The following is a 57,671-nucleotide window of genomic DNA, read 5'->3' as shown; positions in this document are numbered from 1 at the left end:
GTCTACCTCGAGAAGCGCACGCTCAAGTGCGCCTGCGTCGGTGGCGGCAGCAATGTGCCGCTGGGCTTCGTGTCGCTGACCGAGAACCTGATGATGGTCGCGATGGCGCTGTGGATGTTGGCCGCGCCCGTGCTGTGGCCGGGCCTGCACGCGGCGATGTGAGCCGCGTGCAGGTCCATCGCGTCACTTCACCTCGAACGCGCCGACGAACACCGTCTCGCGCGCGTCGGACAGACGCAGCGTGATGCGCTGGTCCTGCTGCGCAGCGGTGCCGAAGCCGGTGCTGAGCCACAGCGTCAGCGTGGTCGCGCCGGTGACCAGTTGCTGGCGCTGGCCGAAGAAGTTGGCCTCCACGCGATAGGTGCCGGGCTTGGCGTCGCGCAGGGCGAACTCCTCCGGGCCATAGCCGCGGGTGAAGTCCGGCGACATCCGCGCACCCTGACGCGTCAGGCGGTTGCCGTAATAGGCCTTGTCGCCATCAGGATCGGTGACCCACAGGTCCATGTCGCTGTCGTCGCTGTCCCAGCTCAGCACCGCGCGCAGGTCCAGCGGCAGATTGCGCAGCAGGCGTGGATCGATGTGCGAGGTGTCGAGCCGGGACGGTGCAGTGGCCACGATGGCATTGAGTTCGACCAGCGCGGTCAGCTCGATCTCCGCAAACCGGCCGTGCCATTCGCCTTCGACGACCTCGTTGAGCAAGTCGATCGCGCGCTGCCGGTCGCCGGCGGCCGCAAATGCGATCGCGAGGTCGCGCAGGCTCTGCGGTTCCTCGGGGCGCATCGCGAGCACACGCTCGAGTACGGGCACCGCGAGGTCGTCGCGTTCGAGTTCGCGCAGGCGATAGGCCAGCACGCGCAGCACGTGTGGATTGTCGAGGTCCAGCTCGGCCAGGTTCGACAGCACGCGCAGGGCCAGCGCGTGTTCGCCGCGCCGCTGCAGGACGTCGGCGGCGTCGAGATAGAACGCGGTGCCCTGCGTGTCGGCATCGCGGATGTCGAGATAGCGCGCGTAGACCTCGCCGGCGGGGGCCTCGCGCAGGCGGCGCGCGAGCGGATCGTCCGACTGCCACGGCTGCAGGCGGATCGTCGCCGCGGGCGCCGGGGTGCCGGGTCCCGCGGCGTCTTCACGCAGCCGACTGCCACTCACTTGCACGGCATCCAGCGACATCTCCGCCGCGTCGGCGCGCATCATCGGCATCGGCGCCATCGCCGGCGCTGGCGGCGGCGGGGGCGGTGCGGCCGGCGACTGCGCCGCGCCGGACGTGGCGCGCGCTTCTTCGGCGATCACCAGCGGTGGCGCGTCCTTGGGGAACTCGTGTTCCCACCACGCGATGCGTTCGGCCCAGCCGCGTGCCACTGCGTCCAATCGCGTCTGCCGGTCGCGACGCTTCGATGTCAGCGCGTGTTGGCGTGCAACCGCGACGGCGTCGGCGATCGCGGCCGGCGCGTCGATGTCGAATCGCACGTAGTCCTCGACCCGTTCGAGCACCAGCAGCGAAGTGCCCGGCGTGACGATGCCGAAGCGCTGACCAAGTGCGGCGATGCGCATGCGATTGCGCTCGGGCTCGGCCTGCAGCGCCGCCAGCTGGAAACGCGCCCACTGCAGCACCGCGAGTGCGCCGTGCGCGCTGCGGTGCGCGTCGATCGTCAGCGGCAGCCGCTGCGTGCGGCCGTGGGTGTCGATGTCGAGTTGCAGCGCCGCGCGTGCGCCGTCCAGCCGGCCTGCGATGCGCAGCGTGCCGTTCGCGGGCACGTGCGACTCGACCACGAGATCGCGTGCGCCGGTGCCGCCGAGCGAGACCAGACGCGGCGCGTCCTCGAGCAGGCTCCGGATGGCGACGGGCAGGGCGGCAGCATCCTGCAGGGCGATCGCATGGCCGCCGCGCGCCTGCGCCAGTGCCGCGAGTCGCGTCGCATCGCCACTCGTCGTCTGTATCGCGAACAATCGCTGGTCGTTCGCGAACACCGGGAACGCATCGGCGCCGTGATTGAACAGCCCATCGCCGAACAGCAGGTACTCGCCGATGTCGGCTGATGACGTCCAGCCGCCGCCCGCAGTGGCCCCGTCATAGACGGTTGTCTCGAGTTCACGACGCAGCGCCCGCCAGTCGCCACGACGGATCCCGAACCGGCGCGGCGCTTCGGCGACGTCGCGCAGACGGACCAGTTCGACTTCGACATCACCCGCGGCGCGGAAGTAGGCATCGAGCAGGGTGAATTCCAGTGCGTGCGGACGTGCGCGACCGGACATCGAGCTGTCCCAGAGCAGGCCGATGCGACGTGGCAGTTCACGTGCGGACGTGCCGCCATCCACCGGCACATCGGCGACGAACCAGATCGCGCCATTGCGCTGCTCCAGTTGCACGGCGGGGCGACGGGTGTAAGGCACGCGCAGCGTCGCGGTGCCGGACTGCGGCAGGTCGGCCTTGCGCAGGGACACGCGCCAGCCGTCGCCGCTCGGCGTGATCGACGGCTGGCCGGGCAAGCCGGTCAGGCTCGGCCGCGCCGACGTGGCCAAGGTCAGCTCGACCTGGTCGAGCCCGCGTGCGAATGACAGCGGCAAGGCAACCGTGTCGGCGCGTCCGTCGCGCTGCAGCGGCGCCAGCAGCACCAGTCTGACGCGACGCGTGCCGCCCGGTGCGAAGGGATAGACACGCAGGCGGAAGGTGTCGCCGGCCGCGTGCTCGAGCAGTCCCGGATCGACGCCCTCGCGCACGATGGTTTCGAAGACCTCGCGGCCGCGATCCTTCGGCACCGGTACCGCGTCGCGCAGCGCGCCGTCGATATCCAGCGCGAAGCCGACGATCTGTTGGCCCGGTGCCAGCGGGAACTGCAGATTGCCCTCGCGCACGAGGGACGCAGGATTGCGGAAGGTCATGTCGATGGTGGTGCGAGCGACACCGGCACCGGTTTCGACATGAAGCTGCGCGCTTTCCAAGCGGACGGGCGAGTCGCCCGCGTCGGCAATCACGAGAGGCGGTGCGACGATTGTTGGAACACGCTGGGCGGATGCCGCCAAGGGCAACAGGGCAATCAGGCAGAGTAGGGTGCGAATGTTGAAACCGGGCAGGCGACGGCACATGGCGACATCCTCGGGCAGTGCGGGAATGAACGCGCCGTGCCGCGGAACGGGGTTGCGGTCCGTGTGCGACGCTTTTGGCACTCTTCACGCGCCCATTCAGATTGCTGCGCGAGGATCGTCGCCATCCACGATCTTCGGAGTTTCCCCATGAGCGGACAGGGTTCGGCCGGCAACGTCATCGCCGCCATCTGCAGCTTCTTCGTGCCCGGCCTTGGCCAGCTGGTTCAGGGCCGCATTCTCTCGGCGATCCTGTGGTTCGCCGCCGCCTGTGTCGCCTTCGTCATCACCTGGTTGCTGACGGTCTCGCTGTTCCCGTTCGGCTGGTTCGTCGTCAGCATCTTTTCCTGCATCAACGCGGCGCTCTATCGCCGCTGACGCCATGCGGGCCGGCATCGCTGCTGCCGGCCCGCACCCTCGTTCTTATTTCGGTTCGCCGTTCTCGACGCCCGTATCGCTGCGGACATCGTCTGCGAACGAATGCCCGCTGGCATCACGGTCGCCGACCTGGTCGTCGAGTTCCGTGTCCAGCAGATCAGCCTGATCGTCGACGCCGATATTGTCGAGCGCGGACTGCGAACGCGGATCGCGCAATGCCGGCCCGTCGGTGTCCGGCAGATCGTCATGATCGCGCAGCGCCTTCTCGTCTTCCGGCGCCGCCGGTCGCGTGGGGTTGGACTTGCTCATCTGCATGCTCCGTCTCGTGGGATGTCCACCCTGCGCGCGCGGATGTCACGCGCGCGACAAACAATCGTGATCGGGAGGCAATGACTCGCCTGTTGGCTTGTCCGCTGCAAGTCCACTGTTCGACGCCTTGCCAAGCGCTCGACAGCCCGGGCGGCACGCGGCGCCACCGGTCAACTCACCAGCGCCTGGACATTGCGTCTGCCGAAGCGACTCGAGTCCGATACTCGTGACCGTTCGCGCGTCCCTCATCGTCGTGCCATTCATACGCTGTGATGCCCGCATAAAAAAAACACGGCCCCTTTCGGGGCCGTGCTGTTGTCGCGGTCGTGCTCGTGTCGATCAGAAACGCTGGGTGTAACGCATGTACAGGAAGCGGCCGATGTCGAAGCCGCCGTAGTACGACGTGTTGGAGCTCGGTTGGGTATACATCACCGGGCCGACGCGGTCGAACACGTTGTTGGCACCGATCGAGATCGTCGCATCCCACGGCGCGTTGTAACGGATCTGCACGTCGTTGAAAGTGACCGAGCCGGTGCGCTTGCGGCGGCTGATTGCACTGGTGGTACCCGTGAGGTTACCGGTCGGCGCGAACGTGATCTCGTTGCACTCCAGATTCGGCTCGGTCGAGCCCGAGATGAAGTAGGTGCAGTTTTCCTTCATCGACGAGTAGTAGCGAGCGCCCCAGGTCACGCCGAAGTCACCCATGTCCCAGCTCACGCCGGTGTTGGAGCGGATCCGGAACTGGCTGGTGAACCCGACGCCCGACAGCGGGAGGCGCGGGTCGTTCGTGCTGACGAAGTAGTCCTTGGCGGTGTACGTGCTGCTGGACGTGAAGGAGAAGTTGCCGAAATCGGTGCTCATCCGGTAGGACACATCGAGATCGAAACCTTCGGCCTTGCGGAAGCCCGCATTACGGTTGCCGTACTGCATGAAGTTGATGTAGCCGAGCGCGGGGTCTCGGGTGAACAACTGCGGCGAGCAACGGCTGGTGATGCCATTGATGTAGCAGTCGTTGAGGATTGCGGTCGGGGAGTCCTGGACGATCGTCTCGGCGATGCGGATCTTCCACCAATCGAGCGCGATGTTCAGACCCTCGACGAAGGTGGGGCTCCACACAGCGCCGATCGTCTGGGAGACCGAAACCTCGGGCGTCAGCAGCGGGTTGGATCCTTGGGTGAACGCAACCGGCGTCTGCTGGTTGCCAGCGTTCACCGGGACGAAACCCTGACCGATCTGACGATAAGAGTTCGCAAGCGCGCCCATCGCCGCGACGCAGTTCGCGCGCGTCGTCGCGTTGGAGGACGAGCTGCCGAAGTTGGTGTCGCAGGGATCGGTAAACGCAACAAACGTCTGCGATCCGCCACCGAACAAATTCTGGATGGTGGGCGCACGGAAGCCATCGGCGACGGTGCCGCGCAGCAACAGCGAGTCAAACGGCTTCCACTTGATGCCGAGCTTGTTGTTGGTGGTATCGCCGAACGTGTCGTAGTCCGAATAGCGGCTTGCGAGGCTCAGCGTCAGTTCCTGCGCGAAAGGCATGTCGGCCAGCACCGGCACTTCGAGCTCCGCGAAGACTTCGTTCACGCGGTAGCTGCCGCCAGTCGGGCCCGAAGCCAGGTTGGTGGAGTCACCGGTAACCGCAAGCGCGTCGGGAACGAACGTGCCGCTTTCCTTGCGGGTCTCGACGCCGACCGCGAACCCGAGATCGCCGGCGGGCAAAGTAAAGAGCGAGCCGGCGATGTTCGCATTGAACACCTCGGTCTTGGTCTCGCCCGTCGCATGCTCTTCCTGGAAGAGGTAGTCCTGCAGCGCCTTGTTGTCGGTCAGGCCGCCCGGGCCGACGGTTCCGAACGGCAGATACGGGTTCCAAGGCACGCATCCAGTGACGACGGTCGCCGCTGCCGTGCCCGTGGCGGGCGTTCCACAGACCAGCTGTCCCTGCGCATTCACGTAGGACGGGCCGACTGCCAGACGCACGCGAGGCACGTTGAGGTTGCCGTACGAGGACTGCAGCGAGTTGCTCTTGGAGAACTGGTAGCCGACGTCCCAGTCGAAGAAGCGCTCGCCTACCTCGAAGCTGCCCTCGAGCGCCGTCGAGAACCGGTAGGTCGTCTGCTCTGCGCGGCTGACGCGCGGCACTTCCCAAGCACGGCGCCACCAGTTGCTGATCGTTGCACCGGTCGGATTGAAGTAGCTCTGGCCGGACATCGGCGTCGCGAAGCTCGCCGCCTGCATCGGATAACCGGCGACGGTACGCTGCGCATCGCGGTAGCTGTACAGGAAATTGCTGCGCAGGGCGAGGTTGTCGGTCAGGTCGTAGTTGGTATCGACGAACAGGCCACGACGCTCGACGGGCGTGCGCAGGTCGGTCTGCAGATTGGTGTTCGACTTGTGCAACGTCGAACCCGGCGTGCAACCCGCCGTGGTGCAGCCACCAGTGTTGATGTCCTGACGGATGTAGTCGGTGATGACGCGCGGGTTGCCACCCTCACGCAGCACGACGCGCGTGCCGGCAGGCAGGCCGGGCACCATGGTGGAAGCGGTCGTGACGAAACCACCGAACTGGCCGACCGTGGTCCAGCCATCTGTCGGGTGGAGATCGGAGCGGGGGAATGCGCTGTAGGGGCGGTCGCTTGCCTTGACCTCGTCTTCCTTGCCCCACTCGGCAGCGATCGTGACCGAGCCACGGTCGCCCGAGAAGCCCATGACGAAATCGCCATTGGTGATCGCGCCGTCGCCCTCGCTGTACTGGCCGTAGTAAGCCGACGCGGAAGCGCCTTCGTAGTTGCTGCGGGTGATGATGTTGACCACGCCGCCGATCGCGTCTGAACCATAGATCGACGAAGCACCGTCCTTCAGGACTTCGATGCGTTCGACCGCGACCGCCGGAATTGCGGAGATGTCGGCCAGACCGCTGGTGGTGATCGGCATGCGACGGCCGTTGACCAGCACCAGAGTGCGTTCGGCGCCAAGATTGCGGAGGCTGATGTACACGCCGCCGGCGGCCTCACCGGCCGAGAGCGGGGAGGCGCGACTGATCGGCGGTGCGCCGGCAGCGGAAATGTTCTGCAGGATGTCAGCGACGGACTGGAAGCCCTGCTTTTCGATCGAAGCGCGATCGATCAACAGCACGGGCTGTGCCGTCTCGGTGTCGACCTGACGGATACGCGAACCGGTCACCTGGATACGGTCGAGGTTCGTCGCCCCTTCCGTCGTGTTGCTGCTGGCAGGCACACCCTGCGCATGTGCGGCACCACCCACTGCGCCACCCACGACGATCGCGAACGTGATCGCGTCGCGCAGCTTGCTGGTCTTCAAAGCCATCATCTCTCTCTCCACAAATGAATGCGTACAAAGTTCCCCTTGGTGCCGATAACAGGCCGGCTTGACGGGCGCGGAGTGTGTCGACGTTCCGATCCTAGCCGTCGTTAAAAAATAATGAAACGGGGGTTAGAGAAAAATTTATCGAAGACAGAAGCAAAAAAAATGACCAGATTCGGCAAATATCTGATCCGTAAGGGAACAAATCCCTATGGAGAGCCCTCAAAAATTCTTAGGAGCGGCCTGACATGGGTAGGCGAGTCCCAAGCTGCTCAGGCGAGCGATGCGTATTTATGCTGCAAAGCAGCAAGATGCAGGTGCTCTCGAGCGCCTCATTGCACAGGCGTTCCAAACGCACGTTGAGACGTTCGTTGCTGATCAGCGCAAGCAGGAAGGCCCGGGCATGGGCCAATGCCATGCCCGGTTTATGTCAAATCTTCCACCGCCTGGGATGAGCGGGGGACGACGCTTGGCGCAGGCGATGCGTCAGGCCGCGCGATTCTCGAACGCGCGACGACGACCGGCCGGCTGCGACGCGAGGGCGTCGCTTGCGCGCCATGCCGCCTGCACGTCGCGGCGGACGTCGTGCCACGCGCACATGCGGCCGTCGAATTCCCACATGCGGCGGAGGACCGGCTCGATTTCTTCCCAGGACCGTTCGGGATAGGACACGCGGCCGTTGCGGCCGAGCGAGATGACCAGGGTGCGGTCCGTGTCGTGCTTCATGCGAGGGTACTGCCGGTTGGGAGCGCGCAGGCTACGGTCCGCTTCGTCTCGTTCCCGTGAATCGCAGACGCGATTTCGATGACATCGCGCGAGGCTGCGGATTCGGTTCAGCGACGCATGCGCGGCATCGCGAAACAACTCAGAACAGCGGCTTGAGCACCTGCAGCAGTCCCCACAGGGAGACGACCCAGATCGCGCTGCGCAGGTAAGGAATGCCGATCGCGTAGACGGGCAGATAGGCGACGCGCGCCCAGAAATACACCTGTGCGCCGAGGGCGGTCGCGGCGTCGGTCCGCTCCGCGAATACGAGCGCGAGCACGGCGACGGCGAAGAACGAAAACGTCTCGATGAAGTTGCGCGACGCCGCCGCGGTACGGATGGCAGCACCGGTCAGCGGCGGCGCTTCTGCGTCGCGATTGCCGGCGTTCCAGCGCAGGCCGCGCTGCCAGGTGGCGAACGCGGCCGCGACACCGATGTGGACCAGACCGAGGGCGATCGCCCAGCCGAGGATCTGCAGTTCGAGCGCCATCGGTCCGTCCTCCATGTGCGGTGGGTCAGCCTGCGACCGCCTTGGCGATCGCGTCGTTGAAGGCCGGGATATCGTCCGGCTTGCGGCTGGTGATCAGGTTGCCGTCGACGACGACTTCCGAATCTTCCCAGTGCGCGCCCGCGTTGACCAGATCGGTCTTGACCGACGGCCAGGACGTGACCTTGCGGCCCTTGGCGAGACCGGACTCGACCAGCAGCCAAGGACCGTGGCAGATCGCCGCGACGGGCTTGCCGGCATCGCCGAAGGTCTTCACGAAGGCGACGGCGTCTTTCTCGATGCGCAGCTTGTCGGGATTGATCTGGCCGCCCGGCAGCACCAGCGCGTCGTAGCTGCCAGCGTCGGCCTTGGACAGCGCAACGTCGACCTTGACCTCGCGGCCCCAGTCCTTCTGGTCCCAGCCCTTGATCGTGGACGCATCGCCGGGCGCGATCACATCGACGTGGGCGCCGGCCTCCTTCAGCGCGGCCTGCGGCTTCTCGAGTTCGGACTGTTCGAAGCCGTCGGTGGCGAGGATGGCGATCTTCTTGCCTGCGAGATTCTGCATCGGAGTACTCCGGGGGCGTGGAAAGAGCGGTCGATGCTGGACAAGCGCGGATGCCCCGGCCGTGAAGCGGCCGTTCGCCCGTCGTGATGCGGCAGTCTCGCGCCGTGAGACGCCCGGCGGCGACGCTTGCGTCCCGTTTTCGCAGCGTCGGAGTTTCCCCTGAACGCGATCCTCAAACCCGTCCAGGCCCTCGCGACGATCGACGCCGCCGCACCGGGCAGCGCGCTGGCGACCAGGCTCTCGGCGAAGTATCCCGGCCGCGTCACCGGCACCCTGCTGCTGCCCGGGCAGGCCGGTGATTACGCGCCGATGCCGGACGATGTGCCGGAAGCCCTCGCGGGCGCGCTGCGCAGCCGCGGCATCGATCGGCTGTATCGCCATCAGGCGCAGGCCTGGGCGGCCACGCAGGCCGGTCGGCATCTGGTCGTGGCGACGCCGACCGCGTCGGGAAAATCGCTGTGCTACACGCTGCCGGTGCTGTCGGCCGCGATCACCGCGCGCAGCAAGGCGCTGTACCTGTTCCCGACCAAAGCGCTGGCGCAGGACCAGGTGGCCGAACTGCTGGAACTCAACGCGGCCGGGAGCCTGGGCCTGCGCGCGGCGACCTTCGACGGCGACACGCCCGGCGATGCGCGCCAGGCGATCCGCATCAACGGCGATATCGTCGTCAGTAACCCGGACATGCTGCACCAGGCCATCCTGCCTCATCACACCAAGTGGGCGCAGTTCTTCGAGAACCTGCGTTATGTGGTGATCGACGAGATCCATACCTATCGCGGGGTGTTCGGCTCGCACGTTGCAAACGTGATCCGCCGGCTCAAGCGCGTCTGCGCGTTCTACGGCGTGACGCCGCAGTTCATCCTGTGCTCGGCGACGATCGGCAATGCGCGCGAGCACGGCCGCGCGCTGGTCGAAGTGGACGATGCCGCGCTCGAATCGATCCTCGAATCGGGCGCACCGCGCGGCGACAAGCACGTGCTGCTGTGGAACCCACCGGTCATCAATCCCGATCTGGGCCTGCGCGCATCGGCGCGGTCGCAGTCCAACCGCATCGCGCGCATGGCGATCCGTGCGGGCCTTAAGACACTGGTGTTCTGCCAGACGCGGCTGATGGTCGAAGTGCTGACCAAGTACCTCAAGGAAGTGTTCGATCACGACCCGCGCAAGCCCAAGCGCATCCGCGCCTATCGCGGTGGCTACCTGCCGACCGAGCGCCGCGCGACCGAGCGCGAGATGCGCGCCGGCAGCATCGACGGCATCGTCAGTACGTCGGCGTTGGAGCTGGGCGTCGACATCGGCAGTCTCGATGTCGTGGTGCTCAACGGCTATCCAGGCAGCATCTCCGCGACGTGGCAGCGCTTCGGTCGCGCCGGTCGCCGGCAGCAGCCGTCGGTCGGCGTGCTGGTCGCGAGTTCCGAGCCGATGGACCAGTACGTGGTGCGGCATCCGGAGTTCTTCGCTGAAGCCAATCCCGAGCACGCGCGCATCGAACCCGACCAGCCGCTGATCCTGCTCGACCATATCCGCTGCGCCGCGTTCGAGCTGCCGTTCGTCGATGGCGACATGTTCGGACCCGTCGCGCCGCTGCCGTGGCTGGAGGTGCTGGCCGAATCCGGGGTGCTGCATCACGAGGGCGACCGCTGGGAATGGATCGCCGACAGTTATCCGGCGCAGGCGGTGAACCTGCGGTCGGTCGCCGACGGCAACTTCGTCGTCGTCGACCGCACCGACGGGCGGCAGACGATCATCGCCGAGGTCGACCATTCGGCCGCCGCGCTCACGCTGTACGAGGGCGCGATCCACATGATCCAGTCCGAGCCCTTCCAGGTGGAGCGGCTGGACTGGGAAGGCCGCAAGGCCTATGTCACGCGCACGACCGTCGACTACTACACCGACGCGATCGACTACACCAAACTCAAGGTCCTCGACAACGAGGAACAGGCCGATGCCGGGCAGGGCAGCGCGCACATCGGCGAGGTGCACGTGGTGCGGCGCGTGTCCGGCTACAAGAAGATCCGCTTCCACACGCACGAGAACATCGGCTACGGCCCGGTGAATCTGCCGGACCAGGAACTGCACACGAGTTCGGTGTGGTGGCAACTGCCGCAAGTGGCGCTGGACCGCGCATTCGATGCGCGGCACGAGGCGCTGGACGGGTTTCTCGGCGCGTCCTACGCGCTGCATCTGGTCGCACAGGTCGCGGTGATGGCCGAAAGCCGCGACTTGCAGAAGGCCGTGGGCAGCGGCGACGGCACCTGGTTCGCGACCGCCGATCAGCGTGGCCGTGGGCAGTTGCGCGATGGCGACGGTGCGGCGCTGGATTTCGAGGGCATCGGCCGGTTCACGCCGACGTTGTATCTCTACGACAACTACCCGGGTGGCGTCGGCCTGTCCTCGCCGCTGTTCGAACGGCGCGACGAGTTGCTGGCCCAGGCCGCCGCGCTGATCGACGGCTGCAGTTGTCGCGCCGGGTGTCCGGCCTGCGTCGGTCCGATCCTCGCGTCCGAAGAGGACGCCGAGCGGACGCCGCGCCAGCTCGCCGCCCGCGTCATCGATCTGCTGGCGCGCACACCGCAGTTGTCTGCATGAGCGCGCTGGCCAAACGCCTCGGACTGCTGCGCAGCCAGGCCGGCACGGCACTGCCTTCGGTCACGCCGCAGGCCCCGATGCCGCCGCTGCCCGCCCGCGTCGCGCAGGCGCGCGTCGATGCGGCGCGCTCGCCCGAACAGGTCGTCGCGCAGCTGCGCAAACTGATGAAGCTGCGCGCGCCGGCCAGGGCCGTGCGGCCCACCGCGCCCCCGGACCGCACGCTGCCCGGCGAGGAGATCGCGCCGGGCCTGCGCTACGTCGAGCAGTGGGCGCCATGGCCGCACGACGATGCCGAGCTGTCGCTGGTCGACATCCGTCACGACACGGCGCGCCGCGCGGACCTGCTCGCCTTCGACACCGAGACCACCGGCCTGGCCGGGGGCACGGGCACGCGCGCTTTCATGATCGGCGCGGCGGACTGCGTTGACGGGCGCCTCCGCATGCGCCAGCTGTGCATCACCACGCTGGGCGCCGAGCGCGAAATGCTCAAGACGTTCTCGAAGTGGCTCAAGCCGGCCACGGTGCTGGTCAGCTACAACGGCCGCAGCTACGACCGGCCCCTGCTGACCACGCGCTACCGCCTTGCGCGCCTGCGCGATCCGCTGATCGATCTGCGCCATGTCGATCTGCTGCATCCGGTGCGGCGGCGCTACCGCGGCGTCTGGGCGAACTGCAAGCTGGCGACGGTCGAACGCGAACTGCTGGGCGTGCTGCGCGAAGACGATCTGCCGGGCAGCGAAGCGCCTGCGGCGTGGCTCGAATACCTGCGCGGCGGCAGCGCCGACAAGTTGCGGCGCGTCGGCCTGCACAATGCGCAGGACCTGCGCAGCCTGTTCGGCGTGCTCGAAGCGATGCGCGACGAAGCGGTGCCGGAGACGATCGTCGTTCCGGAGTCCTGCTGACCGGAAATATCGTCAGCCGTTCACGCGAACGGAATCTTCACGATGCTTGAATCGGTGGGCCCAGCAGTCCCGGGCCACCGATCCGCCGGTGGCCGTCGTCCTCGCCACTCTGGAGCTTCATGGACAATCGCGAACGCCGGCCATCGACGGCCGACCCTGCGCCAGTGCGCGCCACGCTCCGTGCACGCGATGCGTTCGCGATCACCATCGGCATCGTCGTCGGCGCCGGCATCTTCCGCACCCCTTCGCTGATCGCGGGCGTTTCGGGCAGCGAATTCGTGATGCTGGCGGCGTGGGTCGTCGGTGGTCTGCTGTCGGTGATCGGCGCGCTCTGCTACGCCGAACTGGCAACGACCTATCCGCAGGCCGGCGGCGACTACACCTATCTGCGGCGTGCCTACGGCCCGCGCCCGGCCTTCCTGTTCGCCTGGGCGCGCGTGTCGGTGATCCAGACCGGCTCGATCGCGCTGCTGTGCTTCATCGTCGGCGATTACATGGGCCAGTTGTTCGATCTCGGGCCGTGGTCGTCCGCGTTGTATGCGGCTGCCGCGGTGGTCCTGCTGACCGTCATCAACTGGATCGGTACGCGTCAGGGCGCCACGGTGCAGACCTGGCTGACCATCGCCGAGATCATCGGCGTGCTGGTGATCGTGGTGGCCGGCCTGTTGTTCGCGCCCGGCGACATCGCACCGATCCCGGGCAGCGGCGCGGGCAGCGAGATCGGCCTGATCCTGGTCTTCGTGCTGCTGACCTACGGCGGCTGGAACGAGGCGGTCTACATCAGCTCGGAAGTGCGCGACGCGCGCAAGTGGATGCCGCGCGTGCTGGTGCTGAGCCTGATCGCGGTCGCCGCGCTGTACGTGCTGGTCAACTTCGCCTATCTGCGGGTGCTGGGGCTGGGCGGCATGGCCGAACACAACGCGGTCGCGGCCGAAGTCATGGGGCGCGTGTTCGGCCCGGTCGGCGCGACCTTGATGAGCGCGATCGTCGTGGCCGCCGCGCTGACCTCGGCGAACGCCACGCTGATCACTGGCGCACGCAGCGTCTATGCGGTCGGGCGCGATTTTCCCGCGCTGGGCTTCATCGGTCGCTGGGATGCGCGCACCGGCACGCCGCGCGCCGCGATCGTGACCCAGGGCGTGTTGGCGCTGGGCCTGGTGGCATTGGGCGCATTCGCACGCGACGGCTTCGAGGTTGCGGTGGAGTACACCGCGCCGGTGTTCTGGCTGTTCTTCCTGCTGGTGGGCATCGCACTGTTCGTGCTGCGCCGGCGCGAGCCGCAACGGCCACGCCCCTTCGAAGTGCCGCTGTATCCGCTGCTGCCGCTGCTGTTCTGCGCGACCAGCGCCTACCTGCTGTATTCCAGCCTGGCCTACACCGGACGCGGCGCGCTCGTCGGCGTGGCCGTGCTCGCGGTCGGCGCGCTGTTGCTGCTGTTCTTCAAACCGTCCACGCAGTCCGAGGAGACTGAGCCATGAAGCCGTCGAAGAAGACCCTGATCGCGCTCGCGATCTGTGCACCGTTCCTGTTCGCCTGTTCCGAGCAGGCCGCCACGGCCAATGGGCCGGCAGCGAACGCCACGTCCGGCGCTGCCGACGACATGAACACCACGCACACCGTCACGGCCGAGGTCGGTCCGGATTCGCCGCATACCGAGGGCGCGCCGCGTCCGTCGCGCGAGCCCGACGTGATCTACGTGCCGACCCCTGAACCGGTGGTCGACGCGATGCTCAACCTCGCCGGCGTCAAGGCAGGCGACGTGCTCTACGACCTGGGCTCGGGCGACGGGCGCATCCCGATCGCCGCGGCCAAGCGCTTCGGCGTGCGCGGCGTGGGCATCGACATCAACCCGGTGCGCGTGCGCGAGGCCAATGCGAACGCGCAGGAGGCCGGCGTCACCGATCTGGTGACGTTCAAGGAGGCCGACCTGTTCCAGGAAGACATCAGCGAGGCCAGCGTGGTCACGCTGTATCTGCTGCAGAGCCTCAACGTGAAGCTGCGGCCCAAGCTGCTGGCCGAGCTCAAGCCGGGCACGCGCATCGTCAGCCACGCCTTCGACATGGCCGACCAGTGGGAACCGGAGCAGACCCAGGAAGTCGACGGCACCCGCATCTACATGTGGACCGTGCCCGAGCGCTGAGAACCGCTAGAACGCCTGCTGCGCCTGTTGCCACACTTAAGGCAGACGCCGCAGCAGTCCGGAGTTCCGCGCGCCGCCCGTGGTATGCCGGCGGCGCGTTGGCATGATCGTCGCCCCCCTGCAGAGATCCCCACATTCCATGCATCGCATCGCATCCCTGGCCCTGTCGCTCGCCGCGCTGTCGGCCACGCCCGCATTCGCATCGTCCTACGACGGCGAGTCGCAGGGCTTCGAATACCCGCATCCGCGCCAGGCGCATGCCTTCAGCTCGCAAGGGCAATCGCTGTCGATGGCCTACATGGACGTACGGCCCGCAGGCGCCGGCAACGGACGCACCGCGGTGCTGCTGCACGGCAAGAACTTCTGCGGGCCGACCTGGGACGAGACCATCACCGTGCTCGTCGATGCCGGCTGGCGGGTGATCGCGCCGGACCAGATCGGTTTCTGCGGCTCGACCAAGCCGCGCGGCTACCAGTTCTCGTTCGCGCAGCTGGCGGCGAACACGCATGGCCTGCTCGACGAGCTCGGCGTCGAGCGCGCGGTGTTCATCGGCCACTCCATGGGCGGCATGCTGGCGACGCGCTATGCACTGCAGTACCCGGCTGCGGTCGAGCAGCTGGTGCTGGTCAATCCGATCGGTCTGGAGGACTGGCAGGCGGCCGGCGTGCCCTACACGACCATCGATGCGATGGCCGAGAACGAGCGCAAGACCACGTTCGACAGCATCAAGGCCTACCAGCTGAAGTTCTATTACGACGGCCAGTGGGCGCCGCGCTACGACCGCTGGGTCGACATGCTGGCCGGCATGTACGCCGGGCCGGACCGCGAGATCGTCGCCTGGAACCAGGCGCAGACCTCGGAGATGGTCTTCACCCAGCCGGTGGTGCACGAGTTTCCGAAGCTGCGCGTGCCGACGCTGCTGATGATCGGCGGCAAGGACCGCACCGCGCCCGGCGCCAACCGGGCGCCCGAAGCCGTGGCCGCGACGCTGGGCAATTACCCGGTGCTCGGTCGAAAGACCGCGGAGGCCATCCCCGATGCGCAACTGGTCGAATTTCCGGCGCTGGGGCACTCGCCGCAGGTCGAGGCGCCCGACGAATTCCATGCCGCGCTGCTGCAGCGATTGGTGCCCCGTTGAGCGAGGGCGGCGTCGTGAAAGCGGCGTCCACATTCATTCCGCATTCGTCCGTGACCGGGCGCAAGCTCTAGACTGAACGGCGATGCGTATCCGTGGCGGATGCGCTGCCTGGAGTTCCGTTGTCGATGTCGATCCGGCGCCTGCCATTGCCCCTGCTGATGACCGCCTGCGTCGCGCTGTCCGCGTGCCAGCGGCCGGCCGAGCCACCGCCGCCGGTCGAAACGGTGGAGGTCGCCAGCCCGGAGGAGGGCGGTGCGGTCAGTACCGCACCGGTCGACGTGGACACGGCGCCGGAACCGGCGCCGGTGACCGATCCCGACCCGACGGCAGTGGACTGGGCGCCGATGACGCTGGCCGGCGCGACCGCGTCGATCAGCTGCGAACTGGATTACGCCAACGCCGGCGACGGTGACGTGCTGTCGGCGTTCGATCACGACGCGCTGCACGCGGCGCTGGAACCGTGCGCCGAACGCGGCGTGGCCCGGCTGCGCTTCAAGGGCCGGGTCACGCAGGACTTCACCCGGCTGGTGCAGCGGCTGGCGTCGGTGGCGGACGAGTTGAAGATCGGCAAGCGCGTGCTCGACATCGACTCGAGCGGCGGCATGGTCGAAGAAGCGATCCGCGCCGGTGACGTGATCGCGGGCACCCGCTGGACCATCTGGGTGCGCGAGGGCGCGGTCTGTCACAGCTCCTGCGTGTTCCTCCTGGCCGGCGGCGACACGCGCCTGATCGGTGGCCGCGTCGGCATCCACCGGATCATCCGCATGAGTTCGAGCGCGACCACGCGCGCCGAGCTCAACCGAGAACTGCGCGCGGTCTACGGGCGCGTGCGCGACTACCTCGAGCGCAACGGCGCCGCGGTGGCGGTGGCCGATCTGATGATGGCCGTGCCCAACCGCAGCCTGCGCATCCTCACACCCGACGAGCTCAAGCTCTACGGCCTCGACGGCGTGAACCCCGCGCAGGACGACCTCGACCGTCTGCGGCTGATGCGCAAGTGCGGACAGGATTTCGTCGCCCGACGCGATGCCTATGTGCGCGCGTTCGACAGCACCTGCAACGCGCCCGATCGCGACGTCGAGCAGATGGCGAACTGCGGGCTGGAACTGCGCACCAAGTACGGCTTCCCGGACGAACAGTGCCCGACCGAAAGCCCGCTGTCGGAGTTCGACCTGGTCGATGCACTGGCCGCCGCCGCCGGCAATGCGAGTCGCCTGCGCATCCTCGGCGTGCCGATCGGTGAACCGCGGCCGGCCGCACGTCAGCCCAAGCCCGCACCGGCACGGCCGGCGCCCGCCGACGCGGCCAGCACGGCCGAATCGCCCACGGCGAGCGAGCCGGCCGACGCAGGCGACGCCGCGACCAGCGAGGGCGAGGCGGAGACGCCGATCCGCGATTGAGCATCGGGTCGCGTCCGTATCGACTGGCGCGCGTTGAACACCTCTCCCTCCGGAAGAGCGCCTGCCCCGGACTTGATCCGGGGTCGACGCGCGAAGCGCGTCGGGTGAGGGCGGGGCGCTACCGGCAATGCTCCAGAAGCCTCCTCATCCACCTTCCGGACACCTGCCCCACTGAGCGGGGCCTGATCAGCGTCGTGTCCCAGCCAAGCCACGAGCGTCGCAATCTGCCCCTTCCCCGCGTGCGGGGGAAGGCTGGGATGGGGGCAAACCGGACGTGCGAGCTGCAATGCACCGGGCGCGATCGCTCAACCGAGTCCGCACGCGGGCATTGCTGCGCCCGGACGGTTCGCCCTTACCTAAGCTCCCTCGCAGGGCGGGGGAGGACGTCAGTGGGTCGCAAGTCGAGTCACGACACGCATCAGGCTGAGGGGGAAGGATTCAGACGCCGAAGCATTACGCCTCCGCCAGGAACCCGCCCGACTGCCGCTTCCACAGCTGCGCGTAGACGCCGTCGCCGGCGATCAGCGCTTCGTGCGTGCCCTGCTCGACGATGCGGCCGCGATCCATGACCACCAGCCGGTCCATCGCCGCGATCGTCGACAGGCGGTGCGCGATGGCGATGACCGTCTTGCCCTGCATCAGGCGATAGAGGTTTTCCTGGATCGCGGCCTCGGCCTCCGAGTCCAGCGCCGAGGTCGCTTCGTCGAGCACCAGGATCGGCGCGTTCTTCAGCAGCACGCGCGCGATGGCGATGCGCTGGCGCTGGCCGCCCGAGAGCTTCACGCCGCGCTCGCCGACATGGGCGTCGTAGCCGGTGCGGCCCTTGGCGTCACTGAGCGTCAGGATGAAGTCGTGCGCCTCGGCCCGGCGCGCGGCCTCGATCATCTCGTCCTCGCTCGCGTCCGGACGGCCGTAGAGGATGTTCTCGCGCACCGAGCGGTGCAGCAGCGAAGTGTCCTGCGTGACCATGCCGATCTGCGCGCGCAGCGAATCCTGTTCGATCGTTGCGATGTCGACGCCGTCGATGCGGATCGCACCGGCCTCGCGGTCGTAGAAGCGCAGCAGCAGGTTGACCAGCGTCGACTTGCCCGCGCCCGAACGACCGACCAGGCCGATCTTCTCGCCCGGTGCCACGTGCAGGTCGAGACCTTCGATGACAGTGCGGTCGTTCTGGCCGTAGTGGAAATCGACGTGATCGAAGCGAATGTCACCGGCGATCGGCGGCAGCTTCGGTGCGTCGGGCGCGTCCTCGACGGTCGGTGCCAGCGAGATCGAGTTGATGCCGTCGCGCACGGTACCGATGTTCTCGAACAGAGCCGACATCTCCCACATGATCCACTGCGACATGCCGAGCATGCGCAGCGCGAGCGCCACCGCGACCGCGATCGCGCCGGTGCTGATCGCGTCGGCATGCCACAACCACAGCCCCAGCGCGGCGACGCTGCCGACCAGCAGCATGTTGAGCAGGTAGTTGAACGAGTTGACGATCGTCACCAGGCGCATCTGCCCGTGCACGGTGTCGAGGAAGCCGTTCATCGCCTCGCGCGCATAGGCCTGCTCGCGCTGCGAATGCGAGAACAGTTTGACCGTCGCGATGTTGGTGTAGCTGTCGACGATGCGCCCGGTCATCACCGAACGTGCGTCGGACTGCTTCTCCGAGATCCGGCTCAACTGCGGCACGAAGCGCCACATCAGCGCGCTGTAGAGCAGCAGCCAGCCGAGGAAGGGCAGCATCATCCGCCAGTCGGCCGCAGCGGCGACGATGATCGCGCCGGTGAAGTACACGATGACGTAGTTGCCGACATCGAGCAGCTTGATGACCGTCTCGCGCACCGCCAGCGAGGTCTGCATCAGCTTGGTCGCGATGCGCCCGGCGAACTCCTCCTGGAAGTAGCTCATCGACTGCCGCAGCAGATAGCGGTGCACGTTCCAGCGGATCCGCATCGGAAAATTGCCGAGCAGGGTCTGGTGGATGACCATCGCGTTGAGCCAGACCAGCACCGGCAGGCCGATGACCACCAGCAGCGCCATCGCCGCCAGCCGGCCGCCCTCGGCGGTCAGGAAGGTCGCCGGCGTGTGCTCGGCCAGCTTGTCGACCAGCGAGCCGACGTAGGCGTACAGCGTGACCTCGGCGATCGCGATCAGCGCGGTGAAGGCCGCCATCAGCAACAGCCATTTGCCGCTGCCCCGCACGTAATGCATGCAGAACGCGAACAGCGTGCGCGGCGGCTGCGTGGGGATCTGCGGCGGGAAGGGATCGATGCGGTTTTCGAACCAGCGGAGCATGGTCAATCCAGATGCGGCGCGTGGGGCGCGCGGGGAAGCCGCCTATTGTCGGCGATGGCGGTGCGGGATGTCGCGACGACGGAAAGGACGCAGCGGACCGGTCAGGGGACGTCGAGCACGATCCGTCCGAGATGATGGCGGCCGATCGCCCGCGCGGCCGCCGCCGCGTCGGCCAGCGGGAACCGCGCGTCGATGTGCAGGTGGAAGGGGCTGCGGGCCGCGGCCCGGCAGGCCGCATGCACCTGCAGCGCGCCAGCGCTCGCGCCGAAGGCCGCGACCGCGATGTCGTCGCGGGCCGGCGGCGGGGTGACCCCGTGCGGCCAGGCGATGCGGCCGCCCGGGCGCAGCGCCGCGACGATTGCGCCGGCATCGGTGATCGTCGCGGTCAGCAGGGCGGCGTCGAGACCGTCGGGCGCGAAGATCCGCAGCGCGGGGGCCAGGGCGTGGCGACGCCCGTCGATCGCCATGTCCGCGCCGAGACGCTCGGCCAGGGCCACGCCGTCGGCGCCCGAGGCGACCGCCAGTACCCGCGCGCCACGCTGGCGTGCGAATTGCAGCGCCATGTGGCCGATGCCGCCGCTGGCGCCGAATACCAGCACCGCGTCGCCGGGGCCGGCCGCCAGCGCGACCGCGACGGCGTGCATCGCCAGACCGCCGTCGACCGGCAGGGCGGCCGCCTGCGACAGGGTCAGCCTGGCCGGGACCGGCCACAGCCGGTCGGCATCCACGACGACGAACTGCGCGTGGAAACCGTCCTTGGGACTGCGCAACGGCAGCAGGCCGCAGACGCGGTCGCCCTCGCGCCACTTCTGCACGCCCACGCCGACCTCGACCACGGTGCCGGCGCCCTCGGCGCCCGGCACGTAGGGAAATACCGGCGCGCCTTCCGCAAACGGTGCGAGCGCGCCTTCACGCTCCAGCACGTCCCAGGGACCGAAGCCGGCCGACAGCACCCGCACCAGCGCCTGTCCGGGACCGGGCAGCGGGATCGGCCGCTCGACGAGCGAGACCACGTCCGGACCGCCGAAGCGCGGGAAGGCGAGGGCGTGCATGGTCTCGTCGGCGACAGCGCCCGGGGCGACATCGTCGGCTGCGGGCGTGGGCTGCGGCGTGGAATCGTCGAAGGTCATCGGTCGGCCATGGACACCAAGAGGAATGGCGCGCAGGCTAGGACCTCAACCAATGTTGAGGTCAAGCGATGGCGACGCGATTACGCCGCCCGGACGAAGTGCTCTCGGTTGGCGAACTGGCGGCGCGCAGCGGCGTGTCGGTTTCGGCGTTGCATTTCTACGAGCGGCAGGGCCTGATCCAGGGCGGCCGCAACGCCGGCAACCAGCGCCGCTACGGGCGCGAGGTGCTGCGGCGGGTCGCGATCATCAAGGTCGCGCAGCGTGCGGGCATTCCGCTGGCCTCGATCCGCGAGGCGCTCGACACGCTGCCCGACGGCCGCACGCCGACCACGGCCGATTGGACCCGGCTGTCGCGACGCTGGCGCGCGGAACTCGACGCGCGGATCGACCAGCTCACGCGACTGCGCGACCAGCTCGACGGCTGCATCGGCTGCGGCTGCCTGTCGCTGATGGCCTGTCCGTTGCGCAATCCGGACGATGTCGCCGGGGCGCGTGGACCGGGCGCGCAGTATCTCGAACGATGATCTGACCCGGTTGTCGCGACCCTGGTCGCAATTGCGATAGTGGAACCGACCAGATCGAACTGCGTTTCCGGCGAGGGTTGGGTGCAGGCGCACCGTCGCACGACGTCGCCTCGGTTGCCGTTGGAGAATCGCGCGCAAGCGCGCTTTCCGCGTGTCGGATCGCCTGCCCTACATGCGGATCGCATGCGAGCCGGGATATGGACTCTCAGCCGCGGGGCGGCTGTGGCGCCGGCGCCTTCTTCTTCGGCCGCGACGTCGCCGCGATCCGTGCCGCGAGGCTGTCACCCATCGAACGGCTGAAGCGCGAGAGGTCGGTGACCTCGAGTCCGCGATACCAGTCGAACCCCGCGACGGCCGCCACGGCCGGCTGGGGGCCGACCGACGCAGCGAAGGCCCGGGTCCACGCGTCCTCGACGTCCAGCGCGACCGCGTAGGGCAGCAGGCGGGCGTAGCGCGTGGCGTCGAGCGGGAGGACGTCGTCGTGCTGGCGTCGACCGGATTTTGCGGCGCCCAGCAGATGGCGCCGCAGACCTTCGGTCTGCTCCAGCAACCGTCGGCCCTCCGCGGTCGGCGCGCGCACCAGCACCGCGAACGCGATCAGCATCGGCAGCATCAGCGCGACCACGAGCGCAGTGGCCGGCAGGACGGGCGCGTGCCAGGACAGCCACAACGCAGGCACCGCGGTGGCGATCGCGATCAGCAACGCACCGAGGATGCTGCCGGCGTGCGCGCGGAAGAAGGCGGGCACGAACCGCTTGCGCAGGGCCAGCTCGTGCGCCCGGCAGGCGCGGGCGATGCGGGCATGCTCGCGGCTGCGCAGGTCGACCGTGTCGTCCGACCCCGGCAGCAGGGCCGTCAGCTGGGCACGCTGTTCCATCGTCGGCAGGGTCTGCGCGCCTTCACGCGTGCGTTCGAGCCGCCATCCGGTGCGCGTCGCGGTCGGCAGGCGGCGGATGCGCAGATGGTCGTCGACGGCGGCGGCCAGCAGGTCGGCGGCGAACCCGCGCGGATCGTGACGCATGCGGCGCATGAAGCGCAGGCCGGCGGGCGAGAAACCGGGCGGCGGCTCGCGCTGTTCGGGCACCGCACCGAACGCCTGCGGCTGGCGCACGTGACGCCAGCGCAGCACGCAGTAGACGGCCAGCGCCAGCAGGCCGGCCAGTGCGAGCAACAGGCCGGCATGGTCCTGCAGCCACCAGCGCACGTGGTCGCGGCTGCCGGACGCGGCGACCACGTCCTGCGGGAACGTCAGGCGCACGCGCAGTCCCGTGTGCGGCGCCAGTGCCTGCGTGAGTGTCCAGCGCGCACTGCCGGCCGCCGACAGCGCCACGTGGAAGTCGCGGCCGGACGCGCCGGTCAGTCCGGCGGCCTGTAGGTCGCCGACCGGAACCGCCCGCGGCAGGGTCACCGTGACCGTGCCCTGTTCGACCGGCACGGCCTGGTCGCTGCCGATCGCCTCGAGCGAGACCACGCCCGGCTGGACCTGGCGCATGGTGCGGTAGCGCAGGGTGTAGACCGGCTCGGAGGGCACCTGCAGATGACCGGCGTCGCCACTGTGCAGGCGCAGCACGCGGCCGATCCGTTCGGTGCGCCAGGGCTCGGTTCGGCCGTCGCGCAACACGTCGAGAATCTGGATGTCCGCGACGACCGCCTCGTCGCCCAGACCGCGGTATCGGACCGGCAGGTCGCGGACGATGCCGTGGCGGAAGGCGCGGCCTTCGGCACGCAGTTCGATGCGCTCGGTGATGTCGAGCCGGCCGTCCGCGAGCACGCGCACGTCCACGTCGTGACGGAGGATCCGCTCCTGCGCCCACGCAGGCGCGGCGAGACAGATCAGCAGCAGGAGCGCGCAGCGGATCAGGGCGCCGGCTCCATGGCGACCGCCCGGGCCCGCAGCACCGCACCCACGCCAGCCATCGCGTACACCGCGGTCACCGGCGACGGCCTGCAATGTCGGGCGCACATGCCATGGGGCGATACGGAATTCCGGGCGAAGCGCCCGAGCATACCCCCTGCGCGCGACGGGTCCATCCGGGGTTACCCCGGGTGGCAGCGGTGCTTGTCGCAAGGCGGCCAGCGCGTACACTCGCTCCACTTCACTGCAGTCCCGCGAGGAACGTCACGAATGAACACCCTACGTCTGTCGTTGTCGGCCGCTCTGCTGATGGCCATCGCCACCGCCGCCAATGCGCAGCAACCCGCGGCCCAGCCCGCCGCGCAGCCGGGCGCCGCCGCCCAGCAGCAGCTCACGCCCGAACAGCAGGCCCAGGTCGCGCGCCAGGACGCCGAAATGGGCGCCGCCGCGCTGCAGGTCATGCAGATGATCGACGGCAACCGCGCCGGTGAGGTGTGGGACGGCGCTTCGGCGACGATGAAGGGCGCAGTGACGCGCGACGAATTCGTCCGCCAGATCAACATCGACCGCAACCGCCTCGGCGCGCCGACCAAGCGCGACCAGCCGGTCGTGAGCCGTTCGCAGTTCCGCGCCGGCGAAGCCGTGCCGGAAGGCATCTACATCAACGTCGCCTCGCCGACCACGTTCGCCAGCCAGCCGCAGGCGGTGCGCGAACTGGTGTCGTTCCGTCTCGACGAGGATCGCACCTGGCGCGTGTCGGGCTACAGCCTTCGCTGAGCCTCGATTTCCGCGGTTCCGGACGGCGCCTGCGGGCGCCGTTCGCGTATCCGGGCTCAGATGCCGGCGATGACCTGCACCACATGGCCATCGAGCTCGACGGTCTGGCCCGCGCGGATCTTGCAGGTCTTGCGCAGCTCCACCGCGCCATCGACGAAGACCGCGCCGCTGGCCACGATCGCCTTGCCCGCACCCCCGCTGTCGCAGAGTCCGGCCAGCTTGAGTAGCTGGTTGAGTTCGACGTGATCGCGGCCGCCTTCCAGCGGAATTTCGATCGGGGTAGGCATCGGCAGGTCTCGCAGGGCGGCCGCGCATTATCCGGCATCGGGTCCACGGTGCTCGATGTGCGACACGTCACATCCGTCGACCCTGACCGATCACGCAGAGCGCGCAGTCAGCTTCGGTACGCTACCGTGCGACCGGTTTGTTCAGGGAGTCTGCGATGTCCGCATTCCGAGTGCGCCCCGTACGCGCACGCTGCGCATGATCCGCCCGCCGCTGCCCGCCGACGAGGCCGCGCGGCAGGCCACGCTGGATGCCTATCGCATCCTCGACACCCCACGCGAGGCGGCCTACGACGATCTCGTCGCGATCGCCGCGGCGATCTGCGACGTGCCGATGGCGGTGATCACGCTGATCGACCATGACCGCCAGTGGTTCAAGTCCGCGCAGGGCGTGGATGGCGACGGCACCGCGCGCGAGGTGGCGTTCTGCGCGCATGCCATTCTCGACCCCGGCGAGACCATGGTCGTGCGGGACGCGCGGAAGGATGCGCGCTTCAGCGACAACCCGCTGGTGACGGGCGCGCCCAACGTGCGCTTCTATGCGGGCGCGCCGCTGCGCGCGGCCAATGGACAGCCGATGGGCACGTTCTGTGTGATCGACGACAAGCCGCGCGAGCTGGAGCCGGCGCAACGCACGGCGCTCGAGGCGCTGTCGCGCCAGGCGACGCGGCTGATGGAGCTGCACCGGATCAGCAGGGAACTGCACCTGCAGATCGAGGAGCGAGGCTGGTACGAGCAGCAGCTGCTGCATTACCAGCAGGAGCTCGAGAACCAGAACGCGGATCTGGAGGAACAATCGCTGACCGACCCGCTGACCGGCCTGGCGAACCGCCGCGCGTTCTCGCGCACACTCGAGCAGGCCATCGTCCAGGCGCATGCGCTCGGCACGCCGCTGTCGGTGGCGATCGTCGACATCGACCACTTCAAATCGATCAACGACCTGCACGGCCATGCCGAGGGCGATCGCGTGCTGCAGTCCCTCGGCGCGATGCTGCTGTCCACCGAGGCAGCGCGCGGGCGCGTGGCGCGGTTCGGTGGCGAGGAGTTCGTGCGCCTGCTGCCGGGTCGCAGCCTGGAGCAGGCGGCGCGCGAATCGGAATATCTGCGCGAGGCCGTGGCCGCGATGCCCACCGGCCTGCCGGTGACGATCAGCATCGGTGTCGCCACCCTGCACGCGGGCGAGGACGCCTCGTCGCTGCTGTCACGCGCCGACCAGTCGCTGTACAAGGCCAAACGGGAAGGTCGCGACCGGGTGTGCGCATTGCCCTGAGGCGCCGCGCCGCCGGTTGCGGCCGTCAGTCGGCGATCTGTTTGGCCTCGCCGGACGCGAGGTTCTCCGGATGCACGATGCGCCGCGGCCGCGACAGCAGCGGGTACACCAGCACCGCGGCGAGGATGATCGCGACGCCGGCATAGAAGCGCGGGGTCAGTTCGTGCTGTTCGCCGAGCAGCAGGATCGCCAGAGCGATCGCGTAGACCGGTTCGAGGTTCACCGCCAGCTGCGCGGCGAACGCGCTCATGTGCCGCAGCGCGACCAGCGACAGCGCGAACGGCAGCAGCGTGCAGGCGAAGGCGAGCAGCAGCAGGTAGCCGGCGTCATGCAGGCCGGGCAAGGTCAGCAGACTGCCGGCGAATGCCGGGAACAGCAGCGGCATCAAGGGCGCGAGCAGGGTCAGCGTCAGCGTGCCGGCGCCGAGTTCGAGCGCAGTGACGGTGAGCGGGTCGGCACGTTCGACCAGCCGCTTGTTGAGCGAGCCGAAGCAGGCCACGAACAGCGCCGACAGCGCGCCGACCGCCACGCCCACCCGCATGCCGTCGGGAATGCCGCCCACGACCAGCGCGACGCCCGGCAGCACCGCGACGCCCAGCGCCAGTTCGCGCCACGAGAACCGGCTGCGCGCGACCAGCGGCTCGATCAGTGCGATGAACACCGTCGCCAATGCCATGCAGGTCGCCGCGACCGAGGCGTTGGCGAGCTTCACCGCGCCGTAGAAGGTCAGCCAGTGCAGCGCGACCAGGGCGCCGACGCCGGCGTAGGCCAGCAGCAGCCGGGGCGGCAGGGCGCGCAATCCGCGCCAGACGCGCGGCACCAGCATCAGCGTGCCGGCGACCAAGAGCATGCGCCACCACACCAGCGGCAGCGCGGGCAGGGTGATCAGCTTGCCGAGGATGGCGGTGAAGCCCCACAGCAGGACGCAGAAGTGGATCTGCCAGTGGGCTTTGGTCGTGGACTGCATCGCGGGGCGCCGGCAAGGGCGCGCATTATCCATCGGCGCCGCCCGCGCGGGCAGGTCGCGTCAGTCCATTCGACTGTTCCGGATCGCCGGCAGCGCCGGCCCGGCGACCGCGCGCTGTTGCTGGGCGCGCCCCAACCAGATGCCCAGCGCGGCCCACACCAGTGCCAGGGGCACGACCACGCTGACCAGTCCGCCGAGCGCGAGCCCGAGCCGGCCGAGCACGCCTTCGGTCTGCGCGCCGACCACATCGCCGACGCGATAGACGAAGGTGTCGATGAAGGCCTTGGCCTTGTACTTGTCCTCGCGGCCGACGACGGTGAACAGCGTTTCGCGCGCGGGCCGGGTGATGCCGCGCTGGATGGCGCGATTGGCAGCCTCCAGCAGTATCAGCACCAGGAACGAGCCGTAGATCGCCAGGCCGATGAAGCCCACCGCCATCGCCAGCGGCAGCAGCGCCAGCGCGAAGCCCAGACCCAGGCGACGGATGAGGTGGCCGGTCAGCGTGACCTGCAGCACCAGCACCGCGACCTGGGTCCACATGTCGATGTTGCCGAGCAGACCGGTCCGCGCATCGAGGTCGCTCTCGGCCGCGGCCACCATCTGCAGGCGGGTGAAGTACAGGAAGGTCGCGACGATGGTCATGATCACCACGTAGCCGGCGATTCCCATCAGATAGCGCGAGGCGAATACCGCGCGGATGCCGGCCAGCGCACTGCCGCCGATGCGCTCCGATGTTTCCGGGCGTGCAGGATCGGTGCGCGGGCCGTCGCCGCGCAGATGCACCAGCCACGCGGCCAGCCCGATCGACGCGAGCAGGAACGCCGCCGCAATCAGCAGCAGGGTGGGGGTGCCCAGCGGTTCGGCGAGCCGCGCCGCCAGCCATGGGCCGAAGATCGCGCCGAGCGTCCCGCCGACCGCGATGAGGGCGAACAGGCGCTTGCCCTGGTCGCTGCTGAAGCGGTCCGCCAGCAGGGCCCAGAACACCATGGTCACGAACAGGTTGAAGACGCTGAACCAGACGTAGAACACCTGCCCGCTGCGCGCGCCGACCGCGCCCGGCGCGAACACCAGCAGGGCCCAGAACGCGACCAGGCTGGCCGCGAAGAATGCATAGGTTGCGCCGATGAAGTGCAGGCGTTGCAGGCGCGCCACCAGCCCGCCGAAGACCGGGTTGACCAGCAGCGTGACCACGGCGGTGCCGAGGAACAGCCAGCGCACGCTGTCGAGTCCGCGCTCAATGCCCAGCGCATCGCGGGCCGGCCGCAGCATCATCAGCGCGGTCAGGATGCAGAAGAAGAACAGCCCGGCGACGAAAACCGGCGCCGCCTCGCCGCGCCGCAGGTTGAGCAGGTCGGACAGTCGCCCGCGCATCACCGATGCCGGCCGACGCGGATCGATCTGTCGCCTCGACTGCACTGAAAGCGTTGCATGGGCCGACGACCTCCGCGATGACGATGACCCGATCATAGGCGCTGGCGACTGCGGATCCGGATCGGATATTCGCCGAAGACGCGGCATCCACAGCCGCACCCTGTAGGCTGTGTGCCCGGCCGGAGGACGTCCACCTTGCCGGGGCGCCGTATCGAAGCAGCCGGGTCGCATGACCGGCGGGGTCCGATGGGATGCACAGGGGAGGACGGTCTTCAGGCCGGGAGGGGCCGGGCATCGATGTTGTCGAGTGAACGCAAGCTGGCAGTCGCCGAGCTGAAAGAAGGCATGTATGTCTGCCGCCTGGACCGACCCTGGGAAGGCACGCCGTTTCTGTTGCAGGGGGTGCTGATCGAGTCCGAGTCGGACATCGAGACGCTGGCCGGTCTGTGCAAGGAGGTCTATGTCGACGTCGAGCGCGGGGTCGTGCCCGTCGAGGCGTCGCTGCTGTCCCTGGAACCTGCCGCACCGCGTATCGTGATACCGCCCAAGTCGGCCTGGCGCGCCTACAGCGACGACGAAATCGCCGCGCTGCAGGGCACGGCGACCTACCCCGAAACGGTCGAGTTCGAACAGGAGCTCTCGCAGGCCCGCGACGCGCACGTGCAGGCGGCGGCTTTCGCCGAGCGCGTGCTCGACGATGTCCGCGAAGGACGCGCGATCGCGGTCGAAGACGTCCGCGGCGCGGTCGAGCCGATGGTGCGCAGCTTGGTCCGCAACGCCGATGCCTTCCTGTGGCTGGATGCATTGCGCGCACGCGGCGCCTACGAATACCGCCACGCCCTGTCGTGCAGCGCGCTGGCCGTCGCGTTCGGCCGTCACGTCGGCCTACCGCAGGAACTGCTGGTCGACATGGCCAGCGGCGCGCTGCTGCTCGATGTCGGCAAGCTCCGCCTCGACGATGCGCTCGTGTCGAGCAGCACCGCCTACGGCGACGAGGAGCGTCGACGCATGCAGGCGCACGTGGAACACAGTCTGGCGATCGTCGATGCCGGCGGCGCCGTACCCGAGCACGTGCGCGAGATGATCCGCACGCACCACGAATGGGTCGACGGCGGCGGCTATCCGCGCCGGCTCGAGGGCGACGCGGTGCCGCTGCTCGGACGCGTGGCCGCGGTGGTCGATGCCTACGACGCGATGACCAGCGACCGCCCGCACCAGTGCGCGGTCGCGCCGCACGTCGCGTTGCAGGCGCTCTACAAGGCGCGCGGCAGCCAGTTCGCCGCCGAGATCGTCGAGCAGTTCATGCAGTGCATGAGCGTCTACCCGATCGGCGCGCTGGTCGAGCTGAGCAGTGGCGAGGTCGCGATCGTCACCGCGCAGAACGCGGCGCGTCGTCTGCAGCCGCGGGTGATGGTACTGACCGACCCGGACAAGCAGGTCCTGTCCCAGTTCCATTCGCTGGACCTGCTGGTGCGGGCGCACAGCGACGACCCGGTGCGGATCGCCAGTGCGCTCCCGCCGGGTGCCTACGGTCTTGACCCGGTGGATCTGTTCCTGTGATGCGTCGCGGGTACGCCCCGTGCTGAATCACGTTGCCGCACTTGCCGAGGTCGAGGCCTGTCTGCAGGGCGCGCACGAAGAGGCGCCGCTGGGCGTGCTGGTCCTGCGGGCGCAGCGCGTCCGCGAGGTCGAACTGGCGCTGGGCTATGCAGCGTCGGCGTCATTGGCCGATGCGATGCAGACGGCGCTGGTCGATGCGATGCGGCCCGGCGACCGGGTGATCCGCATCGGCGAGCATGATTTCCTGGTTCTGCTGCCCGGCCTGCGCGGACGCGCGCACGCGGGTCTGGGTGCAGCCAAGTGTTTGCGCGTGCTGCAGCAGGGTTTCGAGGTGGGCAACGGCCTGCGCGCGCAGCCGGCGCCCGTGGTCGGCATCGCGGTGGCGCCGTTCGACGGCGACGCCGCCGAGCAGCTGTGCCGCCGCGCCGACCGGGCCTGCGACGATGCACTCGAGGCCATCGATCGGCAGGCCTTCTGGAAAGCGCCGCCCGTGCCCCTGGAGACGTTGCACGAGGATCTGCGCGTCGCGATCGCCGACAACCAGCTCAGTGTGTTCCTGCAGCCGATCGCCGCACTGCCCGACCGCCACATCCGCAGCTACGAGGCGCTGTCCCGCTGGACACATCCCACGCTCGGCAACATCCCGCCGGACGTGTTCATCGCCGCGGCCGAGCGGGGCGGTCTGATCGGCGATCTGACCCGCTGGAACGTCAACGTCGCGCTGCGGCATCTGGCGACCCTGCGCCGCGCCGGTCGCGCAACGCGGATCGCGGTGAACCTGTCGGTCGACGCGCTGCAGGTGCCGGGCTTCGTCGAGCAGGTGCTCGACCTGCTGCGGTTGTGGGACGTGCCGGGCGACGCACTGGTGTTCGAGATCACCGAGAGCGCGTTGATGCGTGACATCGGGCGCTGCACCCATCTGCTGTCGCAACTGCGCGAGGCCGGCATCCGGATCGCGATCGACGATTTCGGCACCGGCTATTCGTCGCTGGCCTATCTGCGGCGGCTGCCGATCGACGGCCTGAAGATCGATCGCAGTTTCGTCCGCGACATGGTCGACGACCTCCGTGCCCGCCGCATCGTCGCGACGATGATCGAGCTGGCCCACGATCTCGAACTGACCGTCGTCGCCGAAGGCATCGAGGACGAGCCGACGTTGGCGCTGCTGCAGGACGCGCGCTGCGACTTCATCCAGGGCTGGCTCATCGGACGACCTGCCGATGCCGACGATGTGGTGGCGGCTGCGACCACCTCCTGATTGCGCTCATGCGCGCGGACGTTCTCGCGCCCGCGAGCCGTTGTTCGATTTGCGTGGCGTCAGCGCAGGCGCGCGGCCACCGCGTCCCAGTTCACCAGCTGCCAGAACGCATCGAGATACTTGCGCCGGTTGTCGCGGTAGTCGAGATACCAGGCGTGCTCCCACAGCGACAGCGCCAGCAGCGGCGTGTCCTGCCCGGTGATCGGGGTCGCCGCGTTGGCCGTCGTCGCCAGCGCCAGTCGACCGTCCGGCCGCTGCAGCAGCCAGACCCAGCCGGCGCCGAAGGTCGACAGCGCCAGTGCATCGAACCGCGTGCGCAGGCCTGCGGCGTCGCCGAACTGGCGCGCGATCGCTTCCGCCAGCCGGCCCTTGGGTTCGCCGCCGCCGCCCGCCGCGGTGGGCTTGAGCGAGTGCCAGTAGAAGGCGTTGTTCCAGGCCTGGGCGGCGTGATCGAACGCCGCGCCCTGGGCCTTGCGCACAACCGTCTCCAGCGCTGCATCTTCCAGCTCCGTGCCTGCGAGCAACGCGTTGAGCCGTTCGATGTGCGCCCGCTGCAGGTGGCCGTGGTGCTGGTCGAGCGTGTCGCCCGACAGGTGCGGCTCCAGTGCGGTGCGGTCGTAGGGCAGGGCGGCGAGTTCGAGGGGCATGGCCGGCAATCCGGTGGTCGATGGCGACGACGCGATAGAATGCACGAATTCCAAACCCCGATCCGCGTCGACCCCGTGTCGGCGCCGTGGTCCTGCAGGAGCGTCACCGTGTCGATCCTCGAACACATCCAGGCCGAAATCGACGGCCATGCCATCGTGTTGTTCATGAAAGGCACGCCGCGGTTTCCGATGTGCGGTTTCTCCAGCCGCACCGTACAGGCGCTGCGCGAAGCGGGCGCGACCGAGTACCGCACGATCAACGTGCTCGAGGAGCCGGAGATCCGCGCGAATCTGCCGCGGTTCTCGAACTGGCCGACGTTCCCGCAACTGTTCATCCATGGCGAGCTGATCGGCGGCTGCGACATCACCCTGGAGCTGCACGAATCCGGCGAGCTCGGTCGCATGGTCGCCGAGGTGCTGGCGGCGTGAGCGCTGCGCCTGCCGATGCGGTCCCCGGCGCGCTCGCCGGGCGCGTGATCCTGGTCGTCGGCGCCGCCGGCGGACTCGGTGACGCGGCATCGCTCGCCTGCGCACAGGCCGGTGCATCGCTGGTGCTGCTGGGGCGGCGTGTGCCCAGGCTCAACCGTCTGCACGATCGCATCGCGGCCCACGCTGCGGCGCCCGCGCTGTACCCGATGGATCTCGAGGGCGCGACGCCCGACGACTACGCCGATCTCGCGGCGCGGATCGAGACCGGATTCGGACGTCTCGACGGCATCCTGCACGTCGCAGCCGCCTTCGACGGCCTGACCCCGCTCGAACTGACCGACCCGGCCGCGTTCGCACGCGCGCTGCACATCAACCTCACCGCACGCTGGTGGCTCACCCAGGCCTGCCTGCCGCTGCTGCGTCGCGCCGAGGACGGGGCGATCGTGTTCGCGATTGACGACCCCGCCCGCACTGCCGGCGCCTACTGGGGCGGTTACGGTCTGGCGCAGGCCGGAACGTCCGCCTTGGTCGGCATGCTGCAGGCCGAACTCGGCGACGCCCCCGTACGCGTCCACGGGCTGCTGCCGCCGCCGATGCGGACGCCGCTGCGGGCGAAGGCCCACGTGGAGGCCGAGGACCGGATCGCGCGTGCGCCGGCCGACGTCGCCGCGCACTGCGTCACCCTGCTGTCGCCCGCCGGCGCATCGCGTCGTGGCCAGCTGTGGGCACCGGAGGCGCGCGCATGACCATCGCCTCGGCCGCGCTGCTGCTGTTCCTGATCCTCGATCCGCTCGGGAACATCCCGGTATTCCTGAGCATGCTGCGGCGGCTCACGCCACAGCGGCAGCGCATCGTGCTGGCCCGCGAGCTGCTGATCGCACTGTTCGTGCTGATGCTGTTCCTGTGGGCCGGCAAGTACGCGCTCGAGGTCATGCACCTGCGGCAGGAGTCGGTGGCGATCGCCGGCGGCATCGTGCTGTTCCTGATCGGCATCCGCATGATCTTCCCGCCACCCGAAGGCCTGATGGGCGAGATCCCCGACGGCGAGCCCTTCATTGTGCCGATGGCGATCCCGCTGGTCGCCGGCCCGTCCGGCATGGCGGCGGTGATGCTGATGGGCAGCAACGAGCCCGACCGGCTCGGCGAATGGAGCCTGGCGCTGCTGATCGCCTGGGGCGCCACTGCCGCGATCCTGTTCTCGGCGACCTATCTCTACAAGCTGCTCGGCGCCCGCGCCCTGACCGCCATCGAGCGGCTCATGGGCATGCTACTGGTCGCGATCTCGGTCCAGATGCTGCTCGACGGCCTGGTCGGTTTCCTCGGGAATGCCCAGACCGCCGCGTGAGGCTGGCGTGACCACAGTGCGACAAGGACTTACGGCAGATTGTTGCCGTCAGTCATAAATGTCAACGCCGTCAGTGGCTTGCGGCTCATCCGGCGTGTCATGGCACTGTCACTTTGGTTGGTTACCGTGTTAACCTGTTGTTAACCACAGCGCATTGCCCGCGCCGCTGTGGCGGGGCCCCCATTCTTGTTTGAAGACCTGACCGTCGCTCGCCACCCGGCTTGCGCCGACATCCACGCATCGAGGCTATAGACCCATGAACCACACGCATCGCGCCCGACTCTCCAAGCTGTCGCTCGGCCTGATCGTCGCCCTTGCCGCCGCTCCCGCGTTCGCGCAGAGCACCTCCGCCGGTGTCGGCGGCCAAGTCACCGGCGCCGGTGGCGCACCCGTGACTGGCGCAGAAGTGACCATCGTGCACACCGAGTCCGGCACCGTCAGCCGCGCCACGACCGATGCGAGCGGCCGCTACAACGCCCGCGGCCTGCGTGTGGGTGGTCCGTACTCGATCACGGTGACCAAGCCGGGCGAGGGCACCAAGACCGAAGACAACGTCTACCTGACGCTCAACCAGATCAGCACCGTCAATGCCGCCCTGACCGGCGACATGACCACGCTCGCCACCGTGACCGCGACCGCGGTCGGCGGCTCGGAAGTCTTCAGCACCACCAAGATGGGCTCGGGCACGGCGGTTAACCAGCGCACGATCGAATCGCTGCCTTCGATGGGCGGCAACATCCAGGACTACATGCGCCTCGACCCGCGCGTGGCCTTCACCGATCGCGCCTCGGGCAGCATCAGCGCCGGCGGCCAGAACCCGCGCTTCAACAAGATCACCATCGACGGCGTGTCGGCCAGCGACACCTTCGGCCTGGAAGGCAACAACATGCCGACCCAGCGCCAGCCGGTCTCGATGGAAGCGATCGAAGCGCTCGACATCGACCTGTCGAGCTACGACGTGACCATCGCCGGCGCCGCCGGTGCGAACATCAACGCCGTCACCAAGTCGGGTACCAACGAAGTCCACGGCTCGGTCTACGGCTACATGCGTGACGGCGACTGGTTCGGTTCGCACCCGCTGACCCGCGCTCCGTTCACCGAGTACGACAAGGAAGAGACCTACGGCTTCACCGTCGGTGGTCCGATCATCAAGGACCGTCTGTTCTTCTTCGCCAACTACGAGAAGTTCGAGCGTTCCAAGCCGGGTCCGGACCTGAGCAGCACACCGCTGTTCAATTCGACGGCCGACTTCAATGCCGCCGACCTGCAGCGCGTCGTCGACATCGCACGCAACAGCCTCGGTTTCGATCCGGGCTGGTACGAGGGCGCGACCGGCAACACCGACCTCGAGGAATACGCGGTCAAGATCGACTGGAACATCAACGACAACCACCGCGCGAACATCCGCTACAGCAAGCTCGAGCAGAACCGCCTGCGCGCCGACGGCAACAGCGCCTCCGCGCTGGTGCTGAGCTCGTCGTGGTTCAACCACGCCAAGACCGTCGAGAGCTACGTGGGCCAGGTCTTCAGCGACTGGTCGGACAACTTCTCGACCGAGTTCAAGGTCTCCTACCGCGACTACTCGGCCATCCGCCAGACCCCGACCAATGCGCCGCTGGTCACCGTCTATTTCGACAATGGTGTGCCGGGCAGCCAGCCCACCGCGGGCGATTTCATCCGCTTCGGCACCGAGCGCAGCTCGATGGGCAACCAGCTGCTCACCGAAACCTGGAACTACTTTGGTTCCGCCACGTGGACGCTTGGCGATCATGACGTCAAGTTCGGTTTCGAATACGCCGACAACGAGATCTACAACCAGTTCCTGCAGGACGCTTGGGGCAACTACAGCTTCTTCGTGCCGCGTGGCGCAAACGGTGTGGCTGACTTCGGCAATCTCGAGCGCGGCCAGTACTTCCGGTACGACCTCAGCACCAATCCGCTGGATCCCAATGCCATTCCTGCGGTCTTCAGCAACCGCAACCTGGGCTTCTTCATCCAGGACACCTGGTATGCCACTCCGAACCTGACGCTGACCTTCGGCGTCCGCGGCGATCGCCCGAGCACCGATATCGATCCGCCGTACAACGCCTGCTTCGCCGCGGCGCCGGGCGCCGCCAATGTCGCGCAGTGCGGCGCGGGCCATACGGGTGGCTTCGGAATCGACAATTCCTTCACCTACTCCGGTGATTTCATCATCCAGCCGCGCTTCGGCTTCAACTACACCTTCGATACCGAGCGCCAGACGCAGCTGCGCGGCGGCGTTGGTCTGTTCCAGGGTGACTCTCCGACCGTCTGGGTGAGCAACGCGTTCCAGAGCACCGGGATGAACTACACCCGGTATACCAATGTCACCGACTGGCAGGGCGTTCCCTTCAGCCCGGATGGTTTCAATCCGAGCATCCCGGGCGCCGGCTCCGCGGAGCGGTCGGTAAACGCGATCGACAAAGATTTCGAGCTGCCGTCGGTCTGGAAGGCGAATCTGGCGTTCGACAAGGAAACGCCGTGGTGGGGCATCGTGGCATCGGCCGAGTTGCTCGTGACCGAGACCAAGAACGCGCTCTTCTACAATAGCTTGAACATCGGTCCCGGTTTCGAGGGCTATGATGGACGGCGTTTGTTCTGGAACCCCAGCATCTATAACTTCAGCAATGCCTCGAACAACCGTTTCGGCCGCAATGCTTACTTCGGTGATGTGTATCTGCTGCGCAACACCGATAAGGGCCGCAGCCGCCAGATGACCCTGTCGCTGGCCAAGCCGTGGACGCCGGACAGCGACTGGTCCTGGAGCCTCGGCTACACCTACACCGACACTAAGGAGGTCGGTTCGCTGACCAGTTCGACCGCTAGTTCGGGTTTCGGTAGCCAGTACAACTTCACCACCAATGACGAAGCCCTGCATCGTGCGCGCTACGAGATCCGCGACCGGTTCTCCGGCGCGATCAATTGGGAGCACGCGTTCTTCGGCGACTACAAGACCCAGGTCGGTCTGTTTTACGAAGGCCGCAGCGGTCGTCCGTACAGCTACATCTTCTCGGGTGACGCCAACGGCGACGGCCGCACCTTCAATGATCTGTTCTACGTGCCGTCGGGCCCGGGTGACGTGCTGTTCGGTACCGTCAACAACGCTGGTACTTTTACTGCCAACCCGGCCATGGAAAAAGCCTTCTTCGAGTGGCTGGCCACGCAGGAAGACCTGTCGAAGTACAAGGGCACCTACGCGCCTGAGAACGCCTTCCGCGCCGGCTGGGTCAACACGTTCGACGTGCGCATCAGCCAGGAGCTGCCGGGCTTCATGAAGGGTCACAAGTCGAAGGTCTGGATCGACGTCCAGAACGTTGGCAACCTGATCAACAACGACTGGGGCCACATCCTCGACTGGGGCTTCAACGGTAACCAGGCGGCCGCTACGCTGGTCGGTATCGACCGCGCGACCGGCAAGTATGTGTACGGTTACCGCAGCGGCACCTCGTTCGGCCAGCCGGGCAACCTGGCGGTGCCGACCGATTCCGACAGCAACACCAACGGCATCTCGCAGTGGTCGGTGCAGGTGGGTCTGCGTTACGACTTCTGATCGACGCACTGTCGTAATGAGGTAGGAAACGGCCGGGGAAACCCGGCCGTTTTCTTATGCGCGCGCTCCTGCGCTACAGTGCCGCACCCGTAGAAGAAGCGAAGCAGAATGAGCAACGAAACCGGGGCGGCGACGGCGCTGCCCACCGTGAATGCCTATGTGTACCCGCGTGGCGGACTGGATGTGCTGTCGCGCGACGAAGTCGCCCGCCTCAAGGACGCCTCCAGCGGCGGCATGCACGACCTGCTGCGCCGCTGCGCGCTGGCGGTGCTGACCAGCGGCAGTGCGTCGGACGATCCGCGTGCCGCGCAGGAGCTGTATCCCGATTTCGACATCCAGGTGCTGCAGCAGGACCGCGGCATTCGCATCGAGCTGGCGAATGCGCCTGCCATGGCCTTCGTCGACGGCCAGATCATCCGCGGCGTCGCGGAACTGCTGTTCGCGGTCGTGCGCGATCTCGCATACACCGCGATCGAACTGGGTCCCGAATACGCGACCGATCTCGAGACGTCACCCGGCATCACCAACGCGGTGTTCGGCCTGCTGCGCAACGCGCGCCTGCTGCAGCCGGGCGATCCGAACATGGTGGTCTGCTGGGGCGGCCACTCGATCAACCGCGTCGAGTACGACTACACCAAGCTGGTCGGCTACGAGCTGGGCTTGCGTGGCATGGACATCTGCACCGGCTGCGGGCCGGGTGCGATGAAGGGCCCGATGAAGGGCGCCAACGTCGCCCATGCCAAGCAGCGCCAGTACCCTGCGCGCTACATCGGCATCACCGAGCCGGGCATCATCGCGGCCGAGTCGCCGAATCCGATCGTCAACCAGCTGGTGATCATGCCGGACATCGAGAAGCGCCTTGAATCGTTCGTGCGCCTGGGGCACGGCATCATCGTGTTCCCTGGCGGCGTCGGCACGGCCGAGGAGATCCTCTACCTGCTGGGCCTGCTGCTGCAGGAAGAGAACCGCGACATCCCGTTCCCCTTCATCCTCACCGGCCCGACCGCGTCGGCGCCGTACTTCGAGCAGATCGACCAGTTCATCCGGTTGACCCTGGGCGACGAGGCCGCCTCGCGCTACGAGATCATCGTCGCAGACCCCGAGCAGGTGGCCCGCCGCATGTCGGCCGGCATCCGCAAGGTCAAGGAGTACCGGGTCGCGCACAAGGACTCGTTCTACTTCAACTGGTCGCTCTCGATCCCGCTTGACCTGCAGCAGCCGTTCGTTCCGACCCACGAGGCCATGGCCGCGTTGGATCTGCACCATGGTCGCAAGCCGCACGAACTGGCCGCCGACCTGCGCCGCGCGTTCTCCGGCATCGTGGCCGGCAACGTGAAGGAGGACGGCCTGCGTCGCGTCGAGGAATTCGGCCCGTTCCGGATCAACGGCGACCGCGACATCATGCAGTCCCTCGACGGCCTGCTGCGGGCCTTCGTCGAGCAGCGGCGGATGAAGATTGCTGGAGACTACAAGCCCTGTTACGAGGTGGTGGCCTGACGGCGAAGCCGCCGCAGGATGGGGGAGAGCGAAGCGAAACCCATCGGGCCTACCGGCTGATAGGCTGCATCCCTGCCAGTCTCGCTCAAGGCCCCGACCGCTCATCGCGCCGCCCCCACCGCCCATCCGTCGGCACTTGCACGGGTGCCGGCCAGCTCTAGACTCGCCGTGGGCCATCGTGGCCGGTGTCCTGGGGAACGGCATGCGACGCATGCGCACAAGGGGTTTCACGTTGGTCGAGCTGATGGTCACGATCGCAATCGTGGCCATCCTTGCTGCGATCGCGTTTCCGAGCTTCCGCAGCGTGATCCGCTCCAACCGGCTGGCCGGCATGTCGAACGAGGTCACCGGCGCCCTCGCACTGGCGCGTGCGGAAGCCATCCGCAGCACGCGCAGCGCAGGCGTATGCGGCGCCAATGCAGCCGGGACCGGGTGTGTCAACGGGTTGGACTGGAGCAACGGTCTGCTGGTGTGGACCAACGGTGATGTGGCGACGCCCGATTACGACGCGTCGTCGGACGCCCTGGTCCGCGTGATCGATGCCAAGCCTGGGCTATCGCTGACTGCTTCTGCCAGTTCGGCCACCGGCGCACTCGCCAATCGTGTCGTCTTCGACAGCCGGGGGCGCGCAACCGCCGCGCCTGTGGCCGGGCGCACCATTGTGATGCGTCCGAACGACTGTCCTTCCGGGCAGGACTTGGTGCGCACGTTCACCCTGAATCCGTCGGGCCAAATCGTCTTGTCGAGGAGTAACTGCTGATGACCGGTCGTCGTCGTTGCCGCGCTGTCGGTCGTCGCGGGTCGGCAGCGGGAGGTTTTTCGCTGATCGAAGTATTGATAGCGCTGGTAGTCCTGGCGGTGGGGCTGCTGGGTCTGGCGCTTTTGCAAACCATGAATCTCCGGTACACGGTGAGTTCGCAGCAAAGGACACAGGCCGTCACATTGGCGGGTCAAATGCTGGACACCATTCGGCTCAACCGGTCCGAACTTTCGGCTTACAGCGTCGCTACCGAAGACTTTGCTTCCGTCACCGTGCCGCTAGCCGGGTGCACGCGGGTGTCGCAGGCGACACCGGCTGCCAACCTCGCTCGATGGAAGTGTGAGGTGAAGGAAATTCTCGGTGCATCGGCCACCGCGGCGGTAGATGTGACCAATGCGCCGCGCGTGAAAGTTACGGTCTCGTGGGACGATTCGCTCATCAACGACGTTTCGACGGACGGCCCAGGTAAAGTGGTCATGGAGACGGTTCTGTGACGGTGAAACCACCATTGCCCGCATCGCAGCGGGGCCTGTCGCTCATCGAGATCATGGTGGCGCTGTTGATCGGATCGCTCCTGTTACTCGGGCTCATCCAGGTTTTCTCAGCTTCCAGAGTGTCCTACCAGCTGTCTACGGGGCTGGCGCGTAGCCAGGAGAACGCGCGGTTCGCCATGGACTTTCTGCAGCGCGATCTGCGGATGGCGGGGCATCTGGGATGCGTGAACGACCAGGCCCGGTTCCTGCCCGAAAATACATCGGGCACGCGATTGGCCTTGGCCTCCACATTCGAGACGACACCTGGCGCCGGCACAGCCAATCGAGCATTGCGGTTCGACATCGGCATCGAAGGCTACGAGTACAAGGTGCCGACGTCCGGCGGCTTCACACTTGCAGCAACGCCGGCCACCGCGCCGGGCCGGGATGCTTGGGCGCCTGCGCCCGACACGGACCTGTTCGGAAGGCTGAACAATCCTGTCGTCGGAAGCGACATCGTCGTGCTGCGTTATTTCGCGCCGACCGGCGCGCAGATGGAGTCATTCAATCCGGCAGCGTCTCCGGTCACGATCAGTGTCACAAATACACAGCTGAATCGACTCACCGATGGTGTCGCCAGCCCAGGTTTGTTCGGTATCTCCGATTGCATGAACGCTGCGGTATTCCAAGCGACAAGCTTTGCCGGCAATGTGCTCAGCGTCGGAGTCGGCAACGAGAACAAGGTCACCCTGAGTGGCAACGAATCCTTTGTCCGCGGCCAGGCGCGCGTCTACCGGGCTGAAAGCGTTGTGTACTACGTGGGACGTAACGGGAACGGCACCCCTTCGCTGTATCGACTGCGTTTCAACGCTGCGCCCGGCGCGGCACTGACCTCTCAGAACGAAGAGCTCGTCGAGGGCGTTGAATCTTTGCACTTCCGCTATGGTCAGGACAGCCGCACCGCATCGGACACCCGGCCGACCGGGAACGTGGGCAGCTACCAGACAGCTGACGCTGTGCAACCTGCTACCGACCTGGTCACCGCATGGCGGCGGGTGGCGGCCGTGGAGTTGGGCATCGTGGTGCGCAGCACCGATTCCGCCGCAGCCCAGCAGCGTGTGGCGACCGTGACGCAACTGTCGGTGCTTGGCGTGCAGATCACGCCGCCGGATGATCGCCGATACCGCGCCGTCTACGAAGACAGTGTCGCCTTCCGCAACCGTCTCTTCGGAAACTGAGCCATGAAACCCGTTTCGTCCCTCCATTCGCATCCGGCCGGCCAGTCCGGCGCCGTGCTGTACGTCGCCCTGATCATGCTGATTCTTTTGGCCTTGATCGGAATCGTCGCGATGCAGGTCGCCAGCCTGCAGGAGCGGATGTCCGCCAATTATCAAGCGACCAATCTCGCTTTCCAGCGTGCTGAAGGCAGCGCGCGTGCGCGCGAGGCGGGGCTCAAGGTCAGCGCGTTGGCTGGCGAAACCGTCGCCACGGACATTCCGCCACGCAATTGCACGCAGGCGTTTGATCCGGACGCTTACAGCGGTTCAACGCCCCACGTGCGAAGGATGGATCTGTGTTTCGCCTGGGGCGCGATTGACGTTCCGGCAGACGAATCGGAACGCACCGATCAGATTTTCCAGGTCACCGCGTTCTCGCGTGACCGCGACACATTGGCAACTTCTGAGTCGGTGGTCGACACCGTCTACATCCCCTGATTTGCGCGACTGAGACTGCCCGTATGAAATCCAGAATCCTGATTCCTGTCGGACTCGTCGTCGGTGTAGTGGCTGCCATCGGTCTGTTGCGGAGCACGGATGTCAAGTCGGACCCCGCGTATTTGTTTTCTTCGCCGCCGATCGTCGCGCAGTCGCCGCTATATATGAAAGATTCGCAGCCGCCGCTGAACATGCTGGTGATGGCTCGCGATCACAAGAACTACATGCCGGCCTACAACGATGCGTCCGATCTCGACGGGGACGGCACTCTGGACGTGGGGTACAAGGGGTGGCAGCTGAAAAACCCGGTGCCCGACGACGGCAGCTCGCCTTACAAGATCGACTACTACGGCTATTTCAATTCCAACGTCTGCTATCAATGGGACGGCAACCGGAATCCGGGGGGTGACGGCAAGTTCGTGCCCCAGTCGAGAGCCACTGGCGGGCCGACGGCCGAGACCGGCAAGCAATGCTCGGGCCTGTGGAGCGGCGATTTCCTGAATTACTTGACCACGTCTCGCATGGATGCCCTGCGACGCGTGCTCTATGGCGGTCTGCGTGCAACGGATTCTCCTAACGAGACGATTCTCCAAGGTGCCTTTTTCCCCCAAGACGGGCACAGCTGGGGTAAGGAGTACCAGAGCGTTGCTCGTGATGGGTTCGACATCTCGAGATACGCCCCACTGACCGTGCCGCCTGTCGGCAAGTACCACCTGTTCGCAGTCACGACGCTCACCGACAACAGCGCGCCCATGCTGCGGGTGATGTCCAATAGCGATTTCCGGATCTGGAACTGGGTGTCGATCGAGGGGCCTGTCGCCGGCAATAACTGCTTTAATTCCAGCAATAGTCGCGTGAACTGCCTCGCCGGCTCAGCGAACTGGTCCGTCGTGCCGCCCGCGATGTTCGAGAACCTTACGATTACGACATGGAGGCGGACCGTTGGAAGCGGTAGTCCGGCGGATCAAACTGAAATGGATCTGCTGTTTACGAGGAACATGTTGCTGGGCAATCGGTGCGGCAGCGGACCAATAGCCAACATTGACACCAGTGGGGGTAACAACAATCCGTTCGCGGGTGCGAACGGTTGCGGCCAAGACAATTACCTGACCCAGATCACGGGGCAGATCGTCATCACGACCGCCGGCACTTACAGGTTTGCGATTGACGGCGACGACGCGGTCGATGTGTCGATAGACGGCCAACGCTTTGGTTGGTACGGCGGCCACGGTAGTAACCGTGGCGACAGCTCGCTCGAGAGCCATGCGGGTGTTTCGAGAACTCTGCAGCCCGGAAAGTACAACATCACATTTCGTCACCAGGAAGCCGCCGGCGACGACAACTGGGGGCTGTTCTACTACACACCGGCTAGCGCGCGTGCCCGTACCGACTATCTCGTGCGCGTTTTGGCCTGTCCCGGTACTCCTGCGCTGCGGGACGACACCTGCAAGGCATACGGAAGTGGTCCCAACCCCTTCTACAAGCCGACTGGAATTCTGCACGAGTATGGTGAAAACCAGAAAATGTATTTCGGCCTCATTACCGGAAGTCAGCGCAACAATCTCGAGGGCGGCGTACTCCGGCGCAACGTTTCGAACTTTGCGGACGAAGTCAATGCGCAGAACGGGACGTTCCGGAATAATGTGGACGGCATCGTGCGCAACATCGACAGGTTTCGGATGATCGGCGGCGGCTACAACGGCGGCGTCACCAACAACCTGGACTCGGACGCGAATTGGAGCTGGAGTAACAACAACGGCAACTGTCCCACGCCGAACGAAAGCCAGCCTCTCGGAAACGGGCAGTGCCGCATGTGGGGCAATCCCATAGCGGAGATGATGTACGAGAGCATGCGCTACTTCGCCGGCGCCGGCGCCGCGACACCCCGCTTCGCGACCGGTGGCAGCAGCCAAGGCGGCACCGAAGAAACCACGATGGGCCTGACCACGGAAACGTGGCAGGACCCTTACCGCAAGAACGGCGGTTATCCATCTTGTGCGCGGCCTTATCAGACCGTTATCAGCGACATCAATCCCAGTTACGACGGCGACTTGCCGGGCAGCCCGTTCGCGGGCGCGGTGGTCGATCGTGGGGTCACCCCCGACTCGATTGCCAGGTTCAACGCGGCGACAGAAGGTCAGGCCATCTGGGACGCCGAGTTTGGCGGCTCCCGTCAGGTGTTCATTGGCGAATCGGCGGGTGTGACCGATGGTGCGCCTACCGTGAAGACTGCGACTTCGTTCGGCAACATCCGCGGGCTTGCGCCTGAGGAGCCGACCAAGAACGGCACGTATTTCGCGGCCAGCGTGGCCCGGTTCGGTCGCACCAACGACATCAATGCGGCCGGCGGCCTACAGAACCTCAGCACGTATTCAATCGCCCTCGCTTCGCCGCTGCCGCGCATCGAGTTTCCCGTAGGTGGACGCAATATCACAATCGTGCCGTTCGCGAAAACCGCCAGCGGTACCTTCGGGCAAGGGGCGCGCAAGCCCACCAACAGCATCGTTCATTTCTACGTCGAGAACATTGTCAACCTGCCCGGACAGCCAGTTGATTCGACGGTCAACCAGGGGCGTGCCTCCGCGACGTTCCGTATCAATTACGAGGATTCGGAGCAGGGCAACGATTACGACATGGATGCAATCGTCCGCTACCAGGTGCAGGCCACGGCCAGCGGCACGGTGACGGTCACGCTGACGTCGGAGTACGCCGCCGGTAGCGCCGACCAGAACATGGGTTACGTGATCAGCGGCACCACGCAGGACGGCGTGTACCTGGATGTGCGCGATGCTGACTCCGGTGCGGGTTCTTTCCGCCCGTACGAACTCAATACGCCCTCCGCAACCCAAGGCCCCGGCCAGTGTCGCAACATCACAACAGGCCTGTGCGGGCAGCAGTTGCCGCTGACCCAAACGCGTACGTTCACGCCTTCGACGACCGGCTCGGGTGCGATATCGCTGAACAATCCGCTCTGGTACGCGGCGAAGTACGGCGCGCCGAACTATCCGCAGTGGGACTCGAATGGTGATGGCGTTCCGGACAACTATTTCTTGGTGACCAATCCTTTGACGTTGAAGGCCCAGCTGTCTCGCGCCTTCGACGACATCGCAACCCGTGATCTGGCGGTGGGCGTCGCCACGATCAGTGGCGCGCGCGTGGGCAACAACAGCTTCACGCTGCAGCCGACTTTCCGCCGCGGCCGCAACGGCATGGACTGGACGGGCAATCTCACGGCGATCTCCCTGGACGCGAATGGAAACGCCGCCAGCACTCTGTGGAGCGCGCAGGCCAAGATGCCCGCCCACGGGGACCGCACGATCCTGACGAATCGTTCGACCAGCAGCACCAAGGACATCCAGGTCTTCAAGAACTCCGGCAATACAGAAACCATTACGCTCGCGCACCTGGGCCTCAACGCGACCACCGTAAGTACGAACTACGGAAAGGCCTATACCGCGACGCAGCTGGTCGATTACCTCAGAGGCGACCACTCGCAGGAACTGGGAGCGGGCAATGGCGGCACGCTGCGCGCGCGCAGCGCAGTACTCGGTGACATTGTCAACTCAGAGCCCGTGGTTGCTTCGCCTCGCGCGGATTTCGGCTACGCCAGTTTTCCCAGCGACGCGATGATGTCGGGCTATGCGGCATATCTGACGGCCAAAGCCAGCCGCAAGACCGTGGCATACGTGGGGGCCAACGACGGCATGCTGCACGCCTTCGACGCCACCACGCAGCCGTGTATTGCTCCAAACGCAAGCCAGGCGTGCACTACAGAAACGGCGGGCCGGGAGCTGTTCGGATTCATCCCGAATGCGGCACTGCGTAACCTGAAAAGCCTGCCGATACCCGACAGCCGGTCCTTCGAGCACAAATATTTCGTGGATGGTCAGATCACGGTTAGCGATGCCAAGGATCCGGGCGACTCCCGGTGGAAGACACTGCTGGTCGCTGCCGGCGGCGGCGGCGCGAAGACGATTTTCGCGCTTAACGTCAGCAATCCCGACAGCTTGGCGTCTGGCGATGTTCTGTGGGAGAAGAATGGCGCGCTGGACAGCGACCTGGGCAACATCTATGGAAAGCCGCTGATCGTGCCGTTGCAGAATGGCAGTTGGGGCGTGTTGTTCGGCAATGGATATGGCGGAACGCGCAGCGACCCCTCGCTCTACATTCTGGACGCGTTTACAGGAGACCTGATCGCCAAGCTGACTGGGAAGGACGCAAATCCAGCCAGAACGATTGTCGCCGGCATTCCGACGGGTGCGGAATGCGGCTTCCTGAGCACGTTGCCTCTCTTCGATTGCTCGGCCTTGGACCAGGATCCCGTCAACGGGCTCGGCCAGATCACTGCCATCGACCGGAACGGTGATGGCCGCATCGACTTTGTCTATGGCGGCGATCTTCAAGGCAACCTGTGGAAGTTCGATTTGAGCAGCACCGATGTGCGCAATTGGAAAGTAGCGAATTCGAACAATCCGCTCTTCACGTCATTGGAAACGAACAACGAAGACCGTCCTGCCAAGCGGCAGCGTCAACCGATTACCGGCGGCATCAGGATCGCGGCAGGTCCGGGTGATGGTGTCATGATCTACTTCGGTACCGGTCGCTATTTGTTCGAGCGCGACAACGATGTCGTTGCCAATCCGCAGGTGCAGTCGCTGTATGCAGTGTTCGACGACTTCGTCAGCACCAGCACCGTGACGCGTTCCAATCTGCAGGCCCAGACGATTACTGCGGAAACTGCAGGAAGCACCTTCACCACGCGTACCATCAGCAAACAGGCGGTGCAATATTACGGGTCGGGTTCCAAGCGAGGGTGGTACTTGGACCTGAAGGTGCAGAACGCTGCTGCAAACGGCGAACGCTTCATCGCCACGCCGCGTATCCAGAGTGGGCGGGTGTTCTTCACGACCTATTCGCCGCGCAACGACAGCTGCGATCCGGGCGGCACCAACTTTCAATACGTGCTGGATCTGTTGTCCGGCGCTGGTGCATTGGCCAATGTGCAGGTATTGCCCAGTGGAACGGTCGCCTGTACCGGTTCCAACTGCGGCGGCGTTGCGCTTGGGACGGGCGACAACACCGCGCAACCGCCGGTTGTCGGTACGGCAATCGCCAATATCACGCCGCAGCGTCTGGTCAATCCGGTCTGCAACCCGGCCGTCGAAAGCTGCGCGACCTTCGAGCAGTGCCAAGTGGTGATCTATCCCGGCGCCTTCGTGCTGCCGCGTCCCTGTGGTCGCCAGTCCTGGAGGCAGCTGAAATGATGGAAGCCCTGATTAAAGCGAGACGCGTCCGGCCAGAAACCCCGCAGCGTGGCCTGCAAGGGTTCACCCTGATCGAGCTGATGATCGTGGTCGCGGTCATCGCGATTCTTGCGTCGATCGCGTTACCTGCCTATCAAGATGCGATCCGCAAAGGCCGCCGCGGGCAGGCCAAGGCGGATCTCGTGGATCTGGCGCAGGTGATGGAGCGCTATCGGACCGTGCAGGGAAGATACGCGACCGCCATTCCGTCCGGAATGGAAAAGTCGCCGCGCACCGGGACGGCGTGGTACGACATCTCGTTCACGTCGACGCCCACCGACACGGCTTTCCAGCTTCAGGCGGTACCGAAGGACGCCCAACGCAAGGATGTGCGCTGCATGACCCTGACCCTCAATCAGGCCGGCAAGAAGGACATCGCCGGAGGTGCGACGGGCACTGCACAGGACTGTTGGTGAATGACAGTCGCCGCGTGTCGACTGCACTGCCCCTACTTGACGGGTCCGGCTGACCGATTAGAATACGCCTCCCCGCCCGAATAGCTCAGCCGGTTAGAGCACTTGACTGTTAATCAGGGGGTCGTTGGTTCGAGTCCAACTTCGGGCGCCAAACGCGAAAGGTCCGCAGAAATGCGGGCCTTTTTCGTTGTTGGCGGCAGGATTTGCAGGCGTGGGTTCTGCTGCGCGAAGGCCGCGCGGCGGGCGGTTCATCAGTGCGGGCAGCTCTGCTCGCTTGCAGGACGAGCGCTGCGCACACGGCCCAGGTTGTTCACGACCACTTGCCCCTGCAGCAGGGTGCCGGCGCAGACATTGATGGTGAGATTCGTCCCGGCGCTGCGTCCGTCGCGTTGGTAGCGCACGAAATTGCGGGTGGAGGCGAGGCGGAGGTGTTGCGGCGCGCCGGATGGCGCGTTGCCGACGCGGATGAGGTCACGCTCGCTGTCGGGTTGGCGATTGCCATCGGGATCGGAAAACACGATCCAGCCGTGGCTCCAGTTCGCGTCCAGGCGGCATCCCATCAACGGATCGCCGGGGCAGGCGATCACGTGGCTGCGGCGGGTGATGGCGGTGTTGCGCGCCATTGCCAGATCGGCGCTGATCAGGTGCAGGGCGGTCTGGACGCGGTGTCGCGCGATGGCGTCGGCGAAGGCGGTCATGCCGAACGTGCTGACGATCGTCAGGATGGCGAGCGTGGTCATCAGCTCGACCAGCGTGACGCCGCGTGTCCGATCAGGGCTTTGCAATTGCAGGGCGCCGCGTGGCGGCGTCCCACGATTAGTCATCGCCGCATGGCGAACGTGGTCGAGCGTGCTGATCCTGTCGGGGCTGCCGCGCTCGAGGCATGCCGGTTCGTGGGATGGAGGCGTCGTCATGCGCGCCAGCGAGCCGGAAAGGTGGAAGAAGCGCCCCGCCCGCCGGAGCGGGCGGGGCGCCTTGCTGCCTGGACACATGCGGACATCCTTGTCCTGTTGCGGCCGGAGGCGTGGCGATCGGTGGCGAATGGCCCTGCGGTTGCCGTTCGCGATCTTCCGTCTCGTCTCCTGCACCGGCACCCTGCGATCCTGCAGGACGTCCAGCCTCCGCCAGCGGCCCGTCGGGCGCAGCCGGTCGATGCCTGCCAACGAGGTCGGATTCCGCCCGTCGCCGTGGTGGGCGGCTGCGCCGTCGGGCTGTCCGGGTCGTGAAGCGCGGACGGCTGCATGACGCTGGAATGTTGACCAGGCGCGTTGGCGCCCCCATTGATCACGCCTGTCCGGACCGGATCTGCCATGAACGACGTCATCCATCCCGCCGCCTTCCAGCTCGTTTCGCCCTACCAGCCGGCGGGCGACCAGCCGCGTGCGATCGAGCAGCTGGTCGACGGTTTCGAGGCCGGTCTGGCGCACCAGACCCTGCTCGGCGTCACCGGCTCGGGCAAGACCTACACCATCGCCAACGTCATCCAGCGGGTGCAGAAACCGACGCTGGTGATGGCGCCGAACAAGACCCTCGCCGCTCAGCTCTACGGCGAGTTCAAGTCGTTCTTTCCGCACAACGCGGTCGAGTACTTCGTCAGTTACTACGACTACTACCAGCCCGAGGCCTACGTGCCGTCGTCGGATACGTACATCGAGAAGGACAGCTCGGTGAACGAGCACATCGAGCAGATGCGCCTGTCGGCGACCAAGGCGCTGCTGGAGCGGCGCGACGCGATCATCGTCTGCACGGTCTCTGCGATCTACGGCCTTGGTGATCCGAACGAATACTTCCGGATGGTGCTGCACATGGTGCGTGGCGAGACCATCGACCAGCGCGAGCTGATCCGTCGCCTGACCGAGATGCAATACAGCCGCAACGACACCGAGCTGCGGCGCGGTACGTATCGCGTGCGCGGCGAGACCATCGACGTGCATCCGGCCGAATCGGATGCCGAAGCGCTGCGCATCGAACTGTTCGACGGCGAGATCGAGCGCATCACCCAGTTCGACCCGCTGACCGGCGAGACCAAGCGCACGCTGCCGCGCTACACCATCTATCCCAAGTCGCACTACGTCACCACGCGCCGCACCGCGCTCGAGGCGATCGAGGCGATCAAGACCGAACTGCCGCCGCGCCTGGAGCAGTTCTACGCCGAGAACAAGCTGGTCGAGGCGCAGCGGCTGCAGCAGCGCACGCAGTTCGATCTGGAAATGATGGCCGAGGTCGGCTACTGCAACGGCGTGGAGAACTACTCGCGGCATCTGACCGGGCGCATGCCGGGCGAGGCGCCGCCGTGCCTGTTCGACTATCTGCCGCCGGACGCGCTTCTGGTGGTCGACGAGTCGCACGTGACCGTTCCGCAGATCGGCGCGATGTACAAGGGCGACCGGTCGCGCAAGGAAACGCTGGTCAATTTCGGCTTCCGTCTGCCGTCGGCGATGGACAACCGCCCGCTGAAGTTCGAGGAGTGGGAGGGCCGCGCGCCGCGCGCGATTTTCGTCTCGGCCACGCCGGGTCCCTACGAGCTCGAAAAGTCGGAAGGGCAGGTCACCGAACTGGTCGTGCGACCGACCGGCCTGATCGATCCGGTGGTCGAGATCCGACCCGTGGCGAGCCAGGTCGACGACGTGCTCGGCGAGATCCGCGAGCGCGTGGCGATGGGCGATCGGGTGCTGATCACCACGTTGACCAAACGCATGGCCGAGAACCTCACCGAGTACCTCGGCGAGCACGACATCAAGGTGCGCTACCTGCACTCGGACATCGACACCGTCGAGCGCGTGGAGATCATCCGCGACCTGCGACTGGGCAAGTTCGACGTGCTGGTGGGCATCAACCTGCTGCGCGAAGGCCTGGACATGCCCGAGGTCTCGCTGGTGGCGATCCTCGATGCGGACAAGGAAGGGTTCCTGCGTTCGGGCGGATCGCTGATCCAGACCATCGGCCGCGCCGCCCGCAACCTGCGCGGCAAGGCGATCCTCTACGCCGATCGCATCACCAACTCGATGCAGATGGCGCTCGACGAAACCGACCGTCGCCGGCAGAAGCAGGTCGAGTACAACGCCGAGCACGGCATCACGCCCAAGTCGGTCGCGCGCGCGATCGTCGACATCATGGAAGGCGCGCGCGCCGAGCCCGAGCAGGAGAAGAAGGGGCGCGGCAAGACCCGCAAGGTCGCCGAGCCGAGCGAGGATTACGCGGCCATGTCGCCCGAAAAGCTGGCCGGCACCCTCAAGGCGCTCGAGCAGCAGATGTACCAGCACGCGCGCGACCTGGAGTTCGAGGAAGCGGGGCGGATCCGCGACCGGATCCAGAAGATCAAGGCGGCGACGCTGGCCTCGTAAAAAAGTTCGCGCGAAATGTTCGACATCGCGCGGATCCGGTGTATGATGCGCACCCTTCGGGCGGTTAGCTCAGCGGTAGAGCACTACCTTGACATGGTAGGGGTCACAGGTTCGAACCCTGTACCGCCCACCACCTGATCCAGGCGTCATCGGATCGGTGGATCGAAGATGCGGCATGTCGGGCAATCGCCCGTTCCGTCGCCAACGCGCCAGTTGCGCACTCCCAACGTCTCCTGAACCGGTTCGCGTCCGCTGCGATTTCGCTGGCGTCGGCTCGCGTTGCCATCACATGGCCTCGCGGGTCCGGTCGCGATGATCGCGCCCACTTCGACCACCGGCGACAGGATCCCGTATGCCCCTTGCTTCGAGGATCGCGCGCCGCTGGCTGCGTCTGCGACGCCGCGTCCCCCGCAATGCCGTCCCGGCCGTGCCCGGAAATCTCGATGTTCAGGCACCACTGCGCGCACAGTTGTTCAGTGCCGAACAGATGGAGCGGCATGGTCGCGATCTGGCGAACGCCCATCGCGTGCGCACCGGACGATCGCCGGACCGCCTGCTGGCGCGCCTGGACGAGAACGCCCGTCTGCTCGAAGAGGCGCGCGTGTTCCTCGCGGTCATGGTGCGCGACGAATTGCCGATCACGCCGGCCGGCGAGTGGCTGCTGGACAACTACCACCTGGTCGAAGAGCAGGTGCGCCTGGCGCGGCGCCATCTGCCCAAGGGCTACAGCCGCGAGCTGCCGGTGCTGGCCGAGGGGCCGTCGGCGGGGCTGCCGCGGGTCTACGACCTGGCGATGGACGCCGTGGCGCATGGCGACGGACAGGTGGATGCGGTCACGCTGAGCCGCTTCGTCGCCGCCTACCAGACCGTGACGCCGCTGACGCTGGGCGAGCTGTGGGCGGTGCCGATCATGCTGCGCCTCGCGGTGCTGGAAAACCTGCGCCGCATGGCCGTGCGGGTGATCCGTGACGGTGACGACCAGCGCCGCGCACGCGCCTGGGCCGAGCGCCTCAACGCGACCGCGGCCGACTCGCCCAAGGACGTGGTCCTCGTCGTCGCCGACATGGCCCGCAGCCGGCCGCCGGCCACCGGCGCCTTCGTCGCCGAACTGGTGCGCGGGCTGCAGGGGCGCGGCGCGATGATGGCGATGCCGCTGGGGTGGGTGGACCAGTGGCTCGGGGAATCGGGGCTGCGTGTCGACGCGCTGGTGCTGGCCGAGAACCAGCAGCAGGCCGCCGACCAGGTGTCGGTGGGCAACAGCATCGGCAGCCTGCGGTTCCTGGCCAACATGGACTGGCGGGAATACGTCGAGACCATGAGCCTGGTCGACGCCGCGCTGCGCGAGGATCCGGCCGCCACCTACGGCCTGATGGACTTCGGCACGCGCGACCACTACCGTCACGCGATCGAGAAGATCGCGCGCCGTGCCGACGTGGACGAGCTGGCCGTCGCGCAATTGACCGTCGAACTGGCCGCCGCGCATCCGGCAGACGCCATCGAAGGGCATGTCGGCTATTACCTCGTCGACGACGGTCGGGCGCGCACCATCGCGTGTCTCGCCGAACGCACCGGTCGGCCGCCGATCCGCATGGCCCCACGCACGGTCCCGCTGGGCGCGTATCTGACGATGATCGCGATCGTCGTGATGCTCGCGACGACCGGATTGCTGGGACAGGTCGCGAACGGTCCCGTGCCGACGTGGCTGCTGGCGGTGCTGGGCGTGCTGGTCTTCAGCGAACTCGGAATCGCCCTGACCAACTGGATGGCGACCGTGCTGGTCGCGCCCAAGCCGCTGCCGCGCCTGGACTACGCCTACGGCATTCCGGCGACGGCACGCACGCTGGTCTCCGTGCCGTGCATGTTCGGCAACACCGACGGCGTGGACGCACTGGTGGAAGGCCTGGAAGTCCGGTTCCTCGCCAACCGCGACGCGCACCTGCATTTCGCGCTGCTCAGCGACGGCTTCGATGCCGATGCGCAGACCCTGCCCGGGGATGCGGCGCTGATCGACTACGCCGCCTCGGCGATCGAGGCGTTGAACGCCCGCTACGCCGACGATGGCGAGGCCGGCAGCCGCGACCGCTTCTTTCTCCTGCACCGTCCACGTGTCTGGAATGCGGGCGAGGGCAAGTGGATCGGTCACGAGCGCAAGCGCGGCAAGCTGGCGGCGCTCAACGGACTGCTGCGCGGCGCCGGTACCGGGGCCTTCGCGCGCGTTGTGGGCGACGTCGCGGTGCTGGCGAACGTGCGCTACGTGATCACCCTCGACAGCGACACCCAGCTGCCGCGCGATGCGGCGCGCGCCTTCGTCGGCACGCTCGCGCACCCGCTCAACCAGGCGCGTTTCGATCCCGCACGCGGCCGCGTCACGCGCGGCTACGGGATTCTCCAGCCCAGTGTCGGCAGCAGCCTCAGCGGCCGTCGCATCAGCCACTATGCGCGCATGTACGGCAGCGAGCCCGGCATCGATCCGTACACGCGTGCGGTCTCGGACGTCTACCAGGACCTGTTCGGCGAGGGCTCGTTCGTCGGCAAGGGCATCTACGACGTCGACGCGTTCGAGCAGGCGCTGCACGGACGCCTGCCCGACAACCGCATCCTCAGCCACGACCTGCTCGAGGGCTGCTACGCGCGCGCCGGTCTGGTCAGTGACGTCAGCCTCTACGAGGACTATCCCGCGCGCTACGCCGCCGACGTCAAGCGCCGCCATCGCTGGATCCGCGGCGACTGGCAGCTGCTGCCGTGGCTGCTGCCGCGGGTGCCGGCGGCCGACGGCACGCGCGAGCGCAATCCGCTGACATGGCTGTCGCGCGGCAAGCTGCTCGACAATCTGCGGCGCAGCCTCGTGCCCGCGGCGCTGCTGGCGCTGCTGGCGATTGGCTGGATGATCCACGCGCGGCCGTTGGCGTGGACGCTGTGGCTGCTCGCGGTGTTCCTCGCGCCGGTCCTGATTCCCGCACTGCGCGATCTGCTGTCCAAGACGCCCGATGTCGCGCTCGACGCGCATCTGCAGCAGGTCGGCGTGGCGACGTGGCGCGGTCTGCGGCGCGCGGTGGTGAACTTCGCCTGCCTGCCGTACGAGGCGATGTACAGCCTGTCGGCTATCGTCGTCACCTTGTGGCGCACCCTGTTCACGCGGCGTCACCTGTTGCAGTGGAATCCATCGAGCGAGGTCGAGCGCACGCTCGGGAAGCGCGGCGCGGCGGAACTGCGCGAGATGGCCGGGGTGCCGGTGCTGGCGGCGTTGCTCGCCGTCGCCGTAGGCGTGCTCAACGCGCCGGCACTCTGGGTCGCCGCGCCGGTGCTGGCGCTGTGGGCCGGCTCGCCCTTGCTGATGGCCTGGCTCGGCGCACCGCCCAGGCAGCGCCGCGCGCAGCTGTCGCCGCCGCAACGGGCGTTCCTGGGCCGGGTGTCGCGTCGCACCTGGGCCTTCTTCGAGGTCAACATCCGCGAGGACGACCACTGGCTGCCACCGGACAACATCCAGGAACATCCGGCGCTGGTCGTCGCGCGCCGCACTTCGCCTACCAACATCGGCCTGTCGCTGCTGGCCAACCTGGGCGCCTGGGATTTCGGCTACGTGCAGGCCGACGTCGTCGCTGCGCGCACGGCGCGCGTCTTCGACACGCTGGATCTGCTGCCGCGCCATCGCGGCCACTTCTACAACTGGTACGACACCGAGACGCTCGCGCCGCTGCCTCCGCGCTACATCTCGACGGTTGACAGCGGCAATCTCGCCGGCCATCTGCTGACGCTGCGCCAGGGATTGCTGGCGCTGATCGATGCGCCGGTCGTCGCGCCGCAGACCTTCGCCGGTCTGGCCGACACGTTCGGCGTGCTGCGCACGGATTTCGCTGCCGGCGACGTCGACTGGACGCGCTCGCTTGAGGCCTTCGGGATGCGGCTCGATGCCGTCTGCGGCGCGCCGCCCGAATCGACAGCCGCCACCGTGCATGCGCTCGACGCATTGGCGCCGCTGGCCGACGCGCTGGTGCGCAGCGCGCCGCCGGATCCAGCGCGCGCCGCATTGCACGACGACGCCGCCACCTGGGTCATGCGTCTGGCCGATGCGGTGCACGCGGCGCAGGACGCGCTGCCTGCATCGCGCCTCGACATCGAGGCGCCGGTGCCGACCTTGCGCATGCTGGCGGGCGATCCGGCCACTGCCGCCGGGGTACAGGCGCGCATCGAGGCGCTCGAGGCCTTGGCCCATCGCGCGGGCCAGTTCGCGCTGATGGAGTACGACTTCCTCTACGACCGCGCACGCCATCTGCTGTCGATCGGCTTCGACGTCGATGCCGCGCGCCTCGATGCCGGCCACTACGACCTGCTGGCTTCGGAGGCGCGGCTGTGCAGTTTCGTCGCGATCGCGCAGGGACGTCTGCCACAGGACACGTGGTTCGCGCTGGGCCGGCAGCTGACCGAGGTCGACGGCGACCCGACGCTGCTGTCGTGGAGCGGCTCGATGTTCGAGTACCTGATGCCGCAGCTGGTGATGCCGGGCTATCCGGACACGCTGCTGGACCAGACCATGCATCACGCGGTGCAGGCGCAGATCGACTACGGCCGGCTGCACGACGTGCCCTGGGGCATTTCGGAGTCGGGCTACAACGCGGTCGATGCGCGCATGAACTACCAGTACCGCGCGTTCGGCGTGCCCGATCTGGGCCTCAAGCGCGGGCTGGCCGAGGACCTCGTGATCGCGCCGTACGCGACGATGATGGCGCTCATGGTCGCGCCCGAGGCGGCCACGCAGAACCTGCAGCGCCTCGAGGCCGACGGCTTCACCGGCCGCTTCGGCTTCTTCGAGGCGATCGACTACACCGCCTCGCGACTGCCGCGCGGACAGCACCACGCGGTCATCCGCTCGTTCATGGCGCACCACCAGGGCATGGGCTTCCTCGCGCTCGACCATCTGCTGCGCGAGCAGCCGATGCAGAAGCGCTTCGTCTCCGATCCCGAGTTCCAGGCGACCCTGCTGTTGCTGCAGGAACGCGTGCCGCGCACAGGCGTGTTCCGTCCGCACACCGTCGACGTGGGCGACGTGCGGCCGTCGGTGGCCGAGGACGATGCCCAGCTGCGTCTGTTCCGCGGCGCCGACACCACGCGCCCGGCGGTGCAGCTGCTGTCCAACGGCCGGATGCACGCGATGCTGACGAACGCCGGCGGCAGCGCACTGCGCTGTCACGACCTGGCCCTGACGCGTTGGCGCGAGGACGGCACGCGCGACCACTGGGGCAGCTTCTGCTATCTGCAGGACGTCGACGATGGCGACACCTGGTCGGCCGCGTTCCAGCCCACCTGCACGACGGTCGACCAGTACGAGGCGATCTTCTCGCCGGCCAAGGCCGAGTTCCGCGGACGCCGGCGCGGCATCGATTCGCATCTGGAAGTCGCGATCTCCGCCGAGGACGACATCGAACTGCGTCGCCTGCGACTGGCCAACCGCTCGCGTCGGCCGCGCACGATCGAAATCACCACGTACGCCGAAGTCGTGATCGCGCCTGCGGTCTCCGACGAGGCGCACCCGGCCTTCAGCAACCTGTTCGTGCAGACCGAGATCGTGCGGGCGACGCAGTCGCTGCTGTGCACGCGCCGGCCGCGTGCGCACGACGAGGCACAGCCGTGGATGTTCCACATGCTCGCCGCCCACGGCGTGGATCTGTCGCAGATTTCCTACGAAACCGACCGCGCACGCTTCGTCGGCCGCGGGCGCACGCCGCGCGCGCCGTTGGCGCTGCAGTCTGCGGGGCCGCTGTCGGACACCGCCGGCTCGGTGCTCGATCCGGTCGTGGCGATCCGCGTGCGGATCACGCTGGCGCCGGACCAGACGGCGGTGCTGGACGTGGTCACCGGCATCGCGGACGCGCGCGAGGCCTGCGCCGGGTTGATCGACAAGTACCGCGACCGGCGCCTGGCCGACCGTGTCTTCGATCTCGCCTGGACCCACAGCCAGGTCGTGCGCCGGCAGATCGGCGCCAGCCATGCCGATGCCCAGCTCTACGAGCGCATCGCCGGGCTCATCACCTTCGCCCATCCTTTCCTGCGCGCCGATCCGGGCGTGCTGGTGCAGAACCGTCGCGGGCAGTCGGGTCTGTGGGGCCATGCGATTTCCGGCGATCTGCCGATCGTGCTTGTGCAGATCGCGGATGCGGAGAACATCGAGCTGGTGCGGCAGATGGTGCAGGCCCACGCCTACTGGCGCCTCAAGGGCCTGCAGGTGGACCTGCTGATCTGGAACGAGGACCAGGCCGGTTACCGGCAGCAGCTGCAAGAGCGCATTCTCGGTCTGGTCTCCGCCGGTCCCGAGGGCCACGTGCTCGATCGCCCCGGGGGCATCTTCGTCAGGCCCGCCCAGCAGATCTCGCAGGAGGACCGTATTCTGCTTCTGTCGGTCGCGCGCGTGATCGTCAGCGACCAGCGCGGCACGCTCGCCGCGCAGGTCGCCCGCCACGTCACGCCCGAGCGCGCCGTGCCGCTGCTCGCGCTCGCGCCGCCCGCCGAGTCCGGTCCGGCGGCACCGGGCCGCTACGACCTGCCGCAGATCATCGAGAGTGCACAGGCCGACGAGGATCCGTGGCCGTTCGAGGCGGTGCACCCGCAGCTGCAGTTCGACAACGGCACCGGCGCGTTCTCCGCCGATGGCCGCGAGTACGTGATCGTGCTCGAGGACGGCGAGACGACGCCCGCGCCCTGGTCGAACGTCATGGCCAATGCGCAGTTCGGCACCGTCGTCAGCGAGAGCGGCGCGGGCTACACCTGGGCCGAGAACGCACACGAGTTCCGGCTCACGCCGTGGCACAACGACCCGGTCAGCGACGCGAACGGCGAGGCGCTGTACCTGCGCGACGAGGAGACCGGCCACCTGTGGTCGCCGATGCCGCTGCCGATCCGCGGGCGCGGGGCGTATCGCACGCGCCACGGCTTCGGCTACAGCGTCTACGAGCATGTCGAGGACGGCATCGCCAGCGAGCTGTGGATCTATGTCGCGGCCGAGGACGCGGTGAAGTTCTCGGTACTCAAACTACGCAACCTGTCCGGTCGGCCGCGGCGCGTGTCGGCGACGGGCTACGTGGAATGGGTGCTCGGCGATCTGCGGGTCAAGACCCAGATGCACGTCGTGGGCGAACACGACGCGGCGACCGGCCTGCTGACCGCGCGCAATCCCTACAACACCGAGTTCGCGGGTCGGGTCGCGTTCTTCGACGTGGATGGCGCGGACCGGAGCTTCACCGGCGACCGTGCCGAATTCCTCGGACGCAACGGTTCGATGCGCGCGCCGGATGCCTTGCGTCGCGAACGCCTGTCGGGGCGCATCGGCGCCGGACGCGATCCGTGTCTGGCGCTGCAGGTGCCGGTCGAGCTGGCGGTCGACGGCAGCCGCGAGGTCGTGTTCCGCCTCGGCGTCGCGCACGACATGCACGGCGCGCTGGCGCTGGCCGCCCGGCTGCGCGGCAGCCAGCCGGCGCACGACGCGCTGGACGCGGTGCGCATGCACTGGCTCAGGACCCTGGGCGCGGTGCGCGTGGAAACGCCCGAGCCGGGCATCGATCTGCTGGTCAACGGCTGGCTGGTCTACCAGACGCTCGCCTGCCGCTATCTGGCGCGCAGCGGCTACTACCAGTCCGGTGGCGCGTTCGGATTCCGCGATCAGCTGCAGGACACGATGGCGACCGTCCACGCTGCACCGGAACTCGCCCGCGCGCATCTGCTGGCGAGCGCCGCCCACCAGTTCCCGCAGGGCGACGTGCTGCACTGGTGGCATCCACCGGCCGATCGCGGCGTGCGCACGCGCTGCTCGGACGATTACCTGT

At 67.3% G+C, this 57,671-nt stretch carries 40 protein-coding genes and 2 tRNA genes (2 of these 42 cut by a window edge); 28 read left to right on the top strand and 14 right to left on the bottom strand.

All coding sequences use genetic code 11. The features are described from left to right. Positions 1 to 162 carry the 3' portion of a MauE/DoxX family redox-associated membrane protein gene (locus E2F49_RS07025; RefSeq protein ID WP_133393146.1) on the top strand. 618 nt of this gene lie to the left of the window's left edge, so 162 of the gene's 780 nt are visible here — the last part of the coding sequence; its start codon lies beyond the left edge, outside the window; it ends in the stop codon at positions 160 to 162. Between the two features lie 21 nt (positions 163 to 183). On the opposite strand, the gene E2F49_RS07020 is transcribed toward E2F49_RS07025, so the two are convergent. After that, positions 184 to 3,081 (bottom strand): VIT domain-containing protein, encoded by a 2,898-nt coding sequence (locus E2F49_RS07020; protein ID WP_133393145.1) that lies wholly within the window; start codon positions 3,079 to 3,081, stop codon positions 184 to 186. A gap of 147 nt (positions 3,082 to 3,228) precedes the next feature. On the opposite strand from E2F49_RS07020, the gene E2F49_RS07015 reads away from it, so the two are divergent. Then, positions 3,229 to 3,456, top strand: a complete 228-nt coding sequence (locus tag E2F49_RS07015; RefSeq protein ID WP_055249266.1) for a hypothetical protein — start codon at positions 3,229 to 3,231, stop codon at positions 3,454 to 3,456. A 45-nt stretch (positions 3,457 to 3,501) separates the two neighbouring features. Here the strand turns inward: E2F49_RS07015 and E2F49_RS07010 are convergent, their stop codons facing one another. From E2F49_RS07010 to E2F49_RS06990, 5 genes are all read right to left on the bottom strand, one after another. Then, positions 3,502 to 3,765, bottom strand: a complete 264-nt coding sequence (locus E2F49_RS07010; protein ID WP_133393144.1) for a hypothetical protein — start codon at positions 3,763 to 3,765, stop codon at positions 3,502 to 3,504. Between the two features lie 339 nt (positions 3,766 to 4,104). Beyond that, a complete protein-coding gene (locus E2F49_RS07005; protein WP_133393143.1) occupies positions 4,105 to 7,089 on the bottom strand; it encodes a TonB-dependent receptor domain-containing protein in 2,985 nt (994 codons plus the stop codon). Positions 7,090 to 7,572: 483 nt separating this feature from the next. Beyond that, positions 7,573 to 7,812 carry a hypothetical protein gene (locus E2F49_RS07000; RefSeq protein WP_133393142.1) on the bottom strand — a complete coding sequence of 80 codons (240 nt, stop codon included), beginning with the start codon at positions 7,810 to 7,812 and terminating at the stop codon, positions 7,573 to 7,575. Positions 7,813 to 7,951: 139 nt separating this feature from the next. Continuing rightward, the gene (locus E2F49_RS06995; RefSeq protein ID WP_133393141.1) at positions 7,952 to 8,341 is read right to left on the bottom strand and encodes an MAPEG family protein; all 390 of its coding nucleotides are present in this window, start codon (positions 8,339 to 8,341) and stop codon (positions 7,952 to 7,954) included. Between the two features lie 25 nt (positions 8,342 to 8,366). Beyond that, the gene (locus E2F49_RS06990; RefSeq protein WP_133393140.1) at positions 8,367 to 8,906 is read right to left on the bottom strand and encodes a type 1 glutamine amidotransferase domain-containing protein; all 540 of its coding nucleotides are present in this window, start codon (positions 8,904 to 8,906) and stop codon (positions 8,367 to 8,369) included. A gap of 159 nt (positions 8,907 to 9,065) precedes the next feature. On the opposite strand from E2F49_RS06990, the gene E2F49_RS06985 reads away from it, so the two are divergent. The 6 genes from E2F49_RS06985 (at position 9,066) to E2F49_RS06960 (ending at position 17,075) form a co-directional block, all read left to right on the top strand. Beyond that, a complete protein-coding gene (locus E2F49_RS06985; protein WP_133393495.1) occupies positions 9,066 to 11,495 on the top strand; it encodes a DEAD/DEAH box helicase in 2,430 nt (809 codons plus the stop codon). Then, positions 11,492 to 12,397: a ribonuclease H-like domain-containing protein gene (locus E2F49_RS06980; protein ID WP_133393139.1), complete on the top strand. Its 906-nt coding sequence runs from the start codon at positions 11,492 to 11,494 to the stop codon at positions 12,395 to 12,397. The genes E2F49_RS06985 and E2F49_RS06980 overlap by 4 nt, the downstream gene beginning before the upstream one ends. A gap of 164 nt (positions 12,398 to 12,561) precedes the next feature. Beyond that, positions 12,562 to 13,875, top strand: a complete 1,314-nt coding sequence (locus tag E2F49_RS06975; protein WP_208004828.1) for an APC family permease — start codon at positions 12,562 to 12,564, stop codon at positions 13,873 to 13,875. Further along, complete coding sequence (locus tag E2F49_RS06970) at positions 13,872 to 14,537, top strand: SAM-dependent methyltransferase (protein ID WP_133393137.1); 666 nt, start codon at positions 13,872 to 13,874, stop codon at positions 14,535 to 14,537. Before E2F49_RS06975 ends, E2F49_RS06970 begins: the two co-directional genes overlap by 4 nt. A gap of 139 nt (positions 14,538 to 14,676) precedes the next feature. Then, positions 14,677 to 15,675 carry an alpha/beta fold hydrolase gene (locus E2F49_RS06965; RefSeq protein WP_133393136.1) on the top strand — a complete coding sequence of 333 codons (999 nt, stop codon included), beginning with the start codon at positions 14,677 to 14,679 and terminating at the stop codon, positions 15,673 to 15,675. Positions 15,676 to 15,800: 125 nt separating this feature from the next. Continuing rightward, entirely contained in the window at positions 15,801 to 17,075 is a 1,275-nt protein-coding gene (locus E2F49_RS06960) for a COG3904 family protein (protein WP_133393135.1), read from the top strand. A gap of 453 nt (positions 17,076 to 17,528) precedes the next feature. Here the strand turns inward: E2F49_RS06960 and E2F49_RS06955 are convergent, their stop codons facing one another. Together E2F49_RS06955 and E2F49_RS06950 are read right to left on the bottom strand one after the other, a co-directional pair. Then, positions 17,529 to 19,361 (bottom strand): ABC transporter ATP-binding protein, encoded by a 1,833-nt coding sequence (locus E2F49_RS06955; protein ID WP_133393134.1) that lies wholly within the window; start codon positions 19,359 to 19,361, stop codon positions 17,529 to 17,531. Positions 19,362 to 19,462: 101 nt separating this feature from the next. Next, positions 19,463 to 20,491 (bottom strand): quinone oxidoreductase family protein, encoded by a 1,029-nt coding sequence (locus E2F49_RS06950; protein WP_133393133.1) that lies wholly within the window; start codon positions 20,489 to 20,491, stop codon positions 19,463 to 19,465. A 68-nt stretch (positions 20,492 to 20,559) separates the two neighbouring features. Between E2F49_RS06950 and soxR the strand changes: the two genes are divergently transcribed. After that, complete coding sequence (soxR, locus tag E2F49_RS06945; RefSeq protein ID WP_133393132.1) at positions 20,560 to 21,015, top strand: redox-sensitive transcriptional activator SoxR; 456 nt, start codon at positions 20,560 to 20,562, stop codon at positions 21,013 to 21,015. Between the two features lie 205 nt (positions 21,016 to 21,220). Here the strand turns inward: soxR and E2F49_RS06940 are convergent, their stop codons facing one another. Then, complete coding sequence (locus tag E2F49_RS06940) at positions 21,221 to 22,978, bottom strand: DUF2207 domain-containing protein (RefSeq protein WP_279487327.1); 1,758 nt, start codon at positions 22,976 to 22,978, stop codon at positions 21,221 to 21,223. A 162-nt stretch (positions 22,979 to 23,140) separates the two neighbouring features. Here E2F49_RS06940 and E2F49_RS06935 point away from each other — a divergent pair, with 162 nt between their 5' ends. Continuing rightward, positions 23,141 to 23,647, top strand: coding sequence for a DUF4019 domain-containing protein (locus E2F49_RS06935; RefSeq protein ID WP_133393130.1), 507 nt, complete (start codon positions 23,141 to 23,143; stop codon positions 23,645 to 23,647). A gap of 56 nt (positions 23,648 to 23,703) precedes the next feature. Here E2F49_RS06935 and E2F49_RS06930 read toward each other — a convergent pair whose 3' ends face one another. Next, on the bottom strand, positions 23,704 to 23,934 hold the full coding sequence (locus E2F49_RS06930; RefSeq protein WP_133393129.1) for an RNA-binding S4 domain-containing protein: 231 nt from the start codon (positions 23,932 to 23,934) through the stop codon (positions 23,704 to 23,706). 196 nt (positions 23,935 to 24,130) lie between these two features. On the opposite strand from E2F49_RS06930, the gene E2F49_RS06925 reads away from it, so the two are divergent. Then, on the top strand, positions 24,131 to 25,201 hold the full coding sequence (locus E2F49_RS06925) for a sensor domain-containing diguanylate cyclase (RefSeq protein ID WP_133393128.1): 1,071 nt from the start codon (positions 24,131 to 24,133) through the stop codon (positions 25,199 to 25,201). A 25-nt stretch (positions 25,202 to 25,226) separates the two neighbouring features. Here the strand turns inward: E2F49_RS06925 and E2F49_RS06920 are convergent, their stop codons facing one another. Together E2F49_RS06920 and E2F49_RS06915 are read right to left on the bottom strand one after the other, a co-directional pair. After that, a complete protein-coding gene (locus E2F49_RS06920; RefSeq protein WP_133393127.1) occupies positions 25,227 to 26,168 on the bottom strand; it encodes a DMT family transporter in 942 nt (313 codons plus the stop codon). A 60-nt stretch (positions 26,169 to 26,228) separates the two neighbouring features. After that, positions 26,229 to 27,539: an NTP/NDP exchange transporter gene (locus tag E2F49_RS06915; protein ID WP_133393126.1), complete on the bottom strand. Its 1,311-nt coding sequence runs from the start codon at positions 27,537 to 27,539 to the stop codon at positions 26,229 to 26,231. Positions 27,540 to 27,836: 297 nt separating this feature from the next. On the opposite strand from E2F49_RS06915, the gene E2F49_RS06910 reads away from it, so the two are divergent. After that, entirely contained in the window at positions 27,837 to 29,099 is a 1,263-nt protein-coding gene (locus E2F49_RS06910) for an HD-GYP domain-containing protein (RefSeq protein ID WP_165971138.1), read from the top strand. 19 nt (positions 29,100 to 29,118) lie between these two features. Beyond that, positions 29,119 to 30,357, top strand: coding sequence for a putative bifunctional diguanylate cyclase/phosphodiesterase (locus tag E2F49_RS06905; protein WP_133393124.1), 1,239 nt, complete (start codon positions 29,119 to 29,121; stop codon positions 30,355 to 30,357). A gap of 59 nt (positions 30,358 to 30,416) precedes the next feature. Here E2F49_RS06905 and E2F49_RS06900 read toward each other — a convergent pair whose 3' ends face one another. Beyond that, the gene (locus tag E2F49_RS06900; RefSeq protein ID WP_133393123.1) at positions 30,417 to 31,004 is read right to left on the bottom strand and encodes a superoxide dismutase; all 588 of its coding nucleotides are present in this window, start codon (positions 31,002 to 31,004) and stop codon (positions 30,417 to 30,419) included. Positions 31,005 to 31,112: 108 nt separating this feature from the next. Here E2F49_RS06900 and grxD point away from each other — a divergent pair, with 108 nt between their 5' ends. The 12 genes from grxD (at position 31,113) to E2F49_RS06840 (ending at position 46,664) form a co-directional block, all read left to right on the top strand. Then, positions 31,113 to 31,433, top strand: coding sequence for a Grx4 family monothiol glutaredoxin (grxD, locus tag E2F49_RS06895; protein WP_055249895.1), 321 nt, complete (start codon positions 31,113 to 31,115; stop codon positions 31,431 to 31,433). Beyond that, the gene (locus E2F49_RS06890) at positions 31,430 to 32,179 is read left to right on the top strand and encodes an SDR family NAD(P)-dependent oxidoreductase (RefSeq protein ID WP_055249228.1); all 750 of its coding nucleotides are present in this window, start codon (positions 31,430 to 31,432) and stop codon (positions 32,177 to 32,179) included. The genes grxD and E2F49_RS06890 overlap by 4 nt, the downstream gene beginning before the upstream one ends. After that, a complete protein-coding gene (locus tag E2F49_RS06885) occupies positions 32,176 to 32,778 on the top strand; it encodes a YhgN family NAAT transporter (RefSeq protein ID WP_133393122.1) in 603 nt (200 codons plus the stop codon). Before E2F49_RS06890 ends, E2F49_RS06885 begins: the two co-directional genes overlap by 4 nt. A gap of 256 nt (positions 32,779 to 33,034) precedes the next feature. Next, positions 33,035 to 36,349, top strand: coding sequence for a TonB-dependent receptor (locus E2F49_RS06880; RefSeq protein ID WP_133393121.1), 3,315 nt, complete (start codon positions 33,035 to 33,037; stop codon positions 36,347 to 36,349). Positions 36,350 to 36,457: 108 nt separating this feature from the next. Then, positions 36,458 to 37,846 (top strand): nucleotide 5'-monophosphate nucleosidase PpnN, encoded by a 1,389-nt coding sequence (ppnN, locus tag E2F49_RS06875; protein ID WP_133393120.1) that lies wholly within the window; start codon positions 36,458 to 36,460, stop codon positions 37,844 to 37,846. A gap of 202 nt (positions 37,847 to 38,048) precedes the next feature. Beyond that, a complete protein-coding gene (locus E2F49_RS06870; RefSeq protein ID WP_133393119.1) occupies positions 38,049 to 38,606 on the top strand; it encodes a GspH/FimT family pseudopilin in 558 nt (185 codons plus the stop codon). Continuing rightward, positions 38,606 to 39,100 carry a type IV pilus modification protein PilV gene (gene pilV, locus E2F49_RS06865; protein WP_133393118.1) on the top strand — a complete coding sequence of 165 codons (495 nt, stop codon included), beginning with the start codon at positions 38,606 to 38,608 and terminating at the stop codon, positions 39,098 to 39,100. Before E2F49_RS06870 ends, pilV begins: the two co-directional genes overlap by 1 nt. A 2-nt stretch (positions 39,101 to 39,102) precedes the next feature. Then, positions 39,103 to 40,317 (top strand): PilW family protein, encoded by a 1,215-nt coding sequence (locus tag E2F49_RS06860; protein ID WP_243713486.1) that lies wholly within the window; start codon positions 39,103 to 39,105, stop codon positions 40,315 to 40,317. 3 nt (positions 40,318 to 40,320) lie between these two features. Further along, complete coding sequence (locus tag E2F49_RS06855) at positions 40,321 to 40,794, top strand: pilus assembly PilX family protein (protein WP_133393117.1); 474 nt, start codon at positions 40,321 to 40,323, stop codon at positions 40,792 to 40,794. A gap of 23 nt (positions 40,795 to 40,817) precedes the next feature. Continuing rightward, on the top strand, positions 40,818 to 46,058 hold the full coding sequence (locus E2F49_RS06850) for a PilC/PilY family type IV pilus protein (RefSeq protein ID WP_133393116.1): 5,241 nt from the start codon (positions 40,818 to 40,820) through the stop codon (positions 46,056 to 46,058). Continuing rightward, positions 46,055 to 46,513, top strand: coding sequence for a type IV pilin protein (locus E2F49_RS06845; protein WP_341777508.1), 459 nt, complete (start codon positions 46,055 to 46,057; stop codon positions 46,511 to 46,513). The genes E2F49_RS06850 and E2F49_RS06845 overlap by 4 nt, the downstream gene beginning before the upstream one ends. Positions 46,514 to 46,587: 74 nt before the next feature. Next, positions 46,588 to 46,664 (top strand) — tRNA-Asn (locus tag E2F49_RS06840). Positions 46,665 to 46,764: 100 nt separating this feature from the next. On the opposite strand, the gene E2F49_RS06835 is transcribed toward E2F49_RS06840, so the two are convergent. Next, the gene (locus E2F49_RS06835) at positions 46,765 to 47,676 is read right to left on the bottom strand and encodes a GspH/FimT family pseudopilin (protein WP_165971137.1); all 912 of its coding nucleotides are present in this window, start codon (positions 47,674 to 47,676) and stop codon (positions 46,765 to 46,767) included. A 147-nt stretch (positions 47,677 to 47,823) separates the two neighbouring features. On the opposite strand from E2F49_RS06835, the gene uvrB reads away from it, so the two are divergent. The 3 genes from uvrB to E2F49_RS06820 form a co-directional block, all read left to right on the top strand. Then, positions 47,824 to 49,857 (top strand): excinuclease ABC subunit UvrB, encoded by a 2,034-nt coding sequence (uvrB, locus tag E2F49_RS06830; RefSeq protein ID WP_133393114.1) that lies wholly within the window; start codon positions 47,824 to 47,826, stop codon positions 49,855 to 49,857. A gap of 58 nt (positions 49,858 to 49,915) precedes the next feature. Next, positions 49,916 to 49,990, top strand: a tRNA-Val gene (locus E2F49_RS06825). Between the two features lie 219 nt (positions 49,991 to 50,209). Then, positions 50,210 to 57,671, top strand: partial view of a glycoside hydrolase family 94 protein gene (locus E2F49_RS06820; protein ID WP_133393113.1) — the 5' portion only. The gene runs 1,208 nt beyond the window's last position; only the first 7,462 of its 8,670 coding nucleotides appear in the window; the start codon lies at positions 50,210 to 50,212; its stop codon lies beyond the right edge, outside the window.

Source organism: Luteimonas terrae (genome assembly GCF_004358165.1).
Taxonomy (GTDB): domain Bacteria; phylum Pseudomonadota; class Gammaproteobacteria; order Xanthomonadales; family Xanthomonadaceae; genus Luteimonas; species Luteimonas terrae.
The sequence above is the reverse complement of the archived record's forward strand: the minus strand, read 5'-3'. Positions and strand labels throughout refer to the sequence as shown.

Coding starts and splice junctions, on each gene's coding strand:
- E2F49_RS07020 (WP_133393145.1), bottom strand. CDS start 3,081: ATGTGCCGTCGCCTGCCCGGTTTCAACATTCGCACCCTACTCTGCCTG.
- E2F49_RS07015 (WP_055249266.1), top strand. CDS start 3,229: ATGAGCGGACAGGGTTCGGCCGGCAACGTCATCGCCGCCATCTGCAGC.
- E2F49_RS07010 (WP_133393144.1), bottom strand. CDS start 3,765: ATGAGCAAGTCCAACCCCACGCGACCGGCGGCGCCGGAAGACGAGAAG.
- E2F49_RS07005 (WP_133393143.1), bottom strand. CDS start 7,089: ATGGCTTTGAAGACCAGCAAGCTGCGCGACGCGATCACGTTCGCGATC.
- E2F49_RS07000 (WP_133393142.1), bottom strand. CDS start 7,812: ATGAAGCACGACACGGACCGCACCCTGGTCATCTCGCTCGGCCGCAAC.
- E2F49_RS06995 (WP_133393141.1), bottom strand. CDS start 8,341: ATGGCGCTCGAACTGCAGATCCTCGGCTGGGCGATCGCCCTCGGTCTG.
- E2F49_RS06990 (WP_133393140.1), bottom strand. CDS start 8,906: ATGCAGAATCTCGCAGGCAAGAAGATCGCCATCCTCGCCACCGACGGC.
- E2F49_RS06980 (WP_133393139.1), top strand. CDS start 11,492: ATGAGCGCGCTGGCCAAACGCCTCGGACTGCTGCGCAGCCAGGCCGGC.
- E2F49_RS06970 (WP_133393137.1), top strand. CDS start 13,872: ATGAAGCCGTCGAAGAAGACCCTGATCGCGCTCGCGATCTGTGCACCG.
- E2F49_RS06965 (WP_133393136.1), top strand. CDS start 14,677: ATGCATCGCATCGCATCCCTGGCCCTGTCGCTCGCCGCGCTGTCGGCC.
- E2F49_RS06960 (WP_133393135.1), top strand. CDS start 15,801: ATGTCGATCCGGCGCCTGCCATTGCCCCTGCTGATGACCGCCTGCGTC.
- E2F49_RS06955 (WP_133393134.1), bottom strand. CDS start 19,361: ATGCTCCGCTGGTTCGAAAACCGCATCGATCCCTTCCCGCCGCAGATC.
- E2F49_RS06950 (WP_133393133.1), bottom strand. CDS start 20,491: ATGACCTTCGACGATTCCACGCCGCAGCCCACGCCCGCAGCCGACGAT.
- soxR (WP_133393132.1), top strand. CDS start 20,560: ATGGCGACGCGATTACGCCGCCCGGACGAAGTGCTCTCGGTTGGCGAA.
- E2F49_RS06935 (WP_133393130.1), top strand. CDS start 23,141: ATGAACACCCTACGTCTGTCGTTGTCGGCCGCTCTGCTGATGGCCATC.
- E2F49_RS06930 (WP_133393129.1), bottom strand. CDS start 23,934: ATGCCTACCCCGATCGAAATTCCGCTGGAAGGCGGCCGCGATCACGTC.
- E2F49_RS06925 (WP_133393128.1), top strand. CDS start 24,131: ATGATCCGCCCGCCGCTGCCCGCCGACGAGGCCGCGCGGCAGGCCACG.
- E2F49_RS06920 (WP_133393127.1), bottom strand. CDS start 26,168: ATGCAGTCCACGACCAAAGCCCACTGGCAGATCCACTTCTGCGTCCTG.
- E2F49_RS06915 (WP_133393126.1), bottom strand. CDS start 27,539: ATGCGCGGGCGACTGTCCGACCTGCTCAACCTGCGGCGCGGCGAGGCG.
- E2F49_RS06910 (WP_165971138.1), top strand. CDS start 27,837: ATGTTGTCGAGTGAACGCAAGCTGGCAGTCGCCGAGCTGAAAGAAGGC.
- E2F49_RS06900 (WP_133393123.1), bottom strand. CDS start 31,004: ATGCCCCTCGAACTCGCCGCCCTGCCCTACGACCGCACCGCACTGGAG.
- E2F49_RS06885 (WP_133393122.1), top strand. CDS start 32,176: ATGACCATCGCCTCGGCCGCGCTGCTGCTGTTCCTGATCCTCGATCCG.
- E2F49_RS06880 (WP_133393121.1), top strand. CDS start 33,035: ATGAACCACACGCATCGCGCCCGACTCTCCAAGCTGTCGCTCGGCCTG.
- ppnN (WP_133393120.1), top strand. CDS start 36,458: ATGAGCAACGAAACCGGGGCGGCGACGGCGCTGCCCACCGTGAATGCC.
- E2F49_RS06870 (WP_133393119.1), top strand. CDS start 38,049: ATGCGACGCATGCGCACAAGGGGTTTCACGTTGGTCGAGCTGATGGTC.
- pilV (WP_133393118.1), top strand. CDS start 38,606: ATGACCGGTCGTCGTCGTTGCCGCGCTGTCGGTCGTCGCGGGTCGGCA.
- E2F49_RS06855 (WP_133393117.1), top strand. CDS start 40,321: ATGAAACCCGTTTCGTCCCTCCATTCGCATCCGGCCGGCCAGTCCGGC.
- E2F49_RS06850 (WP_133393116.1), top strand. CDS start 40,818: ATGAAATCCAGAATCCTGATTCCTGTCGGACTCGTCGTCGGTGTAGTG.
- E2F49_RS06845 (WP_341777508.1), top strand. CDS start 46,055: ATGATGGAAGCCCTGATTAAAGCGAGACGCGTCCGGCCAGAAACCCCG.
- uvrB (WP_133393114.1), top strand. CDS start 47,824: ATGAACGACGTCATCCATCCCGCCGCCTTCCAGCTCGTTTCGCCCTAC.